This window comes from Dyadobacter fermentans DSM 18053 (genome assembly GCF_000023125.1).
GTDB classification, from domain to species: Bacteria; Bacteroidota; Bacteroidia; order Cytophagales; family Spirosomataceae; genus Dyadobacter; species Dyadobacter fermentans.
Map to the genome: position 1 here is coordinate 3517964 of NC_013037.1, position 57671 is coordinate 3575634.

At 51.1% G+C, this 57671-nt stretch carries 59 protein-coding genes (2 of these 59 running past the window's edge); 28 read left to right on the forward strand and 31 right to left on the reverse strand.

The genetic code is table 11. The annotated features are described in order from the left end of the window. Window positions 1–513, reverse strand: the 5' portion of a protein-coding gene (locus DFER_RS14090; protein ID WP_015812316.1) for an EamA family transporter. Its footprint begins 387 nt before the window's first position; 513 of the gene's 900 nt are visible here — the first part of the coding sequence; it begins with the start codon at window positions 511–513; its stop codon lies beyond the left edge, outside the window. Between the two features lie 153 nt (window positions 514–666). On the opposite strand from DFER_RS14090, the gene DFER_RS14095 reads away from it, so the two are divergent. After that, window positions 667–1464 (forward strand): Cof-type HAD-IIB family hydrolase, encoded by a 798-nt coding sequence (locus DFER_RS14095; RefSeq protein ID WP_015812317.1) that lies wholly within the window; start codon window positions 667–669, stop codon window positions 1462–1464. 28 nt (window positions 1465–1492) lie between these two features. On the opposite strand, the gene fabF is transcribed toward DFER_RS14095, so the two are convergent. The 9 genes from fabF to DFER_RS14140 all read right to left on the reverse strand — a co-directional run bounded on the left by fabF (window position 1493) and on the right by DFER_RS14140 (window position 8615). Beyond that, window positions 1493–2743 (reverse strand): beta-ketoacyl-ACP synthase II, encoded by a 1251-nt coding sequence (fabF, locus tag DFER_RS14100; RefSeq protein WP_015812318.1) that lies wholly within the window; start codon window positions 2741–2743, stop codon window positions 1493–1495. Between the two features lie 36 nt (window positions 2744–2779). After that, window positions 2780–3013, reverse strand: coding sequence for a DUF2798 domain-containing protein (locus DFER_RS14105; RefSeq protein WP_015812319.1), 234 nt, complete (start codon window positions 3011–3013; stop codon window positions 2780–2782). A gap of 48 nt (window positions 3014–3061) precedes the next feature. Continuing rightward, complete coding sequence (locus DFER_RS14110; protein ID WP_015812320.1) at window positions 3062–3823, reverse strand: SDR family oxidoreductase; 762 nt, start codon at window positions 3821–3823, stop codon at window positions 3062–3064. Between the two features lie 216 nt (window positions 3824–4039). Next, a complete protein-coding gene (locus DFER_RS14115) occupies window positions 4040–5302 on the reverse strand; it encodes a PQQ-dependent sugar dehydrogenase (RefSeq protein ID WP_015812321.1) in 1263 nt (420 codons plus the stop codon). An 84-nt stretch (window positions 5303–5386) separates the two neighbouring features. Continuing rightward, window positions 5387–5824, reverse strand: coding sequence for a DUF6841 family protein (locus DFER_RS14120; RefSeq protein WP_015812322.1), 438 nt, complete (start codon window positions 5822–5824; stop codon window positions 5387–5389). A 60-nt stretch (window positions 5825–5884) separates the two neighbouring features. Then, entirely contained in the window at window positions 5885–6439 is a 555-nt protein-coding gene (locus tag DFER_RS14125; protein ID WP_015812323.1) for a DUF2911 domain-containing protein, read from the reverse strand. Between the two features lie 69 nt (window positions 6440–6508). After that, complete coding sequence (locus tag DFER_RS14130) at window positions 6509–6769, reverse strand: Txe/YoeB family addiction module toxin (RefSeq protein WP_015812324.1); 261 nt, start codon at window positions 6767–6769, stop codon at window positions 6509–6511. Beyond that, entirely contained in the window at window positions 6766–6960 is a 195-nt protein-coding gene (locus DFER_RS14135) for a type II toxin-antitoxin system Phd/YefM family antitoxin (protein WP_015812325.1), read from the reverse strand. Before DFER_RS14135 ends, DFER_RS14130 begins: the two co-directional genes overlap by 4 nt. 62 nt (window positions 6961–7022) lie before the next feature. Beyond that, window positions 7023–8615, reverse strand: coding sequence for a serine hydrolase domain-containing protein (locus DFER_RS14140; RefSeq protein ID WP_015812326.1), 1593 nt, complete (start codon window positions 8613–8615; stop codon window positions 7023–7025). Between the two features lie 168 nt (window positions 8616–8783). On the opposite strand from DFER_RS14140, the gene DFER_RS14145 reads away from it, so the two are divergent. Next, window positions 8784–9941 carry a DEAD/DEAH box helicase gene (locus tag DFER_RS14145; protein ID WP_015812327.1) on the forward strand — a complete coding sequence of 386 codons (1158 nt, stop codon included), beginning with the start codon at window positions 8784–8786 and terminating at the stop codon, window positions 9939–9941. 3 nt (window positions 9942–9944) lie between these two features. On the opposite strand, the gene DFER_RS14150 is transcribed toward DFER_RS14145, so the two are convergent. The 5 genes from DFER_RS14150 to DFER_RS14170 form a co-directional block, all read right to left on the reverse strand. Beyond that, the gene (locus tag DFER_RS14150; protein WP_015812328.1) at window positions 9945–11060 is read right to left on the reverse strand and encodes a sialidase family protein; all 1116 of its coding nucleotides are present in this window, start codon (window positions 11058–11060) and stop codon (window positions 9945–9947) included. A gap of 58 nt (window positions 11061–11118) precedes the next feature. Beyond that, window positions 11119–12126: an NAD(P)H-dependent glycerol-3-phosphate dehydrogenase gene (locus DFER_RS14155; RefSeq protein WP_015812329.1), complete on the reverse strand. Its 1008-nt coding sequence runs from the start codon at window positions 12124–12126 to the stop codon at window positions 11119–11121. A 133-nt stretch (window positions 12127–12259) separates the two neighbouring features. Next, the gene (locus tag DFER_RS14160; RefSeq protein WP_015812330.1) at window positions 12260–13696 is read right to left on the reverse strand and encodes an efflux RND transporter periplasmic adaptor subunit; all 1437 of its coding nucleotides are present in this window, start codon (window positions 13694–13696) and stop codon (window positions 12260–12262) included. A 48-nt stretch (window positions 13697–13744) separates the two neighbouring features. After that, window positions 13745–15238 (reverse strand): TolC family protein, encoded by a 1494-nt coding sequence (locus DFER_RS14165; protein ID WP_041735114.1) that lies wholly within the window; start codon window positions 15236–15238, stop codon window positions 13745–13747. Between the two features lie 116 nt (window positions 15239–15354). After that, window positions 15355–16590, reverse strand: a complete 1236-nt coding sequence (locus DFER_RS14170) for a spore maturation protein (protein ID WP_015812332.1) — start codon at window positions 16588–16590, stop codon at window positions 15355–15357. Between the two features lie 136 nt (window positions 16591–16726). On the opposite strand from DFER_RS14170, the gene DFER_RS14175 reads away from it, so the two are divergent. Beyond that, complete coding sequence (locus DFER_RS14175) at window positions 16727–17206, forward strand: hypothetical protein (RefSeq protein WP_015812333.1); 480 nt, start codon at window positions 16727–16729, stop codon at window positions 17204–17206. 38 nt (window positions 17207–17244) lie between these two features. On the opposite strand, the gene DFER_RS14180 is transcribed toward DFER_RS14175, so the two are convergent. The 5 genes from DFER_RS14180 to DFER_RS14200 form a co-directional block, all read right to left on the reverse strand. After that, window positions 17245–18477, reverse strand: coding sequence for a T9SS type A sorting domain-containing protein (locus tag DFER_RS14180; protein ID WP_143828735.1), 1233 nt, complete (start codon window positions 18475–18477; stop codon window positions 17245–17247). Window positions 18478–18849: 372 nt separating this feature from the next. Beyond that, the gene (locus tag DFER_RS14185; protein WP_015812335.1) at window positions 18850–19581 is read right to left on the reverse strand and encodes a hypothetical protein; all 732 of its coding nucleotides are present in this window, start codon (window positions 19579–19581) and stop codon (window positions 18850–18852) included. Between the two features lie 90 nt (window positions 19582–19671). Then, on the reverse strand, window positions 19672–20253 hold the full coding sequence (locus DFER_RS14190) for a Crp/Fnr family transcriptional regulator (protein WP_015812336.1): 582 nt from the start codon (window positions 20251–20253) through the stop codon (window positions 19672–19674). A 148-nt stretch (window positions 20254–20401) separates the two neighbouring features. Then, window positions 20402–21304, reverse strand: coding sequence for a sugar phosphate isomerase/epimerase family protein (locus DFER_RS14195; protein ID WP_015812337.1), 903 nt, complete (start codon window positions 21302–21304; stop codon window positions 20402–20404). Window positions 21305–21310: 6 nt separating this feature from the next. Then, window positions 21311–22570, reverse strand: coding sequence for a Gfo/Idh/MocA family protein (locus tag DFER_RS14200; RefSeq protein ID WP_015812338.1), 1260 nt, complete (start codon window positions 22568–22570; stop codon window positions 21311–21313). A gap of 255 nt (window positions 22571–22825) precedes the next feature. Between DFER_RS14200 and DFER_RS14205 the strand changes: the two genes are divergently transcribed. After that, window positions 22826–24421, forward strand: a complete 1596-nt coding sequence (locus tag DFER_RS14205) for a Na+/H+ antiporter (RefSeq protein ID WP_015812339.1) — start codon at window positions 22826–22828, stop codon at window positions 24419–24421. A gap of 20 nt (window positions 24422–24441) precedes the next feature. Here the strand turns inward: DFER_RS14205 and DFER_RS14210 are convergent, their stop codons facing one another. After that, complete coding sequence (locus DFER_RS14210; protein WP_015812340.1) at window positions 24442–25977, reverse strand: S8 family serine peptidase; 1536 nt, start codon at window positions 25975–25977, stop codon at window positions 24442–24444. 158 nt (window positions 25978–26135) lie between these two features. Between DFER_RS14210 and DFER_RS14215 the strand changes: the two genes are divergently transcribed. The 12 genes from DFER_RS14215 to DFER_RS14270 all read left to right on the forward strand — a co-directional run bounded on the left by DFER_RS14215 (window position 26136) and on the right by DFER_RS14270 (window position 38384). Next, window positions 26136–27428: an aminopeptidase P family protein gene (locus tag DFER_RS14215; protein WP_015812341.1), complete on the forward strand. Its 1293-nt coding sequence runs from the start codon at window positions 26136–26138 to the stop codon at window positions 27426–27428. Between the two features lie 56 nt (window positions 27429–27484). Further along, entirely contained in the window at window positions 27485–27784 is a 300-nt protein-coding gene (locus DFER_RS14220; RefSeq protein WP_015812342.1) for a DUF5618 family protein, read from the forward strand. Between the two features lie 128 nt (window positions 27785–27912). Continuing rightward, on the forward strand, window positions 27913–28314 hold the full coding sequence (locus tag DFER_RS14225) for a DUF5618 family protein (protein ID WP_015812344.1): 402 nt from the start codon (window positions 27913–27915) through the stop codon (window positions 28312–28314). A gap of 76 nt (window positions 28315–28390) precedes the next feature. After that, window positions 28391–29020, forward strand: coding sequence for an MgtC/SapB family protein (locus DFER_RS14230; RefSeq protein ID WP_015812345.1), 630 nt, complete (start codon window positions 28391–28393; stop codon window positions 29018–29020). A gap of 200 nt (window positions 29021–29220) precedes the next feature. Further along, entirely contained in the window at window positions 29221–30084 is an 864-nt protein-coding gene (locus tag DFER_RS14235) for an EboA domain-containing protein (RefSeq protein WP_015812346.1), read from the forward strand. A gap of 4 nt (window positions 30085–30088) precedes the next feature. Beyond that, entirely contained in the window at window positions 30089–31117 is a 1029-nt protein-coding gene (locus DFER_RS14240; RefSeq protein ID WP_015812347.1) for a TatD family hydrolase, read from the forward strand. A gap of 1 nt (window position 31118) precedes the next feature. Beyond that, window positions 31119–31988 (forward strand): UbiA-like protein EboC, encoded by an 870-nt coding sequence (eboC, locus tag DFER_RS14245; RefSeq protein ID WP_015812348.1) that lies wholly within the window; start codon window positions 31119–31121, stop codon window positions 31986–31988. A gap of 165 nt (window positions 31989–32153) precedes the next feature. Further along, on the forward strand, window positions 32154–33314 hold the full coding sequence (locus tag DFER_RS14250; protein WP_015812349.1) for a 3-dehydroquinate synthase: 1161 nt from the start codon (window positions 32154–32156) through the stop codon (window positions 33312–33314). Continuing rightward, the gene (gene eboE, locus DFER_RS14255) at window positions 33311–34513 is read left to right on the forward strand and encodes a metabolite traffic protein EboE (protein ID WP_015812350.1); all 1203 of its coding nucleotides are present in this window, start codon (window positions 33311–33313) and stop codon (window positions 34511–34513) included. Before DFER_RS14250 ends, eboE begins: the two co-directional genes overlap by 4 nt. Then, window positions 34506–35870 carry an alkaline phosphatase family protein gene (locus DFER_RS14260; RefSeq protein ID WP_015812351.1) on the forward strand — a complete coding sequence of 455 codons (1365 nt, stop codon included), beginning with the start codon at window positions 34506–34508 and terminating at the stop codon, window positions 35868–35870. The genes eboE and DFER_RS14260 overlap by 8 nt, the downstream gene beginning before the upstream one ends. 63 nt (window positions 35871–35933) lie before the next feature. Further along, window positions 35934–37124, forward strand: coding sequence for a PQQ-dependent sugar dehydrogenase (locus DFER_RS14265; RefSeq protein ID WP_015812352.1), 1191 nt, complete (start codon window positions 35934–35936; stop codon window positions 37122–37124). 48 nt (window positions 37125–37172) lie between these two features. Next, a complete protein-coding gene (locus DFER_RS14270) occupies window positions 37173–38384 on the forward strand; it encodes a saccharopine dehydrogenase family protein (RefSeq protein WP_015812353.1) in 1212 nt (403 codons plus the stop codon). A gap of 39 nt (window positions 38385–38423) precedes the next feature. Here DFER_RS14270 and folB read toward each other — a convergent pair whose 3' ends face one another. The 3 genes from folB to DFER_RS14285 form a co-directional block, all read right to left on the reverse strand. Then, the gene (gene folB, locus DFER_RS14275; protein ID WP_015812354.1) at window positions 38424–38774 is read right to left on the reverse strand and encodes a dihydroneopterin aldolase; all 351 of its coding nucleotides are present in this window, start codon (window positions 38772–38774) and stop codon (window positions 38424–38426) included. Between the two features lie 9 nt (window positions 38775–38783). Continuing rightward, window positions 38784–39818 (reverse strand): DivIVA domain-containing protein, encoded by a 1035-nt coding sequence (locus tag DFER_RS14280; protein WP_015812355.1) that lies wholly within the window; start codon window positions 39816–39818, stop codon window positions 38784–38786. A 107-nt stretch (window positions 39819–39925) separates the two neighbouring features. Next, window positions 39926–40825 (reverse strand): WD40 repeat domain-containing protein, encoded by a 900-nt coding sequence (locus DFER_RS14285; protein WP_015812356.1) that lies wholly within the window; start codon window positions 40823–40825, stop codon window positions 39926–39928. Between the two features lie 31 nt (window positions 40826–40856). On the opposite strand from DFER_RS14285, the gene DFER_RS14290 reads away from it, so the two are divergent. Further along, window positions 40857–41486 carry a 4'-phosphopantetheinyl transferase family protein gene (locus DFER_RS14290; RefSeq protein WP_015812357.1) on the forward strand — a complete coding sequence of 210 codons (630 nt, stop codon included), beginning with the start codon at window positions 40857–40859 and terminating at the stop codon, window positions 41484–41486. Between the two features lie 2 nt (window positions 41487–41488). Here DFER_RS14290 and DFER_RS14295 read toward each other — a convergent pair whose 3' ends face one another. Continuing rightward, window positions 41489–42337: a transglutaminase-like domain-containing protein gene (locus tag DFER_RS14295; protein WP_015812358.1), complete on the reverse strand. Its 849-nt coding sequence runs from the start codon at window positions 42335–42337 to the stop codon at window positions 41489–41491. 145 nt (window positions 42338–42482) lie between these two features. Here DFER_RS14295 and galE point away from each other — a divergent pair, with 145 nt between their 5' ends. From galE to DFER_RS14330, 7 genes are read left to right on the forward strand one after another with little or no spacing between them, the layout of a single operon-like run. Beyond that, window positions 42483–43502, forward strand: coding sequence for a UDP-glucose 4-epimerase GalE (gene galE / locus DFER_RS14300; protein WP_015812359.1), 1020 nt, complete (start codon window positions 42483–42485; stop codon window positions 43500–43502). Next, window positions 43499–44554: a dTDP-glucose 4,6-dehydratase gene (rfbB, locus tag DFER_RS14305; RefSeq protein WP_015812360.1), complete on the forward strand. Its 1056-nt coding sequence runs from the start codon at window positions 43499–43501 to the stop codon at window positions 44552–44554. Before galE ends, rfbB begins: the two co-directional genes overlap by 4 nt. Before the next feature lie 36 nt (window positions 44555–44590). Next, window positions 44591–45457, forward strand: a complete 867-nt coding sequence (gene rfbA / locus DFER_RS14310; protein ID WP_015812361.1) for a glucose-1-phosphate thymidylyltransferase RfbA — start codon at window positions 44591–44593, stop codon at window positions 45455–45457. Between the two features lie 38 nt (window positions 45458–45495). Continuing rightward, complete coding sequence (locus DFER_RS14315) at window positions 45496–46137, forward strand: O-methyltransferase (protein WP_015812362.1); 642 nt, start codon at window positions 45496–45498, stop codon at window positions 46135–46137. Window positions 46138–46165: 28 nt separating this feature from the next. Then, complete coding sequence (locus DFER_RS14320; protein ID WP_015812363.1) at window positions 46166–48715, forward strand: LysM peptidoglycan-binding domain-containing protein; 2550 nt, start codon at window positions 46166–46168, stop codon at window positions 48713–48715. Between the two features lie 12 nt (window positions 48716–48727). Beyond that, complete coding sequence (locus DFER_RS14325) at window positions 48728–49327, forward strand: DUF3109 family protein (protein ID WP_015812364.1); 600 nt, start codon at window positions 48728–48730, stop codon at window positions 49325–49327. Then, complete coding sequence (locus tag DFER_RS14330) at window positions 49311–49643, forward strand: MGMT family protein (protein WP_015812365.1); 333 nt, start codon at window positions 49311–49313, stop codon at window positions 49641–49643. Before DFER_RS14325 ends, DFER_RS14330 begins: the two co-directional genes overlap by 17 nt. Window positions 49644–49697: 54 nt before the next feature. On the opposite strand, the gene DFER_RS14335 is transcribed toward DFER_RS14330, so the two are convergent. The 3 genes from DFER_RS14335 to DFER_RS14345 all read right to left on the reverse strand — a co-directional run bounded on the left by DFER_RS14335 (window position 49698) and on the right by DFER_RS14345 (window position 52570). Continuing rightward, window positions 49698–50093 carry a hypothetical protein gene (locus DFER_RS14335; RefSeq protein ID WP_015812366.1) on the reverse strand — a complete coding sequence of 132 codons (396 nt, stop codon included), beginning with the start codon at window positions 50091–50093 and terminating at the stop codon, window positions 49698–49700. A gap of 251 nt (window positions 50094–50344) precedes the next feature. After that, on the reverse strand, window positions 50345–50917 hold the full coding sequence (locus DFER_RS14340) for a hypothetical protein (protein ID WP_015812367.1): 573 nt from the start codon (window positions 50915–50917) through the stop codon (window positions 50345–50347). A gap of 186 nt (window positions 50918–51103) precedes the next feature. Then, on the reverse strand, window positions 51104–52570 hold the full coding sequence (locus tag DFER_RS14345) for a sodium:solute symporter (protein ID WP_015812368.1): 1467 nt from the start codon (window positions 52568–52570) through the stop codon (window positions 51104–51106). Between the two features lie 105 nt (window positions 52571–52675). On the opposite strand from DFER_RS14345, the gene DFER_RS14350 reads away from it, so the two are divergent. From DFER_RS14350 to DFER_RS14360, 3 genes are read left to right on the forward strand one after another with little or no spacing between them, the layout of a single operon-like run. Beyond that, window positions 52676–52951, forward strand: a complete 276-nt coding sequence (locus tag DFER_RS14350; protein ID WP_015812369.1) for an ATP-dependent Clp protease adaptor ClpS — start codon at window positions 52676–52678, stop codon at window positions 52949–52951. 45 nt (window positions 52952–52996) lie between these two features. Further along, window positions 52997–53611: a recombination mediator RecR gene (gene recR, locus DFER_RS14355; protein WP_015812370.1), complete on the forward strand. Its 615-nt coding sequence runs from the start codon at window positions 52997–52999 to the stop codon at window positions 53609–53611. A 23-nt stretch (window positions 53612–53634) separates the two neighbouring features. After that, on the forward strand, window positions 53635–54357 hold the full coding sequence (locus DFER_RS14360; RefSeq protein ID WP_015812371.1) for a superoxide dismutase: 723 nt from the start codon (window positions 53635–53637) through the stop codon (window positions 54355–54357). 91 nt (window positions 54358–54448) lie between these two features. On the opposite strand, the gene DFER_RS14365 is transcribed toward DFER_RS14360, so the two are convergent. Continuing rightward, window positions 54449–55792 (reverse strand): tetratricopeptide repeat protein, encoded by a 1344-nt coding sequence (locus DFER_RS14365; RefSeq protein WP_041736452.1) that lies wholly within the window; start codon window positions 55790–55792, stop codon window positions 54449–54451. A 140-nt stretch (window positions 55793–55932) separates the two neighbouring features. Here DFER_RS14365 and DFER_RS14370 point away from each other — a divergent pair, with 140 nt between their 5' ends. Further along, window positions 55933–56466 (forward strand): TlpA family protein disulfide reductase, encoded by a 534-nt coding sequence (locus DFER_RS14370; protein WP_015812373.1) that lies wholly within the window; start codon window positions 55933–55935, stop codon window positions 56464–56466. A 56-nt stretch (window positions 56467–56522) separates the two neighbouring features. Here the strand turns inward: DFER_RS14370 and azu are convergent, their stop codons facing one another. Further along, entirely contained in the window at window positions 56523–57020 is a 498-nt protein-coding gene (gene azu / locus DFER_RS14375; protein ID WP_015812374.1) for an azurin, read from the reverse strand. Between the two features lie 96 nt (window positions 57021–57116). Next, window positions 57117–57671, reverse strand: partial view of a DUF6962 family protein gene (locus DFER_RS14380; RefSeq protein WP_015812375.1) — the 3' portion only. The gene runs 48 nt beyond the window's last position; the window shows 555 of its 603 coding nt (coding positions 49–603); its start codon lies off the right edge, out of view — the gene reads right to left on this strand; its stop codon occupies window positions 57117–57119.

Below are 57671 nucleotides of genomic sequence, written 5' to 3' on the forward strand. Positions count from 1 at the left end.
CACGAGGTAAAACGCGTAGGACGCGGCCACAATGAGGCTGTACAGAATATCGGCTATATTGTTGAAAGAAAGAAGGATGCAACTCAAAACACTGAGCATTACCGCCGTCCATTGCCATTTACTCAGCTTTTCATCCAGCACAAAAAAGGCGATCACGGTCGTCATGATCGGACAGACCAGGTAGGCGAATGACGCCGCTTTGACGCTGATGTGGTTCATCACATAAATGAAGAAGAACCAGTTGGCTGTGAGCAGCACACCGCCGGCCAGGGTCAGGAATGCAACTTCCCGTTTCCGCGCCACCGGCATGCCCTTGAATGCCGCGATACTCTCCTTCAACACCCGCACACGCATGAACAGGCTGATTACCGCCATCACCGCCGCGCAAATGAATACGCGATAGAACAGAATGTCCAGCGAAGGATAGCCTTTCAGCGGTTTTAGCGCCAGACTGAAAAAGCCCCAGATCAGAAATGAAACGAATGCAACGAGGTAGTATTTAGAGAATTTCATCGAACGGCTGCGCAACGTGTGGTATTTGCGAAGTTAACAGCGAAAACGAACGGGCGGTTCTCGGGTCGCGGGGTTAATTGTCAAATTTACAGTAAAAACGGAACCTTAGCGGGCTTATTTGCCTTGACTAATAAGGCAATATTTAATCCCGATATGACATTTTCCGACATCCGGCTGGTGGCTACCGATATGGACGGTACGCTTTTGAACTCCAAACATGAAATCCACGAATCGTTTTTTCCGGTTTTCAGGAAGTTAAGGGATCACGGGATCATTTTTGTCGCAGCCAGCGGCCGCCAGTATTTCAACCTGGCCAAAACGCTGGATGCCGTGAAGGAGGAAGTCATTTTTGCGGCCGAAAACGGCAGCTATGTCGTATGCAACGACGAGGAAATCCACATCCAGGCAGTCGATCAGGAGATTACGCACGAACTGATCCGCGTTGCGAGAAAGATCAAAAACACCTATCCGATCATTTGCGGCAAGAAAAAGGCGTATGTCGAAAACGACGACGAGGAGTTTATCAATCACCTTAAACTGTATTTCGAACGGTACGAAGTGGTGGAAGACCTGCTGGAAATCAGGGACGACCAGTTTTTAAAATTCACATTATGCGACCTGGCCGGCTCGGAGGTGAACAGCTATCCGCATTACAAAAAATACGAGAATGACCTGCAGGTGAAAGTGTCCGGGCCGATCTGGCTCGACATTTCCCACAAAAAGGCCAACAAGGGCCGCGCGATGGAGGTTTTGCAGGAAAAATTCAACATTACCGCCAAGCAGACGATGGTATTCGGAGATTACCTCAACGACCTCGAAATGCTCGAAAAAGCGCATTACTCTTATGCAATGGCCAATGCGCACCCGGATATTAAAAAAATAGCCCGCTTCATCGCCAAAAGCAACGATGAAAACGGGGTTGTGGAAGTCCTTTCGGAAATCACGGAGTAAGGCAATGCCCTACTCCGTTTTTGTTGTCCTACTCTGTGTATTTCTTGAAAATAGAGGTCGCCGTGTGCCCTCCGAAACCGAACGTGTTGTTGAGCGCGTAGTTCACCGTCTGGTTCAGCGATTTTCCTAAAACGATATTCATGCCTTCGGGAATGGCCTCGTCGAGGTTTTCGGTGTTGATCGTGCCTGGAATGATGTCGTGTTTCACTGCCAATGCGCAAACGATGCTTTCCAGCGCTCCTGCGGCGCCCAGCAAATGGCCGGTCATGGATTTGGTGGCGCTGATGGCTACCGGATGGTCGCCGAACACCGTTTTCATGCCTTGCAACTCACTCATGTCGCCCAGGCCGGTAGAGGTGGCGTGCGCATTCACGTAGTCGATTTTGTCCGGCGTGATGCCCGCTTCGTTCAATGCTTTGGTCATGCCGAGCGCCGCGCCCATTCCGTCCGGCGGTGTGCCGGTAAGGTGGTAGGCGTCCGCTGCCATACCGCCGCCCACGATTTCGGCATAAATTTTTGCGCCTCTCGCTTTGGCATATTCCAGATCTTCGAGGATCAATGCCGCCGCGCCTTCACCCATCACAAAGCCGTCGCGGTCCTTGTCGAAAGGCCTGGAAGCGGTTGCGGGATCGTCGTTGCGTTTGGAAAGTGCCTGCGCCGCGCTGAAACCGCCCAATGCGGAGTAAATGATGGCCGCCTCGGAGCCGCCCGCCACCATTAGCTTGGCTTTACCCATGCGGATGGTGTCGAATGCGCTGATGAGCGCCGTGTTGGACGATGCACAGGCCGAAACCGTACAGTAATTGGGACCATGCAGCTTGTGGCGGATCGAAATCACGCCCGCAGCAATGTCCACGATCATTTTGGGAATAAAGAACGGGTTAAAACGCGGTATACCGCCCGAAGCGTGGAATTCCAGCAGCTGGTCCTCGAACGTGCCCATACCACCGTTTCCGGTAGCCCAGATAACGCCCATATCGTAGCGGTCCTTCACGTCGATATTTTCAAAATCAAGACCCGCGTCTTTGATCGCCGTGTCCGAAGCCGCGATCGCGTATTGCGTGTGCAGGTCGTATTTCTTGATTTCCTTTTTCTCAATATAGTCTTCCGGATGGAAGTTTTTCACTTCGCAGCCGAACTGGGTTTTGAATTTGGAAACATCCATTTTCGTAATGGTAGCAGCACCGCTTTTACCATCTACAATATTTTGCCAGAACTCCTCCACAGAATTCCCCAGCGGGGATATAACCCCCAGGCCAGTAACAACTACTCTTTTCATACAATTTGATTAATTGATCCGCGACGCCAGAGGGTTTCAGTCAACCTCCTGAGTCAGTGTATCTTTGAAGATATCGTCGACCAGTTTCTGCACCTTCGGGCCCAGTAAGAGGATTGCCGGGATGACGATCAGGTAGGACATGCTCCAAGATTTGAGCCAAATCACCAAAAAATTGGCAACAAATCCAATATTTATGGATATCAAAGCAAAGGAAATTATACCCGTTGTGATGATCCCCATGATCAGGGCAAAAGCGACTCTCTGTCTCATATCGGCTTCGTTTTTTGTATCTCAAAGGTTACTTTTTGCACTTTTTGTTCAGGCCGATTGGAGCTGAAGGCCCGGGTTCATGGCCTGCAATGCAGCCGCCGGGTTGCTCAGGAACAGATTGAACACATCGGCGGTGCGGCCTGTAAGTACTTCGTAAGTGTCGGTTTCAAATGCCTGCACGAGCTCGTCGGCCACTTGTTTCGGCGGGATGCCATTGGCAGCACCGCCAATTTCGGCTGAAAATTCAGTATCGACCAATGGAGGCAGGATTTCAAACACTTTGATGCGCGTTGATTTGCCGAGTGCGATGCGCAGTGATTGCGTGTAGGAATGCAGCGCGGCTTTGCTGGCGGCATAAGTAGGCAGGAAATGGTTCGGCACAAGCGCAGCAATGCTCGATACGGTCACGATTGCCGCTTCATCGGCTTTTTTGAGCAGCGGCAGCAGTTTCTGGTTTAGGCCGATGATGGCAAGATAGTTCGTAACGATTTCCTCTTCGGCCAGCTCCGCCACGTTGTCGTCGCCATCGAGGTGGTAGTAGGATGCCTTTCCTGCATTGTTGATCACGACATTCAGCGACGGAAATTCCGCTTCCAGCCGCGCCACGAGTGCATCCGTCGCGTTTTTATCCACCACATCATACACGATGGGCGTCACATGGGTAAGCTGTGCTGCGGCTTTCTGCAAGCGCTCCGCATTGCGGCCGGTAATAATCACATGGTTGCCTTTCGCATCGAACGCTTTCGCGAATTCAAAACCGATTCCGGCACTTCCGCCAGTGATCAAGATCGTATTTCCAGTAGTTTTCATTGCTATCCTAGTTAATATACCAATTGGTATTTTTTTTGGAGAAATTAAAACCGGCTGCTTGCCGGCGATCTGCATTTTGATTGACACTTCAAAAATATACTGATTGGTATATTTTTCCTAGCGAAATCGCAAAAACTTTTCAGGAAATGCAGGCACAAACAATAAAAAGCGGCCTGGTTGTATCCCGGACCGCTTTTCTCCTAAAAAAATCAGCTGTTATTTCGCACTTACCCGCCAAATGGTATTTCCCGAATCGTCGTTCACAAGCAAAGAGCCGTCGTTCATGACCGTCACGTCCACAGGCCGGCCATACACTTTCTTCTCGCTCTCTACGAAACCGGTGAGGAAATCCTCCGGTTTACCGGCCGGTTTGCCGTTTTTAAAAGGTACAAATACCACCTTGTAGCCTGATAGCTTGGAGCGGTTCCACGAGCCATGCTGGCCCACAAATGCGCCATTGTGGAATTTGGCCGGAAACTGGGTTTTGTTGTAAAATACCAGTCCTAGCGAGGCCGTATGCGAGCCCACCGGCACGTCGGGAACGATCGTTTTCGCCACCAGGTCGGGGCGCTCGCCTTTGCGGCGCGGGTCCTCATTCGGACCGAAATAGGCGTACGGCCAGCCATAGAAGCCGCCTTCTTTCACGCTGGTTATGTAATCGGGTACGAGGTCGTCGCCCAATTTGTCGCGCTCGTTCACGGCCGTCCAAAGCACATTGGTGCCCGGCGCCCAGTCCATACCCACGGGATTGCGCAGCCCGCTCGCGTAAATGCGCTCGCCGGAACCATCCGGGTTCACTTCCAGGATGTTGGCCCTGCGCTTCTCCTCATCGATACCGTGATCGGCTACATTACTTGCTGAACCTACGGAAATGTAGATTTTGCTGCCGTCTGCATTCGCCAGGATGTTCCTCGTCCAGTGATTGTTATATCCGCCTGCCGGCAGTTCCACAATTTTTTCGCCTTTGGAAGTGATTTTGGTTTCGCCGTCCTTGTACGGATAGCGGTAAAGGCCTTCGGTGTTGGCCACGTAGAAATAGCCATTCAACACGAGCATTCCCAGCGGCCTGTTGAGTTTTTGGAGAAATATCTCGCGCATTTCGGGTGTGCCGTCCTTGTTCACATCGCGCAGGAGCGTGATGCGGTCGGCGCTCTTTTTGGTGCCCGATTCGGCCACAAAAATATCGCCATTAGGCGCAATGTAGGTCCAGCGGGGACTTTCGAGCTTGTCGGCGAACTTGGTAACCACGAAGCCTTCCGGCGCAACGGGCATTTTACCATCCGGCCAGCCGGCTTCTTCGGGCCTGTTTTCCACAGATTCCGTCGCGAACGGCGGTGGCAGCGTAAGGCTATCGGTTGCCGTAGCCACAGAGTCCGGCCCGGCGGCCGCAGCCTCGTCCTTCGATTTATTTTCACTGTTACAGCCGGCGAGCAATGAGAGGGCCAGCATTCCGAGGATAGTGAAGTGGTGTTTCTGCATATTGGTTGGTATTAATGTAAAAAGCTGGTTGGAAACGTTTCATTTCAAACCAGCTTCAACAATAATAATGCCAGTATACGGCGGCTACACGAGTCCTCTTTCTTTCAAAACAGCCTGCTCGTCACCTGTGATGTAGGCAAACACTTTCAGCGCGCCGTTCAGATGTTGCAGGAAATAGATCACGCTGAACTCGATGGAACCGGGTTGACCGTCCTTTTCGTAAAACGACTCCCAGTACACTTCCACCATGTAATGCAGCTCATTCAGCTCCGTAATGTCCAGCTGCCGGATCGCCATTTTGGTAATGCCGATTGACCGGTAAAAGTCATAGCCCTGCGGAACGCGTTCGCGGAATTCCTGGTCGTTTTTCCCGCCTATGATGCCCATCGGGCTGGCTTCCACGAAGAAATCCGCAAATGCCGAGGCGGTATCCTCCCCTACCTCCTGGCCGGCGAGCCCGTCGGCAAACCGCTTTTCGTATGCGTCAAAAAACTGTTCGATCTGATCATTGATATCTGCCATTGTCGTAAATTCATTGGTTCAAATACCATTGAGAGAAAGAACTATGCCACTTTCCGGCACTCAGAACGACACGGGCACTTCCACAATGGTCGTTTCCCAGCCGAGGTACATCTTGGCGGCCTTATCGGAGACTTTTTCAAATACAATTGAAAAGTTCTCGATCGGTGCATCTGCTCTTTTTACCGGCGCGGTCACGCGCAGCACGTCATTGGCTTCCTTGTATTTGTAAGCGCCCCAGTAATCGACATCGGAACTGACGATGATCGTCCACTCCTTTTCACCCGGGATCGCAAACAGGGAATAAGTACCAGCTTTCACCTTTTTGCCACCGAAAGTAGCATCTTCATAAAACCGGATCTCGGTCGATTCATCGGCTCCCAGGCGCCACACCTTTCCGTACGCCTCCTTCTTGCCGAAAATCTCGCGGCCATTCAGGAAAGGCCGGCTATACGAAACCTTCACCAATGCCTTCTCGCCATCCTTCCGATCATGCGCAAAATGGTCCGGGAAATACGCAATATCACGCGGACTCTTATCCAGCCCCCTGAATTTCTGCGCATTCGCCGCAAATGCGGTAATCATGATGAACAAGGTCAGTAAAATGTTCTTTCTCATGTTTGTGGTTTTGGTTAAAGATTGAATATCAATAATATTAAAATCTTTTGAGTTGGATGATTGCGCATTTCACTTTTTATAATGAAACCTGCATTTGATAACTACAATCGCATCGGGCTCAACTGAATACACCAGCCTGTGCTCCTCATCGATCCGCCTTGACCAATAACCGGAAAGATCTCCCTTCAACGGCTCCGGTTTTCCGATTCCATTAAAAGGAGATCTCCTGCAATCCTTTATCAACTCGTTAATCCTTTTCAGGATTTTCGGGTCCGTGCGCTGCCAATGAAGGTAGTCTTCCCAACCTTCATCATGAAAGAGAAGCTTCATTCTTCAATCAGCGCCCTTTCCTGAACGTTTTTTCTTCCGTTTTCCAGGTCGGCGATTGCCCTGAGCAATCTCTCCCGGTTTTCATTGCTACTCAGCAGGTATTCCGTCGTATCCTGCTTTTCTGCTTTGGTAATCTTGCTTTTACCAGCCATTGCCAGTTTAAGTTTACTCCAATCGATCGTTATTCTCATAGTGTGATGTTTTTAAACTAGTTTACACAAATATAAAAAACTGAACTGATAATCAGTACGCTCTACGCAACCACCTTCCCGCTCAGCACCGGCCGCGGGTCTTTCGTGTTGCCGATAATCGCGAGGCTTCTTTTGAATTCTAGTTGCAAATTATCTCCTTCGAACTTGCAGCGCACGGTTTCGTAATGCGCGGTTTCGATGAAACGCCACGTCATTTCGAAAGTGGCGTCATCGATCCAGGCGCCGTTGGCGGCGATTTTGGTCTTTTTTTCTCCGGGAACGGGAGTGAGTACGAGTTTAAGCGGCATAGTCGATAAATCGGTCAGACCGATTTTCCAGTTGCCCAATCCATTTACCACGAGGTGTTCGCCCTTAGCATCCGTCAGCCGGAACAGGCACCAGCCTTTGTCGAATTCAAAAGCGACTTTACTAATTTTCAGATCATTATCCGCCAGTTTAAATGCCTTGCCATTCAGTTTAGAAGCCAGTTCGGAGGTAGGCTTTCCGGGGGTTAGGGGTAATGCGAGTGAGGTCAGTTTTTTCTGCATCTGGTTTTGCACATCCTTGTCTGCGGGCACGCCGGTGGCTTTTACGGCGGGCAGGATGTGTGCCCACACGTGGTTGAGGATGGCCTGCATGTCGCTGGTTTCGCTGGTGATGGCCACTACCATGTCCTCTTTGGGCATTACAATGCAATACTGCCCAAATGCACCGTCGCCGCGGTAGGCACCATTCCGGCAGCGCCAGAACTGGTAGCCGTAGCCTTGTTGCCAGTCGTCGTCTTCGGGCTTGCGGTTGCTACCTTTGGACATGATATGCGAGCGCGTGGCTTCTTCCACCCACGCGGCAGGAAGAATGCGTTTGCCATTATATTCCCCTTTTTGCAGGTACAATTGCCCGAACTTGGCAATATCCTCCGTTTTCACGCGCAATCCCCAACCGCCGGTATTAATGCCTTTCGGATCTACCTCCCAATCTACATCCTCGATCACCAATGGCTGGAAAAGCCGCGGTTTGAGGTATTCGAGCAGTGTCTGACCTGTTAGCTTTTGAATAATCGCCGATAGCATGTACGTGGCGCCGCTATTATACACGAAGAATGTTCCCGGCTCATGCTCGACGGGCTGCGCGAGAAACGATTTCACCCAGTTATCACTGCCCGATTCGCGCAGTTTGCCGGTGGTGTCTTTGTCGTGGCCCGTCGACATGCTGAGCAGGTCGCGTACGCGCATAGCCGCGAGATTCGCGCTCACGGTAGCGGGTTTCTCGTCGGGGAAGAAGGAAACGACCTTATCATCCACTTTCAGCTTACCTTCCGCCACCGCGAAACCGATCGCGCTGGACGTAAAGCTTTTGCTGAGCGAATATAATGTATGCTTCAAATCCGGCGCATAGGGCGCCCACCAGCCTTCGGCAACCACTTTCCCTTGCCGCAGGACCATCAGACTGTGCAGGTTCAGACGGTCGGTTTCGACGGCGTTGGCAAAGTCCAGAATGCCTTTGGCCGACATTCCCTGGGCTCCCGGGGAGCTGCGCGGCAATTGTCCGTAGCTGAGCGACGACGCCCAGGCCGATGCCGGAATTGCGCTGATTACACCCAATTGAAGGGCACCAAACCCTAATTTTTGAAGGAATTCCCTGCGGTTGTGCGACATGATGTGTATGAATGCTGGTGATGGAAAATTTCTCGCGTTCCGGCGTTCCGGCGTTCCGGCGAACCGGCGGACCGGCGGACCGGCGTTCCGGCGAACAGGCTTTCGGGCGGACAGGTAGCATTTGCGCAGGGAGCCGTATCTTTGCCCGATCACAAAACAAATGACCGCATGCCGGAGAACGCAACTTCCTTCCAATCGCTTGGATTGTCCGAACCATTACTAAAAACCATTGCTGAACAGAATTATACTCAACCATACCCGATTCAGCAGGCCGCAATTCCAGCCATTTTGAAGGGAAACGATGTGCTCGGCATTGCCAAAACAGGGTCGGGAAAGACGGCAAGTTTCGTGCTGCCCATTCTCGAATCATTTCAAAAAATGCCTCCTGCCAAAAACCGGCACATTACCGCATTGGTGCTCGTGCCGACGCGTGAGCTCGCGGTGCAGATTGGCTCGGTGTTCCAGATTTTTAGTGAAAGGCTTCCACGGAAGGTAAAAACGCTGGCGGTGTTCGGGGGCGTGTCCATTAATCCACAGATGATCGCATTGCAAAATGTGGAAATACTGGTAGCTACGCCGGGAAGGTTGCTTGAATTGCTTTCCTATAAGGCCCTGAGCCTGGCAGAAACGCGCATTCTCGTGCTGGATGAGGCCGACAAGATGCTGAATATGGGCTTTGCGGACGAAATGCGGGACATTTTCTTTCTGTTGCCGAAGAAACGTCAGAGTATCCTGTTCTCGGCCACTCTGGGCGATGAGGTGGATAAAATCAATAAAGATCAGCTGAAAAGCCCGGTACGAATCGAAATCGAAGAAGAAGAACAAAACCTGGACCTGATTAAACAAACCGGCTACTTCGTCGATCCGGATCGCAAGGGCCCGCTCCTGCGCTATCTCATCAAATCGCAGCAGATGAAGCAGGTGCTTGTGTTCGTTTCGGCCACGCGGACGGCCGATAACCTCGTCGAAAAGCTAAAAAAGAACGGGATCGACGCCATGGCCATGCATAGCAAAAAAAGCCAGGGTGCGCGCACCGAGGCTTTGAATAAGTTTAAATCCGGAAAACTAACTGTGCTTGTGGCAACCGACCTCGCTTCGCGGGGGATCGACATTCAGTTTTTGCCTTATGTGATCAATTTCGAATTGCCGCGGTCGCCGAAAGATTATGTGCACCGCATCGGCAGAACAGGCCGCGCCGAGAATCCGGGCGAGGCGATATCGCTCATTTGCCCCGAAGACGTCCATCATTTCAAAATCATCCAGAAAAAGATGGGGAAGAAAGTTGAAATGATGGAGTCTTACGACATTGTGTTGCAGGGCTATTGACGCCTATTTCTTGTTTTTTGCTGCCAGATCGACAATATCTTTCTTACTGCCGGTCCAGAATGCGATTTTGCGGCGGTTGTAAGTGTACGTGACGGCCACCGAATCGCCCCAGCTGATCACGGCCGGGTAGGAATACTCGTCTTCTTTTTTACCGGTAGCAATATCGATTTTATCGGTCCAGTTCTGGCCGTCGTCGTATGAAAGGATCAGCGAAAGCGGTGAGCGAGAGCCCCAGTTGTGGTCGTCGGGGTTGTAGGCGAGCACCAGTGTTCCGTCGTTGAGTTTGGCGAGGTCGATGCCGCTATTCGGGTTAGGCAAAGAGGTCTTTGTAATGGTCGACCAGGTTTTGCCATTATCCTTCGAATCGCTGCGGCCGATCACGCCGCCGGTCGTGCGTACGAGCATATGCACTTGCCCCGGCTCCGATTCCCACAATGTAGGCTGTATTGCGCCTTTTCCTTTAATTTCCGTCGTGTCGATTTTGAAATACGGGCTGGCCGTCCAGGTTTTGCCCTTATCCGTACTGCGGTCCACAAACACTTCCCAGCGGTTCACCTCGTTGGAAGCACCTGCCAGCCAATCGCCGTTCGACAGTTCGATCAGCTTGTCCTTCACCGGGCCGCGGCCGCCTTTGTCGCCTTTCACCAGCTCATAGGCATCCGACCAGGTTTCGCCATTGTCCGATGAAGTTTTCACCCAAGTTTCCCAATGCGCGATTTCCTTTCCTACCTTGAAATACAAAATCACCTTACCATCGGAAGTTTTCTGCAGAACCGGGTTCCAGTGCGCATCCTCCCGGATTTTGGCTACTTCCACCGGCGCACTCCATTGGCCGGGGCGACCTTTGGAAAGCCAAATGCCCACATCGGGGTTCTTTTCTTCTGTTCCGCCAAACCATGCTATGAGAAATTGGCCGTCGTCCAGGCGCACGAGCGTGGAGGCGTGGCATTGCGGGAACGGGCGTTGGTCGCCAAACACGAATTCCTTCTCGCTGCCGAGCGAATCCGCCTTCTGGTCTTCCGCTGTTTCACTGTTTTTCGAGCCGCAGGATGTCATCACAATGGAGCCGAGCAGCAATGTGGCCGCAAGCCGTATAGATTGCTTTTTGTATGGTAGCATGAATTAAAAAATAGGTTGAACGTTTTGCAGAATACCCTTACGAACCGAAAAGAGGCTACTATTTCAATAACTTCTTCAACTCGTTCATGACCGCAGCGGGCGCGTGCTCTTCGTAGAGAATGCTGTAAACCGCGTTGGTGATGGGCAAATTAACGTGATAAGTCTTGTTGAGCTCCTGGATACTCCTTGTGGCATAATAACCTTCGGCGATCATCTTCATTTCGAGCTGCGCGGCCTTTACGCTGTATCCCCGGCCGATCATATTTCCGAACAACCGGTTGCGGCTAAACTGTGAATAGGACGTCACGAGCAGGTCGCCGAGGTAGGCGGAAGAACTCAGGTTCCGCTCGCGGGGGTCGAGGGCGGTTACCAGGTTCCCGATTTCCTGCATGGCGTTGGAAACGAGCACCGCCTGAAAGTTGTCGCCATACCCGAGCCCGTGCGTGATCCCGCACGCGAGCGCGACGATATTCTTCATCACGGCGGCATATTCGACGCCGTAGAGGTCGTCCAGCGCATTAGCTGTCACGTAGCGGCAGGTCATCAGCTGGGCGAAGTCTTCCGCAGCCGGGCATTCCGTGGAGGCAATGGTGAGGTAAGATTGCTTTTCGAGCGCCACTTCTTCCGCGTGGCACGGACCGGCGATTACGCAGGTATCTTTCATTTCAATGCCAAACGCATCGGCCGCCCAGTCGGTAACAAGGGCGTTCTGGCCGGGGACCATCCCTTTGATCGCCGACACGATGCGTTTGCCTTGCAAATGCTTTGCCGACAAATGCTGCAACGATTCCTGGATGAATGCCGCGGGAACGGCCAGGATAATGTAATCGGCCCCTTTCACGGCGTCGGTCGTTTTTTCGAAAACCTTCACTTTCCTAGGCGAAAGCTCCACGTCGCTGAGATAGCTCGGGTTGTGGTTGAACTTCCGGATATGGTCGATGTCCTTCTGGTTCCGGAGCCACCAGCGGATTTGAACGTGATTTTGTTCGCAAAGAATTTTGATCAGCGCGGTTGCCCAGCTTCCGCCTCCGATCACTGCGATTTTGGTATGATTGAATAAGCTCATCCGGCGGAAATGTCAGAATTTGGCTGAAATATGGGGCCAAAATTGCTGAAAATAAAAAATCCTTGCAGCAAAGCCGCAAGGATTTTCCTTTTTAACCTAAACTAAATCGAACTTATTACTTTTTTACAACGCATCAGTTCGGGTTTTCATTTGATTTTTTTCCATCTTTTTTCGGTTCTTCCTTCTTTTTCTCTACCAGGTCACCGTTGTTGAGGTTTTTGGACACCGCAATGTATGGTCCGGAGATAATTCGGTCGCCCGGTTTAAGGCCCGAAAGTATTTCAATGTTCTCAAAATCGCTGATCCCCGTTTTCACTTCCTTCATTTCCGCTTTGCCGTTTACATCCATGAAAACGACTTCTTTAATGGCCTCTTCTTTCTTAGGCTTCTTGTTCTCGTCATCGCTGGCTGGCGGTGCATTGTTTTCGGTACCGTCACCCGAACCCGGAATGGCCTGCTGCGTGCCGCCACGCGTTGTTACGGCGGCGATCGGCACGGAAACTACGCCATTTTTGCGCTCTGTGATAATTTCAACCGAGGCGGTCATGCCCGGTTTGAATGGATAAGACTTTTTGGAACGCGCGTTCATCAGGTCCGCGAACGATTCGTTCAGGATTTTCACTTTTACCTGAAATTCCGTCACGGCGTCGGCCGACGTATTGGCGGCCGATGTGGATGTAGACGACAGCGATGCCAAACCGGCCGCCGTATTGGCGATTTCCTTCACCACACCTTTGAATTTCCGCCCCGACGAGCTGTAAGCATCCACGTCGATCTCGGCCGTATCGCCGATCGAAACGCGCACAATATCATTCTCGTTTACATTCACGCGAACCTCCATATCGGCCAGGTTGGCGATGCGCATCATTTCGGTACCCGCCATTTGCGAAGTTCCCACCACGCGCTCGCCGGCTTCTACATTCAGCAGCGAAACGATGCCGCTTACCGGCGCGAAAATGCTCGTTTTGCGTAAGTTTTCTGCCGCATCGCGCAAGCTTGCTTCGGCGCTCTTGATATTGTAAAGCGCCGCTGCCACATTGGCTTTTGCAGATTCTACATCCTGCTGGGCTACGCCAAACGTCGATGCAAATTGCTCGAAGTCAGCAGATGAGATCACTTTATCGGAGAAAAGTTTTTTGTTACGCTCGTAATTGGCCTTCGCCTGCACGAGCCGCGCCTCCGCCTGTGCAACCATCGCCTTGGTTTGTTCATAATTGGCTTTGCTCGAATTAACGGCGGCCTGGGCTCGGGCCATCAGCGATTCATAGTTATCAGGGCGGATTTTCAGCAGCAACTGTCCTTTCACGACCGAGTCACCCTCAGCCACATTCAGGGCGATGATTTCGCCGGAAACGTCGGGGCTGAGCTTCACTTCCACCTCCGGCTGCACCTTTCCCGACGCGCTCACCCGTTCGATGATATCCGATTTTTTGACGGTCGTGTATTCCACCTCGGTCGTTTTAGGTTTGCCGATAAGCCCGGCCTGTTTTGCCCCAAACAATCCACCGAAAAGCAGCACTACGACACCTCCCGTTATCCACCAGATCTGTTTCGAAGATTTACGTGCCATATGTTTTTGATTACGATTTAATATTAGTTGCTGATACGAAGGCGAATGCTAGAAATCGGAGAGCGGGCGGTTCATGTAGAAATCCAGGATTTTAGTCCTGAAAACGTAGTCATACTTGGTTTGAACGAGGTTACCGTTCGCCCGGTCGAGGTTGGCTTTGGCAATATTATACTCCACAGAGTTAATTGCGCCCACATCAAACCGGACCTGCGCCACACGGAATGTTTCCTGCAATGCCCGTACCTGATTGGCAGTGGCCGAGTAACGTTTCGCCGCGTTGGTCATGTCGATGTAAGCCTGTTCCACATTCTTGCGGATGGTGAGCTGCACCTGCTGCGCCTGGTATTCGTATGTTTTTTGCTGCAACCGGGCGTTGGCCACATTATATTTTACCCTGAAATTGTTGAAAATCGGGATGTTCAGGTTCAGGTTAATGGCCGAGTTACGGTTGAAGTCGAGCTGGTTGAAATAGCGGAAACTCTGCAACGAACCGTTGGGCGTGGACACACGCTGAATAATGGGCACGGGCTTGTCGTCCACCAGAATATAGTCCGTTTGCGAAGGAACCTCGATCACCGTACTACCCGTTCCGTCGCCTACAAACCGCTCTTTGGGCGCCGCGCTGGAATAGGCTGTGTAGATACCGCCATTCAAAGTCAGCGTCGGCATTCTCGCGCCCCGGGCCAGGTCTACATTGATTTTGGAAGCCTCAATGCGCATGTTGGCGGCTTTCATTTGGGGCAGATTGTTCAGGGCTGTTTCATAAATTTCCTGAATGGTAGCGTCATAGGCCTGCAATGTGGGATCTTTTACCGGAATCTTCACCACATTGATCACCTCACTGCCCGGCATGTTCATGAATTGCTTCAAGTTCAGCTTGGCCGTTTCGAGGTTGTTTTGGGCATTTACGAGTGTGAGCTCGTCGTTTGCCAACTGTGATTTCAGGTCGAGCAGGTTGCTTTCCGCCAATGTACCTGCTTCCACCAGCTTAGCGGTGCGGTCGACCTGCAATTGGGAAGCATCCACCTGCCGCTGCGCCACTATAATGAGCTCCTCGTTGGTTACGACCTGCAAATAGGACAATGCGACGTTGAGCATAATGTCGTTGCGGGTCGCTTCGAGGTCCTTGGCGCTGGCCTGATAGTTGGCATTATTGAATTTGATATTGTTGCTGATCTGAAAACCGCTGAAAAGCGTCACTTGCCCGCCGAGCTGGTAGTTATTGGAGCTCACATTCTGCTGCACGAACTGGTTGGTAAAGGGATCAATGTTACGACCCGACCGGAAGCCCTGACCGGCGCTGAAACTGATGCTCGGCCACCGCTCCCATTTGGATTGCTCATAAGTGTTGCCGTTCGTTTGCACGGTGATCTCCGACTGCTTCACCTGCGGGTTCGTTTCCAGGGCGATCCGGATGCAATCTTCCAGCGAATAGGTGTTAGCAGGCTGAGTTACATTTTGTTGCGCCAGGACGGTTTCAGGAACGGTCATTCCACAAAACAATGCCAAAACCAGTGCGGAATAGCGTAAAGAGTGAAACATAAGCGGTTTGGAGTTAGATGATCAATATTAGTGTTTACCTCAAAATGCAACCATCCATTTGGGACGGACGGTTGCATTTCCGTGGTAAAGGGCGATTTCCCGCAGCTGCCTTTCGATCAGTGGAAAAACAGGTAACCGAGCCATATTCCGGCAATTACACCGACAAAATCGGCGATCAGACCAGCTACGATGGCATAGCGGGTGTTCTTGATGCCCACTGAGCCGAAGTACAATGCAACAATATATAAAGTGGTGTCTGCCGAACCCTGGAAGATGCACACCAGCCTGCCGATGAACGAATCGGGACCGAACTCCTTCATGGCGTCGATCATCAATGCGCGCGCACCGCTCCCGCTGAGGGGTTTCATAAGCGCCACGGGCAATGCGTCGGTGAAATCGGTATTAAAGCCTGTTAATGAAAAGGCCCATTTCAAACCGTCGATCATATAATCCATCGCTCCGCAGCTTCTGAATGCGCTGATGGCCACAAGCAGGCCTACCAGATACGGAATAATCGTCACCGATGTGGTGAAACCGCCTTTCGCACCTTCGATAAATGCTTCGAACACATTTACTTTCTTAAACATGCCCCAGCCAAGAAAACCCGCCACCACAGCCAGCAGCACCGAGTTACCCGCCAGAATTGAAACCGTTTCGATCTGCTCTTTGGGCAAGCCCGATAAGTACCATAATATCAGCGCGATCATGGCGGTAACGCTGCCCAGGCCCAGCATGACCGTTCTGTTGAACAGATTGATTTTCTGCCAGATAGCCGTAATGATCATACTCACAACCGTGGTAACGTAAGTACCCACTACGCACGGGATAAAAACGTCCGAAGGGCTCTGCGCACCCAGAATGGCGCGCTGGGCGATGATGGACAGCGGGATAATCTGTAAACCTGACGTGTGCAGTACGAGGAACATGATTTGCGCATTGGAAGCGGTATCCTTGCTGGGATTGAGTTCTTGCAGGCTTTGCATCGCCTTCAAACCGAAGGGCGTGGCCGCATTGTCGAGGCCGAGGAAATTGGCGGAGAAGTTCATGATCATCTGGCCGTTTGCCGGGTGATCTTTGGGAACTTCGGGAAAAAGTTTGTTAAAAAACGGCCCGATAAACCGCGCAATGACGTGGATGATCCCGGCCTTTTCTCCCACATTCAGAATGCCGAGGAAGAACGCCATTACGCCTGTGAGCGGCAATGCGATGTCCATCACAGCCACTTTGGCCATTTCCAGCATTCCCTCAGTAATGGCCTTGAAAGTTTGGACGTCGCCCGTGAAAACGAATTGCAGAAGCGCAATCAGGAAGGCAATGACGAAAAACGAAACGAAAATATAATTTAAAGCCATGTCAGGTTATCGGGTGCAAAAGGCGGGATTCGTAAAGATTTGTTTATAATGCATTGAGTAAAATATTTCTTTTAATGCAAATAACAAAGGTATATTGCAAACAGGTAGCCCTATCAACAAACCTCAACGATTTTCCATGAAGCATTACAGCTTTTTACTCCTTCTGGCGCTATTGTGCTGCAACAAACCGAAAAACGACGACGAAACCGCAGCAACCGGCAGCGGCGAACCGGCCAAGGCCATCAACGACACGATCCCGCTCACGCGTGAGACGGTCGAAAACAGTCCGGTAGCGAGTTACAGCGAAAAAATCCAGGACGAGCTGAATGACTGGCGCCTGGCGGTGGATGTTTACGAAACGAAACAGACCTTCAAGTTCCTCATGAAGATCGAATATATGGTGCAGGAAGCCGAAGACACGCTCACCATCCCCAATTTCGGCATTATGCCCAAGGTGGAAATCCGAAAAGGCCCTGAGAAAGAATCCTGCATCGTCGGATTTCTGGATAAGGAGGGAGAATTCAAGGAATATAAGCTGATTGCCTTGAAAGAGAAGCAATTGAAGATCTCTACCTTAAAATATTACGGCCGTGCGCGGTACAAGGTGAGTAAGTGAGGAACGCGGAGTAACGAGCAGATAGGCAAGCGACGCGTTCATTCCAGGACTACGCGCACATTATCCGCATTACCATCCCGGCTGGTAAGTCTTAGATAATAGGTACCTCTCGGCAGATCGCCCACAGACAGGGTAATGGTGTTGTCTTCTTGATACGAACCGCTTCCAAATTCTTCCGCTCCCTGAATTGACCTGACTTCCTTTCCGGTAGCTTCACTGAATAGTTTGATGACCTGTGGAAGCGCCTCTCTGGCAACGTCGTCATCAAACTGAATTTTCACCTGATCTTTCGCCGGGTTGGGGAATACCTTGTAAATCGGTGTTCCTTTCGCGCAGTTATCGACGCAAATCGTGATGCCCTTCTGCACCGAACCGAAACAGTTGCTCACAGTGATGTCGATGCCGTAGCAGTTATTGACATAGGAATTGAAATAAGCCGTCCCGCCATTGGAATTGAGGATTGTATTTCCCGGATCACTGGAAGTCCACATCCCAAACTGCGTCCCCGGCTCGGCGGTGTAAGCGCTCAGCATGATCCCCGCGCCGTTACACATAAAATCCGGCGATCCGCCGCCATTGGCGGTGACTGATAGTGAAGCGGGTAATGGGGCGCTTCTTTTTACGTTGATCGGGTTGCTATTCGCCGAAGTCATCGCACAGACCGAGGAAGTAGCGGAAACCATCACAGTTCCGTCGGAAACGCCGGTAATTTGCGCGGAATTGGTATTGCCCGGCGAATTTGCCGTAATTCCTCCCGAGGAAGTCCAGTTGTAGCTCGTAGCATTACTTGCGTTGGCCGTTATTGTTTTGGGACTGCAAAGTAATATATCGGGCGAGTTTATTACCGGCTTAGTCGGCACAGGCCGTGTAATCGTGATAGATATTTTAGTTCTGAAATTATTGCTATCATTCCGCTTTGCCTCTACCTTAATCGTCCCACCCTGATTGACATGTGTATTGACAGTTACTGACGGCACATTCGAACTCGCTGGACCTGTCCAACCATTCGGATAAAAGAAGTAGTAAGTAACGGGCGCGCCAGGGTCTGTGGCCACAGCGGGGATCGAAACGGTTTTCTGAGCTGCTCCACAAGGATAGGAAAGGGTATTGCTTTTGCTGAGTGTTGAGCCGTTAAAAGTAATTGTTGAAGGATCGCTGATATATTTCACCTCGATAGGCAGTGCTTCGTTGGCTTCGTTGGCCCGTACGCTGTTGATTACTTTGGTCTGCTTCGTGCCGCCCTGTGGCGTCCACGTGTACGTAACTTTCAAGCGAATTGTCTTTGTAGCCACGCCACTGCTGTAATTTACGGTGTTGTTCCATTTAGCAGTAAAATATGAGACTGTCTTTGCGCTCACCGCAGTCCCACCAACGACCGTCCATTCATACGTGACAGTTGCATTTTACGGTACGCTACTGTTTTGAAGATCGACAACTATCTGCGGATAATAGTAGTATTCATTGAGGTAGTTACTACTACTGGGTTCCAATCCGTAAAAGTCGATTCCATCAAAAATCGAATTTGCTCTGCTTCCCTAGATATAGACAACCGGATCAACTGCACCCTTCACGATAGTGAACAAGGGATTTAAGAACAGGATGAAGAGAACGAGAAATCTAATTTGTTCATAGTTCAGTGAGTGTTAAATGTTATAACTAAGACCAATGAAATAGCATGGGACGGGCTCCATAAGCTTCCATGTAAATTTGCTTCTTGCGACAAATTTATCGTCAAATGAAGACCTGTAACTTTCAATTCCCCGGCTGAACTGAATGTGACTTTCAGCCGACAATGAAATCCGATGATTCAGGTAAATTTTGGCTCCCAGGAATGATGCAAGCCTGATGATGTTCCTCCGATAGTGAATAACCGAAGTTCCCGAAGCACCAACTTCCCAAGGCGAGGGCACGTCATAAGCAGTTCCCTTACTCCAATTGAGCACTCCGGCAAAGTCAATTCCGCCAAATAGCATTGTCCTGCCATAAATGCGTTGCCATTCGTGCCCAATTACAAAAAGCGGTTTAAAATTGTAATCATTAAGCACGCGAGAGCCTTGGGGCGAAGTATCACCAGGAACCATCGTATCGTGGTTACCCAACTGCGGGCTTAACGAAAATCTCCATGCATGTCCGCGATTATTCTCGACATGCTCGGAATTCCATTTAATCAGGTAGAAATACTGGTGAGTACCGGAGTGCCCTAACCTGAACAAATTACCCGCATTCACATTCAGCTCCCATCGGTGCCTTTTTACATCCTGATCAACATATTCTTTCGCTCTCGCGATCCCATCGAGCGGCTGCCCCCTTGCCAGTCCTATTGTCCAAACCAGCCCAAAAAGGGCCATCCCAAGTAAGTAGCATGTTCTCTTCATATTATTTGCATTTTTTGTACAAATAAAAAGAGGATAAACCACACCTATTCTGGGATAAAACAGGATCGGACCTGGAAAAAGGAAGAAAATTCAGCGTCTGGCTTTGAGCTTGCTGACGTAGTTTTCGGAAATGCCTAGATAGGAGGCAATGTATTTTTGTGGCACGCGATTGAAGAGCTCCCGCGAACGCGCGCGAAACGATTCCAGCTTCTCGTGGGCGGAAAGCGTACGCATGTCGCGAAGCAGATCCTGATGGCCCAGCAAGAGGCGTTCGGCGATAATACGGCCAATGCAACAGGCTTTGGGATGATTTGCATAGAGTTCGTAAAGGTCAGCCCGCGCGATGTAAATCAGCACGGAGGGTTCCAGCGTCTCGATGCATTCGCGTGACGGTAGCTGCTTCACGAAACTATCGGCTGCGTGGAAAAAGTCACCTTCGTTTGCAAACCAGTCGGTCACGTCGCGGAAGGCGCCGTGGCCGTCGCTAACGAGATGATACCCACGTACAATTCCGGATTGCAGATACCAGAGCTTGTCACAAGCTTCACCGTCCGACAGCAGGACCCGGCCTTTTGGAACTTTCACAATTTTTAACCTTTGCTGGAACAGTATCCGGGTCTGATCTTCAACAGGCAGGATCTCACTCAGGGAGGATATAAATTCGTAGTACATATTTATAGTGTGCTGATGTAATCGCAAGTTGGAGATTTTCAACAACATTTCTATACTACAAAATCATGCATAAAAAAAGCCCGGATAACCGGGCCCTTTATGCATTTGTAAGAAGTGTAATTATGCGTTGAACACAAGGTCCATCTTCTCACGGATAGTTAATAAACGTTTGCGGTCGCCGCCGGAAACCTCGGCCGATGCCCAGCCGGAGTAGCCGATCTTTTTGCAATGCCTTGTTTACCTCGGCCCAGTTGCAATCGCCTTCCATGAACTCTACGTCGAAGCCTTTCCACAGGCCCAGGTCGTTTTGTTTTTTGAAGCTGAATTCTTTCAAATCCAGTTTGAGAATGCGTTTGTCCAATGCTTCGATCCACGAAACGGGGTAGCCGTAACGCAGCACGTTGCCGACATCGAAATACCAGCCTACCATCGGGTGCTTGAACTCGTCCACGTAGCGGGCTGCTTCGAGCGGGCTGATCAGGAACTGGTTCCAAACATTTTCGAATGCGATTTTAACGCCCGTCTTCTCGGCCACCGGCAGCAGTTTGCGGATTTCCGCCTGCGAGCGCTCGTAGGCTTCTGCATAAGTGACATTCGCATTCACCACGCCCGGCACCACAAGGACGGTCGTGCCGCCGTATTGTTTGGTGTCGTGCAATGCTTTTTCAATGGATTTGACGCATTCTTCGCGCTTTTTCGGATCGGGATCGGACAATGGGAGCTTCCAGTGCATCGAGTTCACGGTTCCCGGCAGTTCGAGGCCCGTTTTGTCGCGCGCGGCGAGCACTTCCTTCATATCCAGCTTATCGGGCGAGTCGAGTTCGACGCCGTCGTAGCCAAGGTCTTTGAGGAGTTTGAATTTGTCCATAATCGACAAATCTTCTTTTACCATACCCCATTTAAGGCTTTTCTTCACCATCGGGCGTGCCGCAACCGCTGGTGCGCTGGCCGCGGATGCAGCCGCCGCTTCGGCACCGTACAGCACCGAAGAGCCCGCCGCCACGGCAGATGCTGCCATGGCGGTGTTTTTCAGGAAATCTCTTCTTTGCATAAGGTATCAGGAGAATGCAGTGATACCTGGCTTAGCCACCTCTACAACCGGTGGTTTCATGTCAAAGCTGTAAGTATCTGGTCCCAGCTTCTCGGTGGAGTTCAATGCATCGTTCCAGGTTACGCGCTTGCCTGTGTAGGCAGCCATTCTACCCATGATGGCGGTTAATGTGCTGTGCGCCATGAATTCGCCGTCGTTGATGAGCTTGCCGCTGCGGATAGACGCAAACAGTTCGTTGTGTTCTGTCTGGTACATATCGTTTTGCGGGCCGTCGTATTTCCACGGGTTAGCACCGGTGATTTCGTGCACGTTACGGGCACAGTTTACCATTGCCTGCCCTTTGGTTCCTAATGTTTGTACCAAATAGCTGTTTTCGCAGTTGGCCTGCTGGCGTGAGTGGTGGAAGCCTTTCACACCATTATCGTAATCGTAAACGACCGAGAAGTGGTCGAAAATGTTGCCGAACAGTGAGTCGGTGCGCACCTGACGGCCGCCGGTTCCTACTGCCGAAACAGGCAGCTTGCCGCCCATTGCCCAGGCCATCATATCGATGCTGTGCACGGCTTGCTCTACGATGTGGTCGCCGGCGAGCCAGGTGTAGTAAGTCCAGTTACGGAGCACGTATTCAGCGTCCGTCCAGCCGGCCACGCGTGGGAACGACCACAATGTACCGGTATCGTAAGTGTTATAAATCGCCGTAATGTCGCCGACTGCGCCGTCGAGGATCCGTGCGAAGCTCGCGCGTTTCGGCTCGTGGTAGCGCCAGCAGAAGCCCGACATCAGGGACACATTCTTTTGCTTGGCCAGTTTCGCCGCGTCGAGCACTTTGCGCACACCCGGAGCGTCCACCGCCACCGGTTTTTCACAGAAAACGTGCTTACCTGCATTGACAGCCGCCGTCAAATGCTCGGGCCGGAAGTGAGGAGGCGTTGCGAGCAGTACTACATCCACACCCGAATCCAACACTTTCTTGAAAGCGTCGAAACCCACAAACTTGCGACCTTCATCCACTTTCACTTTCTGACCGTGCACTTTCGTAAGGTTTTCAAGCGACGAGTCCAGTTTGTCTTTGAAAATGTCACCCATAGCCCACAGTACTACGTTAGGGTCAGCTTTCAAAGCCTGGTTAGCTGCGCCGGAACCACGGCCGCCGCAACCGATCAACCCTACTTTCAGGGTATCAGCGTTCACGCCCGCGAAGGCGCGATTGGGGTTCAGGATCGCAAAGGTTGGTAGTGTGCTACCTGCCAATGCTACTCCCGCCATTTTCAAAACATCTCTCCGAGAAGTACTCATTGCAATTAAGGATTAGGTGATGGAATGACTGTTTTTGATGATTTATCTATTCGTAATGCCAGTGATACAGAATATTAAAGGCATTAAAGTTAGTGCAAAACCACAATAATTCCTGCTAATATAAATCAAAATTTGCATTTGCGTGCTCGACCACACACAAAAGTTATTACATGTTAATTTTACATTTTATATACATTTATATCTCCGAACGCCGATTTACTGAATATGATCCTCGAGAATTTACTGCTCATTATTTCACTCCTCTTTGTGGTGTCGATGCTGACAATGCTGAGCGAAAAGATCGGGATTTCCTACCCTATTTTCCTCGTTATAGCCGGCCTGCTGATCAGCTTTGTTCCCGGGATGCCGCATTTGCAGCTCGAACCCGACTGGGTGTTTCTCATCTTCCTGCCGCCGCTGCTTTACGAAGCTGCCTGGAACACTTCGTGGAAGGATTTCTGGGCGTCGCGGCGGGCGATCGGCCTGCTGTCCATCGGGCTGGTCGTGTTCACGGCCACGGCAGTTGCCTACATTACGCACGCGCTCATTCCGGGCTTCACGCTGGCAATGGGCTTCGTGCTTGGCGGCATTATCTCCCCTCCCGACGCCGTGGCTGCCACCTCGGTGCTGCACGGCCTGAAAGTCCCCAAACGGGTGGTGACCATCCTCGAAGGCGAGAGTCTCGTAAACGACGCATCGTCGCTGATCGTATTCCGCGTTGCCCTCGCAACGATCGAAACCGGCAACTTTGTCCTCTGGAAAGCCGGGGCCGATTTCTTGATGGTCGCAGTGATGGGGGTCGTCATCGGCCTGGCGATCGCGCACGTACTCTACGTGGTACACCGCTTTTTCCCCACAACACCCAGCATCGACACCGCGCTTACATTCATTTCACCTTACCTGATGTACATCACCGCCGAGCATTTTCACTATTCGGGTGTGCTTGCCGTGGTGAGCGGCGGCTTGTTTCTGAGCTTCCGGGCCCACGAGTTGTTCACGTACCAGTCGCGGATGCAGACCAACTACGTTTGGCAAACGGTGGTCTTCCTGTTGAACGGCATTGTATTCATCCTCATTGGCCTGCAATTGCCCGAGGTGATCAACGGGCTCAACGAGTACACCACGAGCGAAGTGGTGAGTTACGCGGTCATTATCAGCATTGTTACCATTCTCATCCGCATCATCTGGGTTTTTCCCGGAACTTACCTGCCCAGGATTCTTTCCAAATCGGTGCGCCAGAGAGAGCCGAAACCCAGCTGGCAAACCGTCTTCATCGTCGCATGGAGCGGAATGCGCGGGGTGGTATCGCTGGCGTCCGCATTGGCCATACCGCTGCTCGTGAATGGCCAGCCGTTCCCGCACCGCAACCTGTTCCTGTTTATCACGTTTGTGGTGATCCTTTTTACGCTGGTGTTCCAGGGGCTGAGCCTGCCGTACTTAATCAAATGGCTGAAAATCGAAGACGATGATGATAGTCTGGAAAAAGAGAATGCCATGATGAACTCCCGCCTGGCAACGGTGAGCCTGGACTATATGAAATCCAATTACGACGGCGAAATACAGGATTTCGAGCCGTTCAGGCTGCTGAAAGAGCGATATGAGAAAATCGTGGAGATGGCCGACTACAAACTGCTGCATTCAGAGGATAACAAATCGATCAGCCACGTGCGCAAATACCGCCGGATGCTCCTGGAAATTATTGATGTAAAAAGAGAGGAAATCCTGAAACTGAGGCAGGAAAGAGCTTGCTCCAACGAGCTGATCCGAACGAAGGAACACGAACTCGATCTCGAAGAAGCAAGGCTCCGTAGGTCACCCTGATGCGGGCCACCCTATGCGGGTCAATTCCACTCCACTTCCACTACGTAATCACGAAGGTCGATGGTCGTGAACCTTTCGTTATTCTGGCGTTTCAGCGACACCTTGCCGTTCTGCACTTTGGCTACCTGCTGCGCGATGACGTCCTTTTCGTTCTTTTTGCGGTAAATGGCCACTATAGCGTCCTGGCTGGTCACGTCCACCTCGCAGCTGCGTCCTTTGGCCGTGATGAGCTTGGAGTTGTTAGGTAAATAGGGCGCCTTCGCGAGTGCAAGTGCGCGGGAGGCCTGCGGCACGCCGTAGCCCACAAAATTATTGCCATAAGGGTACAAATGCGAGGATTTTTCGATCAGCGAAATGAGCTCCTTGTTCGAAAGCTGCGGATTAGCTTGCAGCAGGCACGCCGCAAACCCGGTGATTACGGGCGCGGAAAGCGACGTTCCGTAAAGCGAAAAGCAGGAAACATTGGGTTTTACATAAGACAAAAACTCCGGTCCGGTGCTGCTGTAACCGATCCGGTTCCACAGCTTTCCATTGGTAGCTCCTACCGACAGGACTCCTTTCGCATCGGCAGGCGCCGACACAATGCCCCAGCTCTTATCGTCGCCTTCATTTCCGGCGGAAACGATGATCATAATGCCCTTTTTGTCGGAAGCGATCTGCGCGGCTTTGCTGATAGCGCTCGTTTTGCCATCCATTTGTGCCGGCTGGTAATTCTCTCGCGGGTCCGAGAAACCTTTGGCATAACCTAATGAAGTATTGATCAGGCGCACACCAAGGCTATCCATCCATTCCATTGCGGCGATCCAGTTATCTTCTTCGCCGCGGTATTCGCGCATGGAATAATCCGTGCGGGCGAGGTAGAATTTCGCATTGGTGGCCATTCCGTACTGCACCTGGTCCTGGTGATCGATGCCGGCAATGGCGGCAAGCACTTCAGTGCCGTGCATATCGGAGAACGACTCCGCGGTGCTGAACAGCAAGTCGCCGGGACGACCTGGCTTCACGTAATCACGGATACCCAGGACCCTATTATTGGAAAAAACCTGCGAAAGCGAAAGGGACGAATCCGCGCCATAGAAACCCGCGTCGATTACACCGATCGTAACGTCTTTGGCGGTAATATTTTCCTTTAAGAATGCATTAGCCTGCACCTGCGACATCACGGGCGCCATTTGCGCTTTTTCGATGGGCTGGGTTTTCGCTATGTAAAAACCGGGGTCGATCATTACCACGTCGGCCACAAAATCCAGTTCGCGCACTTTCATGGCCTGTTCGCTCGTGAGGTTGGCGGAAACTGCATTCAGCCATTTGGAGCGGTTGATGATATTCACCGAATGCCCGCGCAATGCGGTTTCGTAGGCTTTATTGACCGGCAAATCGGTTTCATCTGAAAGGACGAGCCCCAGTTTCTGCCGGTTTTCCAGCGTCAGCGGCGAAACGGCCGGGCTGGCAGTCAGGTCTTTATTTTTCAGATAAATCCAATATTTCGGGCTTGCTGACAACACCCACGGCATACACACGAGCGCAAGCAAAAGCAGTCTTTTCATCAACGGCATTAGTTAGGTATTCTAAATCAATTTGGTAAATCAAAACTCGATTTCTGCGTTTCCGGGGCCATAATCAATGCTTTACTAAGGCAACGGAAGTTTAGAATTTTTGAACAAGATAAACGTAATTTTACAAATTAAATTACCTGATCCGAAAAAATACAGACATGCGATATTCCCCCATCGACCAAAAACTATTTATTGAAAACAGACGCCGTTTAACGACATTACTCAAACCTAGATCCCTGGCCATACTCAATGCAAACGACATTATGCCAACCAACGCAGACGGCACAATGGGTTTCAAACAAAACAGCGATTTGTTCTACCTCACGGGTGTCGACCAGGAGGAAACGATCCTGCTCATCTTCCCCGACCACCCCGATCCGAAGTTCCGCGAAGTCCTTTTCCTCCGCGAAACGAACGAAACCATCGCCGTTTGGGAAGGCGAAAAACTCACCAAGGAACAGGCCCGCGCCGCCACTGGCATTCAAAGCATTTACTGGACGCACCAATACGAAACCGTTTTCGGCAACATCGTTTTTGAGGCTGAAAACGTGTATTTGAACACCAACGAACACACCCGCAACGATTCTTATGTACAGTCACGCGATGCGCGGTTTATTGAGTGTTTCAAAAAACAATATCCGCTGCACCACCTCGTGCGCCTGGCGCCGCTCATGCACCAGCTCCGCGCCGTGAAGCAGCCGGAGGAAATTGCATTGCTGCAAAAGGCTTGCGACATTACGAAACAGGGTTTCGAAAGAGTATTGAAATTCGTGAAACCCGGCGTGCACGAATTCGAGATAGAAGCCGAACTGCTCCACGAGTTTGTCCGCAACCGTTCGAAAGGTTTCTCCTACCAGCCGATCATTGCTTCGGGCGCAAATGCGTGCGTGCTGCATTACATCCAAAACGACCAGGTTTGCAAGGACGGTGACATCCTGCTCCTCGATGTAGCCGCTGAATACGCCAACTATGGCGCCGACCTTACCCGCAGCATCCCGGTGAACGGCCGCTTCACCAAGCGCCAGCGCGATGTGTACGACGCCGTTCTGCGTGTTTTCAAAGCGGCCAAAGGCCTGCTTGTGCCAGGCAACATCTGGGACGAATACCACCAGGAAATCGGCCGCATCATGGAAAGCGAGCTCATCGGCCTCGGCCTGATCACCCGGGATGACATTGCCAAACAAGACCCCGATACGCCGGCCTACAAGAAATATTTCCCGCACGGCACGTCGCATTTCCTGGGCCTCGACATCCACGACGTCGGCAATAAATACCGCCGCTTCGAACCCGGCATGGTCTTCACCTGCGAGCCGGGCATCTACATTCGCGAGGAAGGATTGGGCATCCGGTTGGAGAATGATATTCTAATTACGGAGAATGGGAATGTGGATTTAATGGCAGATATCCCATTGGAGGCCGAGGCGATTGAGGAGTGGATGAATGGTAAGTGATTCTTTGTAAATTTGTTGGGTAGTCTTACTATTCACCAAACACATACACTTAAAATATGGCTAAACAAGAACTCTCCGCGCGGGAAGCTGTCACTGAGGCTAAGTGCTACCTAAACAATGCGAAGGAAATCCTGCGCGAAAAGGGAGCGAAAACAGAAGGGTATTATCGGGACTCCAAATATGTAAAAATGGCCGGGGATACCGCTTATTCCGGTGTGTTATTTGTTTTGGACCATTATTTCGGCGAGAAAGCGAAGGGCCGCAAGGATGTAGATTGGTACAGAATAAATCTTTCGAAAGAGGATCGAAAAATGCTCGACTCCTTCACTGCCGTTTACGAACAGTTGCACCTGTGATGGCATATGACGGCGTAGGTCAGGAGGAGGTTGTGAAAATTGGCTTTCGGCAAGCCGAACGCATCATCGACTGGGTCGAGACGCGGACGGCGGCCGCATAATGAACACTTTTAACTTAAACATACGCTATGATTAAAAAACAAGAACTCTCCGCGCAGGAAGCTGTCATCGAGGCAAAACGCTATTTGAACAATGCAAAGGACATCCTTCGCGACAAAGGGGGCAAGGAAGATGGCTTCTACCAGGATTCCAAGTATGTGAAAATGGCCGGGCATACTGCTTATTCCGGGGTACTTTTTGCGCTGGACCATTATTTCGGCAAGAAAACGAAAGGCCGGAAGGATGTGGATTGGTACAAGTCTAACCTGGCGCAACAAGACAAGAAAATATTGAACACATTCGTATCCGTTTACGAGCAATTGCACCTCGTGATGGCATACGATGGTGTGGGAGATGCCGAGGTCGTGAAGCTAGGCTTTCAACGAGCGGAGATAATTATAGATTGGGTAGAGCGGCGTTTAGCGGCCTGAACCGTAGCATTACCCCATCAAAAAGCCGGGAGATTCAACCTCTGCCCGGCTTTATCATGAATACAAATTACATTGAATGGAAATTCTGCCCGAAGACATTTTAAAACTCCTCATATCCTTTACCCTCGGCGCGATCATCGGCGCGGAGCGCGAGTACCGAAGCAAATCTGCCGGCTTACGCACGCTGATTTTGATTTGCATGGGCTCAACTTTGTTTACCATTCTTTCCATTAAGATCAGTTCCGACGCCGGGCGTATCGCGGCGAATATCGTGACGGGCATCGGTTTTATCGGCGCGGGGATCATTTTCCGGGAGAATAACCGCGTCGTAGGGATTACAACAGCGGCGATCGTGTGGGTGACGGCGGCCGTGGGAATGGGCATCGGGGCCGGGTTTTATGAGGTAACCGTTATGTGCTTCGTCATTTCGGGGATGACGCTCGTGATCCTGGCGCCTGTGCAGAAATTCATACGGCGCAAAAGCCAGATCCGCAATTACCGGATCATGTGCGTGTACCAGCGCAAGACATTGAAAACGTATGAAAACCTCTTCAAAGACTACGACCTAAAAATCCTGCGCGGCGAGCAAAGCCGCATCGGGACGCACATTACCGGCAACTGGACCCTCCAAGGCTCCGAGCGCATGCACGAAAAACTGACCCACCACCTGCTGAACGATGCCGATATTCTCGAATTCGATTTTTAACCATCAGTTACAAATGACATTAGTTTTTCATTAAAACTGATATCAATCATGGCCGAAAATGAGCCAAAAACGGCCATTACTACGTTATAAATAGCCGGCCGGAAACTTTATACCGGCAAACAGGCATTATAGCATTAACCCGGCATCCTCCATCATTTTACACGGTGCAAGCCGGTAAGACAGGATCACAGACAACCGTTATGTCCGATATTATTAAACAAAAGATCTGGGATATCATCGCTTCCAACACGTCGGCTGCCGAGGCCGGGTGGTTGCAGCAAAAAGTAGCCCTCGCGCCGGGCGCCGTTGCGCCGATCGAACTGATGACTGCCTTCGTGGCAGCTTCCCGTTTTTTATCCAAAAAAATCATTACCACCTCCGAAGCCGAAAAGGCCGCATTGAACCTCGAAATTCCCGGGTTTTCAGTCGATGGATGGTCGCTTGTGCGGCTTGGCCGCGTGTGGCTGCTCACGCAGCTTGATCCGTCGGACAAGGAGGAGTATGTTAAAAACATTGAAACGCTGTTCGATACGGCGGAAATGAATGAGCTCGTGGCGCTGTATTCGGCATTGCCGCTGCTTTCCTACCCGGATCAATGGCTCTTCCGGGCGACGGACGCCGTGCGGTCGAATATGGGATTTGTGTTTGATGCGATTGCATTGCATAACCCCTACCCGGAGAAGCATTTCAGCGAGCTTGCCTGGAACCAGCTGGTACTCAAAACGATATTCAACGACAAGCCTATTCATTTGATAGAAGGACTGGAAAACCGTACGAATGAAAAGCTGGCCGTGACGCTTTCCGACTTCGCGCACGAGCGCTGGGCGGCCGGTCGCAGCGTGCCTGCACAGGTGTGGCGGCTTACCGGCAAATACCTGAATTCCGCGTTGCTGGCCGATATGCAGCATTTGTTTGATTCGGACCAAGAGGACGACCGTAAGGCGGCCGCATTGGCCTGCGGCGACGCATCGCTGCCGGCAGCCAATTATTTGTTGGCCAAATATACCGATCTGGAAAAATCAGTAAAATCCGGCGCATTGACCTGGGCCGACCTCGAACATTGACATTATGTGCCTCAATCATAACGAATTAGCTCAAAATCCTTCGCATTTCGAAGACAGCGAAGAAGCCAACCAGGCCCCTGCGCACCGCGACATTGCCTGGAACGACTACAAAGACCTCATCAAAGGAATGCGGTTTTTCGACCCACACATCCACATGGTGTCCCGCACGACGGACGATTACCAGGCCATGAACCAGGCCGGTATCGTGGCGCTCATCGAACCCGCATTCTGGGTAGGGCAGCCGCGCACGGGGTTGTCCACATTCAAAGATTATTATAGCAGTCTGGTAGGATGGGAACGCTTCCGTTCCTCGCAGTTTGGCATAAAACACTACTGCACGATGGGCCTGAACTCCCGCGAGGCCAACAACGAGCCGCTAGCGGAGCAGGTAATGGAAATCCTGCCATTGTATATTTATAAAGAAGGCGTGGTAGGCGTGGGCGAGATCGGTTTCGACGACCAGACGCCCGCAGAGGAAAAGTACTACCGCCTCCAACTCGAACTCGCGAAAGAAGCGAAACTGCCCGTGCAGATCCACACGCCGCACCGCGACAAGAAGAAAGGCACCGAGCGCAGCATGGCCATTGCATTGGAACACGGCATCGACCCGTCGTGGGTGATTGTGGACCATAACAATGAGGAAACCGTGAAAAGCGTGCTTGATCAGGGATTTTATGCGGCATTTACCATTTATCCATTTACCAAAATGGGCAACGAACGAATGGTGAAGGTCGTGGAACAATACGGCCCGGAGCGTATTATGATCAACTCCGCTGCCGACTGGGGCATTTCCGATCCGCTCGCGATCCCGAAAACGGCCGCATTGATGAAAATGCGCGGTATTCCGGACGAAACCATCCGGCTCGTGACTTATCAGAATGCCATTGATGCATTCGGCCAAAGCGGGCAGATCGACGTGACCGATTTCGAATCGGGGTACGCGGTGGACCAGACGGAAAAATTCCATGGTAACAGCATTCTGCGGGGTGGCCAGCAACCTGCTCCGGTGAAGGACTTTTTAGTGATCAATTAAAGTGGCCGCACTCAAACCTTATTTGCAGCTCACCCGCCCGGCCAACCTGGTAACCGCCATCGCGGACATCCTGGCCGGTATGGCGATCGCGCAGTTTACATTTTCGGATTTTTCACCGGCATTGCTCGTGCTTTCCACGCTCGGCCTGTATGGCGGCGGGGTAGTGATGAATGATGTTTTTGATGCCAAACTGGATTCAGTAGAGCGACCGGAGCGGCCTATTCCAAGCGGTAAGGTGCCTCTGGCGCAGGCTGCTGCAATGGGCATTTCGCTGTTGCTGCTGGGCATTATCGCGGCAGCGGCCTACAACCTGCAAAGCGGCATGATCGCTGTGGTGGTAGCGATGCTCACCATTTTGTATAATCGATTTGCCAAACACCACGTGTTCTTCGGTCCGCTCGTGATGGGCATGTGCCGGGGCGGTAACCTTATCCTCGGCATGAGCGTACTACCCGAATCGTTGCAGCAATGGGCGTTCATCGCCATTTTCCCGATCATGTACATTGGCGCCATTACGCTCATCAGCCAGGACGAGGTGCATGGCGGCAAGAGGCGTACATTATATATAGCCGCATTTCTCTACCTGGCTGTGCTTGCGGCGCAGCTCATCATTGCGCATGGAAAGGGTAATTTGCTGTTTACTATTCCGTTTATCCTGCTGCACGCCTGGTTTATTTTCCGGCCGCTTTGGAATGCGATGCAGAATCCCATCGGCCCGCTTATCGGTAAGGCGGTGAAAGCCGGGGTAATCTCGCTGATCGTCATGAATGCTTCCTGGTGTGCAACATTTGGGCTGCTGCCTATTGCCATTGCAGTGCTCGCATTGCTGCCGCTTTCAATGTATTTAGCGAAGGCATTTGCGGTTACTTAAATGAAGGAGGAAGGCGACGATGGAGGATGGAGAAAGTGTGGTTTCTGCCTAATAAATTAATTGGACGATGGCGGGACGGGGAAAACCTCGTAATTTTAGTCTTTATATCAGTGATTTTGAGCTTAATATTCAGTACCCACTTTTGCTAGTGTAATGCAAAATTCAATGCAAACCATAAAACAACGTTTCCAGGTGGAATACAATTATGCCGTATTCTTCACCCAGCACCTATTTGACACCCAGAACCCGTTACTGAAAGATTTTTTTCAAGCATATACCGAGCAGGGCTTTCAACGCAAGGCCCTGGTGATCGTGGACGAGGGGTTTGAACAAACACAGCCGGATTTGAAATCCAATATCCGCGCCTATTTCGCACAAAATGCAGCGCATATCCAGCTCGCGGCCGAGATCATTTCGGTGCCGGGCGGGGAGGCGTGCAAAAATGATCCGTCGCAGTTCGATAAGCTCGTGGAGGCTGTCGACGTGTTCGGGATTGATCGGCACTCATTTGTGATCGGCATTGGCGGTGGCGCCGTGCTGGACCTCGTCGGTTACGCCGCCGCGGTTTCGCACCGGGGCATCAAGCTCATCCGCATTCCGACGACCGTTTTGGCGCAAAACGACTCGGGCGTGGGCGTCAAAAACAGCATTAACTTTCACGGTAAAAAAAACTTCCTCGGCACATTTGCACCACCGGTGGCTGTTTTCAACGATCTCACTTTCCTGCGCACGCTCGACGACCGCGACTGGCGCGGCGGCCTGGCCGAAGCTGTAAAAGTGGCATTGATCAAGGACCAGGCGTTTTTTGAATGGATTGAAGAACATGCAACCGCATTGGCAGCGCGTGATGAAGAAGCCATGGCCTACCTCATCCACCGCTGCGCCGAAATGCATACCGACCACATTGCCGGCGGCGACCCGTTCGAATTCGGCTCTTCGCGACCATTGGATTTTGGTCACTGGGCCGCGCATAAGCTGGAATTCCTTACGAACTTCGAGGTGCGTCACGGCGAGGCGGTGGCGATCGGCATCGCATTGGATTGCGTGTATGCCCATAAAATAGGCATGCTGGCCGAAAGCGACCTGCACCGCATTATCGACGTGCTCACCAAAGTCGGTTTTGAGCTATATCATTCCAAACTGGCTGAAAACGATAAAATCAACCTCCGCAACGGCTTGCAGGAATTCCGCGAGCATTTGGGCGGCAGGCTCACCATCATGCTTTTGGAAAAGATTGGAAAAGGTGTGGAAGTGCATGAGCTCGACGCCGACATTATCGCACAGTCGGTGGATTACCTCGAAAGTTCCAAAATTATTCCTGCATGATTACGCCTTACGGACACCTTACCTATTGCAGCAACATCCATCCCGGCGAAAAGTGGGAGGACCATTTCCGGTCGCTGCGTGAAACGTTACCATTTATCCGCGAGCAGCTCGCCCCGGGCAAGCCATTCGGGCTGGGCCTGCGCGTAGCGAATGAGGCTTCCATCGAGCTCAGTAAGCCCGAAGTGCTGAACGAGTTTAAGACCTGGCTGGCCGGTCATGGCATTTACGTGTTTGTGATCAATGGTTTTCCATACGGCGGCTTTCACAACACGCGCGTAAAGGACGACGTGCATACGCCCGACTGGACGACGCAGGACCGGCTGGAATATACGAAGCGCCTCTTCAACATCCTGACCGAGCTTCTGCCAGCTGATATGCACGGAGGTGTTTCCACGCCACCGCTCTCCTACCGACTTTGGTGGGATTCGGAAGCGGAAAAGCAGGAAGCCACCGAAAAAGCAACCGATCACATCCTCGAACTGCTTGATGAACTGGTCCGCATTGAAAAAGAAACCGGCAAGTTCCTGCATTTGGACATCGAACCCGAACCGGACGGCATTCTCGACAACACCGAGGATTTTGTGACCTGGTATGCGAATCTGTTGCTTCCGAAAGGCACTATTTATCTGGTAGAAAAATACGGGATCTACGGTGAAGCGGCACAGGCGCTCATCTTGAAACACATTCAGCTGTGCTACGACATTTGCCACGCGGCGGTCGGTTTCGAAAAACCGGAAGACATCCTCGATTCGCTGAATGAATATGGCATTCAGGTCGGCCGCATACAGGTGAGCTCAGCTTTGAAGGTAAATTACAATACTGAAAAGGAAATTAAGCGCAAGGCAATCGAAACCTTCGACGAGCCGGTGTACCTCCACCAGGTAGTGGCCCGCCACGACGACGGCCATTTTACGCACTACCCCGATTTAAAAGAAGCACTGACCGACTGGGACGAAACCCATGAGGAATGGCGCGTGCACTTCCACGTTCCGCTGTTTGTAAACACTTACGGCGTGCTGGATTCGACGCAGGGCGACATTGTGCAGACATTGGCATTGCAAAAAGAAAACCCATTCTCGGCCTACCTAGAAGTGGAAACCTACACCTGGGGCGTGCTTCCCGAGGACATGCAAAAGCCCATCGGCGAATCCATCGTTCGCGAGCTGGAATGGGTGAAGAAAGTTTTGAATTATGAATAAAACCGTAGTTATAGATATTGTAGGACTAAGCGCCAACCTGATCGGCGAACATACGCCGTTTCTGGACGCTTATGTCAAAAAGCGGCATTTGACGCCGATTAAACCTGTTTTACCTGCTGTCACCACTACTTCCCAGAGCACTTATGTGACGGGTAAATGGCCGGCCGACAACGGGATCGTCGGTAATGGCTGGTACGATCGTGAAGATTCGGAGATTAAATTCTGGAAGCAGTCGAACAAGCTCGTGCAGGGCGATAAAATTTGGGACAATGCCCGAAAAGTGGATCCCAAATTTACCGTTTCGAAGATGTTCTGGTGGTATAATATGTACTCCACCGCCGACTGGTCGGTAACGCCGCGGCCGCAGTACCATGCCGATGGCGTAAAAGCACCGGATTGCTACGCCTACCCGCCGGAGTTGCGCGATGAATTGCAGGCCGAACTTGGCCAGTTCCCGCTGTTCAGCTTCTGGGGGCCGAATGCGAATATCAAATCGACGCGCTGGATTGCAGATGCTTCCATGTCGGTCGAGAAAAAGCATAACCCTACGCTGACGCTCATTTACCTGCCGCATCTGGATTATTGTTTGCAAAAATTCGGGCCGGACTTTTCCAAAATCAGCAAGGAGCTGAATGAAATTGATGAAGTTGTGAAAGACCTCATTCAATTCTACGAGGCGCGCAATGCCAAGATCATTCTGCTTTCGGAATATGGTATTAATGCGGTGAACAACCCGATCCATATTAACCGCATTCTACGCAACGAGGGGCTGATTTCCGTGCGCGTTGAGCGCTGGTATGAGCTGCTGGATGCGGGCGTTTCCAAAGCATTTGCCGTGTCCGATCACCAAATCGCGCATGTTTATCTGAATGATCCTTCGGTGAAAGAGCGCGTGATGCAGGTTTTGAAAAATACACCAGGCATTGATCTCGTGCTTGATAAAGCGGCGCAAAAAGATTACCACATCGACCACGAACGCTCCGGCGATATTGTAGTCGTGGCCAAACCGGACAGCTGGTTTACCTACTATTACTGGCTCGATGATGCCAAAGCGCCGGATTACGCGCATTTGGTAGACATTCACCGCAAGCCGGGTTATGATCCGGTAGAGATGTTTATGGACCCCAAGAATCCGTTGATCAAACTACGTGCAGGCTACAAACTGGCACGTAAGCTACTTGGATTCAGATATTTAATGGACGTCATTCCACTCGATGCCACATTAGTTAAAGGTTCACACGGAGGCATTAACATACCCAAAGAATACTACCCGATCATCATCACAGATCAGGCTGCCGAAAAATCCGAACTGGAAGCAGTAGATGTGTATGATGTGATCTGGAAACACTTGATTTAAAATTGTTTCCAAAAACAAATAGGCTTTCATGACGTTGTTGTAGAAACCTACTACTACGACCTCATGAAAGCCACACTTCACCTAACGCTCATTCTACTGGCGTTTTCACTCGCCTTTCTCGCCTGCAAATCTGACGATCCGAAAGTCCCCGAAGATCCCGGGCTGCCTGAAAATACCATTGATTCCAAAGACGTTTTCCCTGCATTGACATTCAGCCAGCCGGTCGACCTTGTGCAGGCGCCGGGCGATAGCACACAATTCTTCGTGGTGGAGCAGGGCGGTGTGATCAAGGTGTTTTCCAATACCGAAAATGTCTCTTCCAGCGCCACATTTCTGGATATCAAAAGCAAGGTAAGGTCCGGCGGCGAACGTGGGCTACTGGGCCTGGCATTTCATCCGGATTTTAAAACCAATGGCTATTTTTTTGTCAATTACACTTCCGGCACGCCACTGAGGACGGTGATCGCGCGCTACAAAGCGACCAGCGGCACGCAGGCTGACGCGGCCAGCGAAACGGTTCTATTTACATTCAATCAACCGTACGACAATCACAACGGCGGCTCGATGCAGTTCGGAAAAGACGGCTACCTCTACATTGCCACCGGCGATGGCGGCAGCGGAGGCGATCCGCAGAACTATGCGCAGAACCTTAAAAGCCATCTCGGCAAAATCCTCCGCGTGGATGTGAATGGAACCTCGAAAGGCAATTACAGCATTCCGGCTGATAATCCATACTCCGCAGGAACAGGCGGAAATCTGCCCGAAATCTACGCTTACGGCCTCCGCAATCCGTGGCGGATCAGCTTCGATACCGAAAGCGGCAAGCTCTTTGCGGGCGACGTGGGCCAGAATGAGCGGGAGGAAATCGACATTATCGTGAAAGGCGGCAATTATGGCTGGCGGTTCAAAGAAGGCGTCGATTGCTACAATCCGGGTTCCAACTGCAATGTCGACGGCCTCATTGATCCCGTGCACGATTACAGCCAGGACGACGGCGACCGCTCCATTACCGGCGGCTATGTGTACCACGGAACCGCCATTCCGGCGCTCGCAGGCAAGTACATCTACGGCGACTACATCAGCGGGCGCATCTGGGCCCTCGAACTCGACGGCGATACCCGCAAAAGCAACACCCTGCTGATGGAAGATAAGGGCCTGATCTCCTCTTTCGGACAGGATTTGGGGGGCGAAGTGTACTATCTCAACTACGGCGAAGGCAAAGTGATGAAGGTGGTTAACGGAAATTTAAATTGAAAAATTAACCGGTCGTCCTATCTTTGCCGGAAATTTAAACCTATTAAAATGTCCAAGGTTCTTATCATTGGCGCAGGAGGTGTCGGTAGTGTTGTGGCACACAAATGCGCATTGAACAGCAATGTTTTCACCGAAATAATGCTCGCCAGCCGCACCAAGGCGAAATGTGATAAAATAGCAGCCGAAATCAAGGAAATGCATGGGGTTGACATCCAAACTGCTCAGGTAGATGCCGACATTGTGGCCGAAACCGTGCTGTTGATCAAGCGTTTCCAGCCCAAAGTGCTCATCAACGTGGCATTGCCGTACCAGGATCTGACAATCATGGACGCTTGCCTCGAAACCGGCGTACATTACCTCGATACCGCCAATTACGAACCCAAAGACGTTGCAAAATTCGAATACAGCTGGCAATGGGCTTACCAGGAGCGCTTCAAAGAGGCAGGTCTGATGGCCGTGCTCGGCTGCGGCTTCGACCCGGGCGCTACGCAGGTATTTACTGCCTACGCTGCCAAGCACCAGTTCGACGAAATGCATTACCTGGACATCATCGACTGCAATGCAGGCGACCACGGCAAGGCATTCGCGACCAACTTCAACCCTGAAATCAATATCCGCGAGATCACCCAGCCGGGCCGCTATTGGGAAAATGGCGAATGGGTAGAAATCCCCGCGATGAGCATCCATAAACCGATCGATTACCCGGGCATTGGCCCCAAAGAGAGCTACGTGTTATACCACGAAGAGCTCGAATCATTGGTTAAAAACTTCCCTACCCTGAAACGTGCGCGTTTCTGGATGACATTCGGCCAAGCTTACATCACGCATTTGAATGTGCTGGAAAATGTAGGTATGACGAGCATCAAGCCGATCAAATTCAACGGCATCGACATTGTTCCTTTGGAATTCCTGAAAGCAGTATTACCTGCGCCGGATACCTTGGGAGAAAACTACTCCGGCCAGACGTCTATCGGCTGCCAGATCAAGGGTATCAAGGATGGTGAAGAGAAAACTTACTACGTTTGGAACAACTGCGACCACGCTGAATGCTACCGCGAGGTGCGTGCACAGGCGGTGAGCTACACGACGGGCGTTCCGGCCATGATCGGCGCAATGCTGATGCTGACGAACGACGAATGGATGAAGCCGGGCGTATATAATGTAGAAGAGCTGAATCCCGACCCGTTCATGGAGCTACTGAACATCCACGGCTTGCCGTGGCATGAAGCGGTGAACATCGAGCTTCCCCACGAATATTGATAGCAATGAAAAAGGCGGTTTCAAAAACCGCCTTTTTCATTATCCTTCCATCGTGATCACCGCCCGGGTGCAGACCCCTCCTATCGGCGGGTTGAACTTTGAGACTTTTACAGTCACCTTCTCCACCGCCGGGTAATGCTCCCGTATTTTTTCAATTACATTAAAACCAATGTGTTCCAATAACTTGGCCGGCTCTTTCATGACCTTGGCCGTGAGCTGGTAAATGGTTTCGTAATTGACGGTCTCACTCAGCTTGTCGTGCTGAGCGGCTTGGAAAAAGTCCGTGGTAATAGTAATATCCAGGGCGTATTTGTTGCCGATGCGTTGTTCTTCGGGGTAATAGCCGTGGTATGCAAAAAATTCGAGTCCTTCGAGACTGATCGTTCCCAATGGTGGTGATTAGATTTGGTCAAAAAATGAACCGCCGCCTGATTTCTTCGGCTGGCTGTTTTCTCTCGGCCGGTTAATGCCGCCCGAAGAATCCCTGGCCTTCTCTGCCACCTTATGCATTTCCGCGAGCACCTCTTCGGCCTCCTCGGCTGCGCTTTTGGGCGTTTGGCGTGGTCGGTTGTAGGCAACCGGCTCCTCCTGCGCTGGTTCCGGTTCGGGTACCGGCGTCGGCTCTGGCTCTGGAACGGCCGTCGCGAAAGGCGCCACAGGCTGTGCTTCTTCCGGCTCAGGCTCGCCCGGCAATTCGGGATCTACTTCAAAAACCGGTTCAGGTTCGGGCGCCTGCTCGGGGAGATCGAATACGATTTCCGGCTTGTCGTCCTGCAACACCACGTCCACTACCGGTTCCTCGGGCGTCTCTTCCACCTCGATCACCACCGGCTGCTGGAATGTCAGCTTTTTCGGAATTTCAATTTCCGCAATATGCTTTTTAATGTCCTCCATCTTATTGAGGACCGACTCTTTATCATATTTCTGCTCAAAGCGCTCCACTGTTTCCAGCGCACTGTTGGCGAGCGAGCTCAGCTGCACAATAAGATTGTCGCGGAAGTTTTCGATGGCGCGGAAATCACGTTCCTGGACCTTCACTTCCTGCGCGAAATCTTCTTTGAATCTCAACAAACGATCTTCCGTTTGCTTAATGATCTGGTTCGTACGCTGTTCCGCTTCTGTCACCAGGTCATTCGCCGCCGCGCGCGATTCCTCAATGCGTTTTTCGGCGTTTTCGTTGGCTTCTTTCTCGATCAGCTTGCTGGTATCTTCGGCGGCTTTTAAGGTTCTGAATAAGGTTGATTCGATATCTTTCAACTTCGCCAATTCCTTCTCCGCGTATTCCAGCTGCATCTTAAGCAAGTTGTTTTCGCTTGAAAACCGCTCCCATTCCTGAGACAATGAGTTCAGGAAAGCATCTACTTCGTCCGGGTCATAACCTCTGAAAATCTTTTCAAAAGTGTGCTTGCGTATCTCAATAGCGGATATTTTCATGATGCATTCTATGCTTTGATGCCTGGATAATAACGGTCGTGTAAGTTAAAGATATAAGATTCATTTTTCAAAGTATTTACCAACATTGCCATATTATAAGTATTGGCTTACCCGACCTCCCAAACCGAGATCATGCGGTCGTCGCTGCACGAAATCAGCTGGTTTTCAAAGCTCGTCCAAAGGAGCTTGTTCACCGACGTTCCGTGGCCCGCATGACGTGCCCGGTCGATTATTTTTTTAAGCTTAAATGTGGCCGCATCCCATAGTTTAATGGATTTGTCCATGCTGCAAGTAGCGAAGAGGGAGCGATCGGGACTGAATGTAATGTCGTTGATCGCGTACATATGCGCGGGGATGTCGGAGACGATGCCGTACGCATCATTGACGTCCCATATTTTCAGGTGCGCGTCCCGGCCGGTGGTGAACAGGTATTTACCGTCCGGTGAATATTTAACGGAAAATACGGAGTTTGAATGTGCCTGGATGGTCTTTTTTAATTTGAACCCGTCCAGATCGAAGATATGCACATTGCAATCGCTGTCGCCTGTGGCGAATTCGTTGGTATCGACATTAACGGCAATGCTGCGGATACTTTTACCGGCAATTTTAATGTGCTTCTGCACGGCAAAAGTCGGAACATCCATTACCACCACCACGCCGTCGCCCAATGCGATCAATGCTTTTTCACCGGCGAAACGGATGTCGAAAATATTGGTATTGGTAATTTTAGAGGTTTTTTCAATCACATTTTCCTGCGTATTGAGCACCTGGATGCCTTCGAAATTCTGCGCGATCCAGAGCGAACTACTGCTTTCATGCAATGCGAGTGCGTACACGGAGGTGCCTGCGCGGGCGACCAGTTTGCCGAGGTCGGGCTTTTGCAGGTCCCATTGGATTACAAAGCCATCTGCACCCGCTGAATAAAAGCCGTGCGCCGTTTGGTCAGAAATAATTGTATAAACACTGTCCCTATGACCGGAAAAAGTATCTACTTTGCGAATATTCATTTCATGTATTTTTGAAGCAAACAGTATTACCATGCCCCTCGTTCATTCCGAAAAGATAGAAGATAGCAGCACATTACTGCTCTGGAAATTGACGGAAACCGAAGCGGAACTTCAAAATGCTCTGGGTAACGGCTTTAACCAGGAAGAGCTTGACCGGATTTCTCATCCCCAAAAAAAACGCGAATGGCTCGCCAGCCGGATGCTGATCAAGACATTGGCCGAACAATTCGGCATTAACTATGTAGGCATTCACAAAGACGAGCACGGCAAGGCATTTCTGATCGACAACGATTCGCACATTTCCATTACCCACACCGCCGAGTTTGTGGCGGTAGCGATTAACCCCGCCGCCGCGGTGGGCATCGACATGGAGAAGACCGATCCGAAATTGCAGCGAACTTCCAAAAAATACCTTTCGCCGCCCGAGTTCGAACACGCGCAGGACGATATGGACCGCCTTTGCATGTACTGGTGCGCGAAAGAAGCATTATATAAGCTGTACGGGAAGAAACAGATCAGTTTCAGGGACTCGATTTTTATCAACCCATTCGATAATCCGGACGTTATTCTCCGGGGAACGCTCACCGACGAGGACCTGACCGTGCCTTCCAACATCCACATCCGCTGGTTCGACGGCCATTGCCTCGCTATCTCGCTCTGAGATCAACTTTCGGGCGCGTCGTCGAGCGTCGATTTCAGGATTTTCTCGATTTCCCTGATTTTGTCCTGCTCACTGGTTTTTTCGTAAGAAAGGATCAGGTTCCGCAGCACGCGCTGCACAATTTCGAGGTTGGTGCAGGGCTGGTAGAATATTTCCTTCGACTTGATATTCAGCTGCGCGATGTAGTGATCAATGTCCGTTTTGGAGAAAATGATGCCGCGATTGAACACATTGATATAGAACTGCGTTTTGTCGCTTTTATAGGTCAAAACAAACAGGTTGGGCAAATTCACGCCATACACCGGCATGCCCAGCTTTCGGGCTATCAATAAATAGATGACACACAACGTGATCGGATTTCCCCGGCGGCTTTCAAGCACCGAGTTGATCATCGAGTTGGTAGGCGAATGGAAGTTTTTCGTATTCGCCGCAAAATTCATCACGCCAAAGAAAATGCTATTGATCCGCTTCACCTGGTCCACCGCATTCATTTCCTCCTGGAACTGTATCCAAATGTCGTAATAAAGCTGCTCGATGGTGGTTTTTAGTTTCTCGATCGACAAATCCGGATAGTGGTAAGTGGCGATGATCCACATGCCTTCCAGCAGGTCGAGCCCGCCGCCGTTTTTCCACGCCTGTAACCGTTCGATCATTATACTGAGTTGCAATTCGTGGATCAGTTCCTCGATTTTACGCTGTACAATCGGGTTGAAACTCTCCTCCCATTCAGTCTCAAGAAAAGGTATCACTGTCCCTCCCAACGACAATATCTTCCCCTCAACATGCTGACTTACTTCATGATCTTCATCATCAAGCAAGGATATCAGTGCCTTGATTTCTTTCTGGTTCATTATCCTCAAATCTGCGTTTTACAACCAACGGATAAATAAAAACATTTTTTTTTAATGGACGTCAAATTTTCTACTTTTGCCCGGAAAAAATACGGCCGCAATACCATCTATACCACCATAATTTTATAAAAAACGCACATAACGCATGAAAATTCTCGTTACCGGAGGGGCTGGTTTTATCGGTTCCCACACCGTTGTAGAGTTGCACAATGCAGGCTTCGAACCGGTCATTATCGACAACCTTTACAACTCCAATCTCAACGTTTTAGAAGGAATCAAAAAAATCACCGGCAAAGCGTTTCCGTTCTACGAAATTGACTGCAATGATGCCGAAAAGGTGAGGGCCCTGTTCGAAAAAGAGCAGTTCGACGGTGTGATCCACTTCGCTGCGTACAAGGCTGTGGGTGAGTCGGTTGAAAAGCCTTTGAACTACTATGAGAACAATCTGATTTCCCTCATGGTATTGCTCCGCGCCGCGCAGGAATTCAATGTGGACAAGTTTGTATTCTCCTCGTCGTGCACCGTGTACGGTCAGCCCGAGCAGCTTCCGGTTACCGAGAACACGCCGCGCCTACCTGCCAACTCGCCTTATGGAAACACCAAGGCCATTGCCGAAGACATTATCCGCGACCATGTGCATTCCAAGCCGGCTTTGAAAGCCATTTCACTGCGTTATTTCAACCCCATCGGCGCACACGAAACATCGCTCATCGGAGAGTTGCCCAATGGCGTTCCGAGTAACCTGGTGCCATTTATCACGCAAACAGCCGCCGGCCTTCGCAAGTCGCTCACGGTATTCGGAAGCGACTATGATACGCCCGACGGCACCTGTATCCGCGACTTCATCCACGTGGTGGACCTCGCCAAAGCGCACGTGAAGGCGCTCGATCTGCTCCAATCACAGACGGATACTAACTATTATGATGTATTTAATGTAGGAACGGGCGAAGGTTATACCGTTTTGCAATTGATTAATACTTTTGAGGAAGTAAACGGCGTCAAATTGAACTATTCCATCGGGCCGCGCCGCGAAGGGGACGTCGAGAAAATCTATGCACAGTCCGATAAAGTAAATAATGTAATGAAATGGCGTGCCGAGAAAACCATGGCCGACGCCCTGCGCGACGCCTGGAACTGGCAACTAAAATTAACAGCTGAAAAATGAAAAAAATCCTGATTACGGGCGGAGCGGGTTTCATCGGCTCACACGTTGTGCGCCGGTTCGTGAATTTTCACCCTGAATATCATATCTATAACCTCGACGCGCTGACGTACGCGGGTAACCTCGAAAACCTGCGCGACATCGAAAACGCGCCGAACTACACATTCGTCAAAGGCGATATCGTCGATGCAGGGTTCATCGACAACCTGTTCACAGACAACGACTTCCACGGCGTAGTGCACCTTGCAGCGGAAAGCCATGTGGACCGATCGATCTCTGACCCTATGTCGTTTGTGATGACCAATGTGGTAGGCACTGTGAATCTTCTGAATGCTGCCAAAAAAGCATGGAAAGATGATTTCTCTGACCGCCGCTTCTACCATGTCTCTACGGACGAAGTGTACGGTGAACTGCACGATCCGGGGACATTCTTCGTGGAAACGACCAGCTACGACCCACGGTCGCCGTACTCGGCTTCGAAAGCATCTTCCGACCATTTTGTAAGGGCATACCACAACACTTACAAGCTGCCGGTAGTGATCTCCAACTGCTCGAACAACTACGGCCCGAACCACTTCCCCGAGAAGCTCATCCCGCTGATGATCCACAATATCATCCAGCAAAAACCGCTTCCTGTTTACGGAAAAGGCGAAAATATCCGCGACTGGCTGTTCGTGGAAGACCACGCGATCGCGATCGACGTGATTTTCCATAATGGCGCCAATGGCGATACCTACAACATCGGCGGCCATAACGAGTGGAAAAACATCGACCTCGTGCATTTGCTTTGCGAGATCATGGACCGCAAGCTCGGCAGAGGCGAAGGCGAAAGCGCTAAGCTGATCACCTACGTGACCGACCGTGCCGGACATGACCTCCGGTATGCGATCGACGCCACCAAATTGTCGGAAGAACTGGGCTGGAAACCTTCGTTGCAGTTCGCAGAAGGCCTGGAAAGGACCGTTGACTGGTACCTGACCAACCAGGACTGGCTGAACAATGTAACTTCCGGCAATTACCAGAAATATTATGACGAAATGTACCAGGACAGATAGCCGGGCCATTTCTTTACTCAATCGATATTCCTACATATGAAAGGCATTATTCTGGCCGGCGGTTCCGGTACGAGGTTACACCCGCTCACCCTCGCGGTGAGCAAGCAGCTCATGCCGGTTTACGACAAGCCGATGATTTATTACCCGCTCTCGATCCTGATGCTGGCGGGTATCCGTGAGATCCTGATCATTTCGACGCCGCACGACCTGCCGCATTTTGAAAAGCTGCTCGGCGACGGAAGCCGCCTCGGCTGCCAGTTCAGCTACGCGGTGCAACCCAGCCCGGACGGTCTGGCGCAGGCATTCATTATCGGCGAAGAATTTATCGGCAACGACAAGGTTGCGCTCATCCTGGGCGACAATATTTTCTACGGATCGGGCCTTTCGACATTGCTTCAATCGAACAACGACCCGGAAGGCGGCGTGATCTTCGCCTACCAGGTACACGATCCGGAGCGTTACGGCGTTGTAGAATTTGATAAATCCAACAATGTGATCTCCATCGAAGAGAAACCCGCTACACCGAAGTCCAACTACGCAGTGCCAGGTTTGTATTTCTATGACAACGATGTGGTCGAGATCGCCAAAACCATTCCGCCATCGCCACGCGGCGAGCTCGAAATCACGGACGTGAACAGGGTTTACCTCGAACGCGGCAAGCTGAAAGTGGGCGTCCTCAACCGCGGCACGGCATGGCTCGATACGGGCACATTCCAGTCGCTTATGCAGGCCGGGCAGTTTGTTCAGGTAATCGAAGAGCGCCAGGGTTTAAAAGTGGGCTGCATTGAGGAGATCGCGTACCGCATGGGCTTTATTAATGCAGAACAATTGCGGGAAATCGCCCGGCCATTGCTGAAAAGTGGCTACGGGACTTATCTGGAACGCATTGTAGCCAATGCCTGACAGGCATCGGCACGGGAATAGCACATTATCATATTCGAATGAAGTTTTTGGTAGAGGAAATCGAAGAATATTCCGCGGCCCACACGGAAGCTGAGAATGCATTGCTGAAATCCCTCAACAGGGAAACCCACGCCAACGTTCTCAGCCCCCGTATGCTCTCCGGGCATTTGCAGGGGCGGTTCCTTTCAATGATTTCCAGGATGATCCGGCCCGACCGTATCCTGGAAATCGGCACTTACACGGGCTATTCGGGCATTTGCCTCTGCGAAGGCCTCAACCCAGGCGGAAAGCTCGTCACCATCGACGTCAACGAAGAACTGGAAACCTTCACCAGGAGCTATTTCGACCAAACCCCTTTTAAAGAGCACATCGACTACCGGATAGGCAATGCACTGGATATTATTCCAGGGTTGACGGATACGTTCGACATCGTTTTTATTGATGCTGATAAAATCAATTATTCTTCTTATTTTAACCTCTGTCTCGACAAAGTGCGTACGGGCGGTTTCCTGATCGCCGATAATGTGCTGTGGAGCGGCAAAGTCGTTCAGCAGTTGAAAAAGATTGATAAAGACACGCAGGCCTTGCTGGATTTCAACCGGATGGTCCACGAAGATCCCCGGGTTTCCAATATCCTGCTGCCAATCCGCGACGGGTTGATGATTCTTCAGAAATTATAGTACTCAATAGTCAGGCATCTTACTTTTTATGGCCAGAACTCCCATTAACAACATCATCTCTTTTGTTATCGCCCTGCTGCTGACCAGCAATGCAGTTTTTGCACAGGCCCCCGAAATCCCTTCCAGCGTCTCCTTCGGAGGCATTACCGTCAAATTCGACCGTGGTGCGCAGGATATTATCGAGGAAGACGTCAAAAGTCTGATGTCGAATAAAAAATTCTGGGAAGAAAAAATGGACCGCGCCATCATGCACTTCCCGATCGTGGAAGGCATTCTGATGGACGAAGAAGTGCCCATCGACTTTAAATACCTGGCGGTACAGGAAAGCTCCTTCCGCCCCGATGTCGTTTCGAGCTCCAATGCCGTGGGCTACTGGCAGTTCAAGCCCGAAACCGCGCGCGAACTGAACCTGCGTGTCGATAATGACATCGATGAAAGAAAAAATATCAGCTCATCCACGCACGCGGCTGCCTGGTATTTGAAAAAGAACAACCAGCAGTTCAACAACTGGGTAACGACCTTGTATTCTTATTATCAGGGTGCAGGCGGTGTTAAAAAAGTAGTTCCTGCGAGCTGGGCCTATGCACGCGAGGTAACGCTTACGAGCAAAACCGACCGCTATATGCTCCGGTTTTTTGCCCACAAGATTGCATTGGAAGCCGGTATCGAGCGCTACAAATCGCCGAATGCTTTTGTGTTGATGGAATCCGATTACGGTAAAGGCCAGTCGCTGGACGACATTGCCCGCTCGCTGGGTGTGCCTGCCGCCGAATTGAAAAACCACAACAGATGGCTCAACGACGATAAAATCCCGAACGACCGCGAATACCTTGTGACATTGCCGGTGCCGGTGGATCAGGTGGCGTCCGTGCGCGAAAAACTGTCGCTTCCACCACGCCAGACCGCCGTTGCGTCCGTTTACGAGGACACGGGATATCCTGTTTTGAAAAAATCGGCCGTTCAGCTGGACGAGCCTAATTCACCTACACTTTACGAGATCAATGGATTGCCGGGTATCGAAGCCCGCGCAGGCGATCAGCCCCGAACGCTGGCCAAAGCCGCAGGCATCCGCACGCCGCGTTTCATGCGCTACAACGACCTGCTGGCTGACATGCCGCTCGTTCCCGGACAAGTATATTACCTCTCGCGCAAGCGTAAAAAAGCCGACGTTCCTTCGCACGTGGCACGCCCCGGAGATACGTGGCTGAGCGTTTCGCAGCAATATGGTATCCGGTTGGTGAACCTGTTGAAATTCAACCGCACCACCAGCCGCAACTATCCTATCCAGACCGGCCAGGTGCTTTTCCTGAACAAAAAGCGCCCGCGCAAACAACCGATCGAGATCATTGCCCCGCCGCAGCCGACCTCGCCTGCTAAAAAGGACTCGGTAATCGCGGTGGTGCCGCAAAAGGCGCCGGTATCGGCTACCACATCCCCTGCCGCCTCCAACAACAACATCCCCGCCAATGCATCGGGACGTAAGAAATACACACCGGTTTTGGTAGAAAAATCAGAAAACAGCCCGGCGAAAGAGCCCGAGACCGTCGCGTCGTCACCGTCCGGCGCGTCGACTTCCGGCGGAACCTCGTCTAGTGCAGCGGTTGCCGGTGCAACGGTTGCCGGCGTGGCATCCGCGGCTGGCAATGCCGCCGGCAGCGCAGCAGGCTTGTACAAACCTTCGGGCAAAACTTCGCCTAATGCCCCTGCTCCTAATGACGACCGCGTGGTCATTATTACACAGGACGATACCAACAGCACATTCAAATCGGCGGAGGAAGAAAGGCCCGTTGCCAAGCCCGGTTCACCGGCTAAGGTAATTACGCCAAACGATACGCGCACTACGGCGTCGTCCGGCTCGGTGTACTCACGCATGCGTGCGGAACGCGACGCCGAAGCAGCGAAGGAAGCGCCCGCTAAAAAGGAAAGCGAGCCCGCAAATTGGAGCAATGCAGAAGAAAAAGCAGTAACCACTTCATCCACGGCACCTGCCTACCACACGGTGCAGTCGGGCGACACGTATTTCGGCATTGCAAGCAAATACAACCTCTCCCTGCGCGAATTGCTGACGCTCAACAACCGCACCGCGCAGAGCCGGCTGGTATCCGGCCAGCGATTGATCGTTTCGAAAGCGGGCGAAGCACCGGCAGCACCGGCCAAAGTGGCTGTGGAGCGCCCGGCACCAGCCTCGACATTCAAAACGCCTGAAGAGATCAAGGAAGAAACGCGCCTTTCGGCAACGCCCGGCAGCGAATTCCATACCGTACAGAGCGGACAAACGTATTACAGCATTTCGAAGGCTTACGGAATCAGCATCAAAGAACTGCTCGAACTGAACAATCTGACCGACTCCGATCGCTTGAAATCGGGCCAGAAACTGCGCGTGAAGAAAGGTGAGGGCGGTGAAGCAGCTTCCGCAAGCCAGCCTTCCGGCACGCAAACGCACACCGTGGCGCCCGGCGAAACGCTCTTCCGCATTGCCCAGACATACCATACCAATGTGGAGGACATCAAGAAATTAAACAATATGTCCGGAAATAGTGTTATGGTGGGACAAAAACTCAAAATACCTCAGCAATAGGCTGTTCCCATTATGATTCTCATTGAAAATACGTGCATTAGCGACGACATCGAAGACCAGGAGTTTGTCTGTAATCTGGACAAATGCAAAGGCGCATGTTGTGTGGAAGGAGATTCCGGCGCCCCGCTGGACGAGGACGAGCTCGCTATTCTCGATGAAATATACCCCCAGGTAGAGCCCTACCTCACCGAAGCCGGCAAAAAAGTGATCGCCGCCGAAGGTACCTGGACCAAAGACTGGGACGGCGACTACGTAACGCCAATCATCAACGGCCGCGAATGCGCCTACGCCATTTACGATCAGAAAGGCATTCTCAAATGCGCTATTGAAGAAGCTTACAACAATGGCAAGATCAGCTATAAAAAGCCGATTTCGTGCCATCTGTATCCCATTAGAGTTACCAAATACGAGCAATACCACGCGCTCAACTACGACCGCTGGGAAATTTGCAGCCCGGCTTGCAGCCTCGGCCAGCAATTGAAAGTTCCTGTTTATAAATTCCTGAAAGACCCGCTGATCCGTGCCTACGGCGAAGACTGGTACCGCCAGCTTTCAGACGAAATCGACGAAAGGCAGCAATCACGCGCGAACGGGCATGAAAAAGGGGAATGACTTTTTCAACGACGTTTATGACGTTGTAAGGCAAATCCCCGTCGGTCGCGCTACTTCTTATGGCGCCATTGCTGCTTACCTCGGGCAAAAGCGCGGCGCGCGACAGGTAGGCTGGGCCATGGGCAGCAGCTATCAGGAACACGACATTCCCGCCCATCGTGTGGTGAACAAAGCCGGCGAGCTAAGCGCCAGCCAGCTTTTCGAAACGCCCACCACCATGCAGGAGAGGCTCGAAAGCGAAGGCGTGAAGGTGGATAACAATCGGATCATGGACTGGGATAAGGTTTTTTGGGACCCGGAAAAAGAGCTCATTTGACATAAAAAATCCCGGCCTTCTTTCGAGGACCGGGATTTTTTATATACTCGGCAATCATTGCAGGGAGATCATTTTGGAGCTGCTGCTCTCGATATTTACCTCTTTCACCTTCTTGTCTTTCTTGTGCGAAAGCTCGAAATAGTATGTCCCGTCGCCCATTTCGTCGAGGTTGAAAATCCGGCGGTATTTCGTGTCGCGCTCATTGTACACCTCTGAATAATAGATTCTTCCGGCTTTGTCTTTCAGGACTACGCGGAGTCTTTCATTTTGACTTTTATCAACCGACAAGCGTACTTTATTGGTGTCGCTGATTTTGTACAGCGCTGCGTCGAAAGTGACGGCGGCCGTCTCTTTCTCTTCTTTGTTTTTCTTTTTGTCTGCCGCGAAAGATGTGAACGACAGTGTGAACGCGAAGGCGCTGGTCAGGATGGAAGCAATTGAAATTTTCATGGCTAATAAGTATTTAAAGTTTGGCTCTGTACAATCGCACAGTTGACTTTAAATAAAAAAAGGATGTGCCAATTTTGGTTTCTATGAACCAAAACACGGCACATCCGCACTTAATAACACTGATAATGAGTAGCTTACAATTACTTTCAAAAACTTTTCCTGCATTTACGTCCGGTTAGTAATCTGTTCAGAACCGAACATTTGTGCCTGAAACCGAACGCATTAAAACGGCACAGGAAGTTGCACGGGGTTTAAATTTTTCCTCTGCTTTCATTGGCGATTTTCTGGATCATCGGAAGCCTGCTGGCGGGGATCGGATGCCTGTAATCCCAGAATGCCGAAACGCACACGATCTTCCATTCTCCATTGATCTTTTCGAGCAGCCTTACCTCTTTGCTGTGGTGAAAATTCTTTTCGGATTTATCACTATTGAACTGATCCCAGGTCAGGTAGGCCACGTCGTCGTCGTAAAACTTGAAGATCATATTTTTTCGCTCCACGATGGGGTGACTGGAAACCGGCTCGGGGTTGGCCTGGATGTACTTGCCCACCTGCTTGTTGATATCCGCCCAACCTACATTGGAATCGAAAGTGCCGTCATCATTGCTCCAAGCCTGAAAGGCATAGTCGGTTTGCGCATAATTCGACTTCCAGGCATTGAAATCCCGGGCGAAAAACGACTTCGTTTCATTTTCTATAACTGCTTTAATGGCTTGTTTTTCCTTGTCGAGGTTTGCCTGACGGGCGGCTTCCTCCTCCGCGGCTTTGTCTTTGCACGAAACACACAGGACAATGCCTAGTAAAATGACTGACAGTGTTTTCATACTGCAAAAGTTTAGTTTGTTAAATAATTAACCCACTCAATCTTTCAATGAAACATCCATCAGGTGGCATGACGGGCACGCCTGATTTATCAGAAAGTTAATATTATTTTGGATATATACAAGAAAAATACCCGAGATTGTGTAACCGGTCCCGGGGAAAATGAATCTTAATTTTTACACCGTCCGCTAAGCCTGCGCAACATAGCGCCGGCCGTTCCGATCGTGCAGCAGCCAAAGACCTATGAAAGTAATTAACCCATTGATAATGAGCCTTTCAAACCCAAACTTATACCCATTGAACCACTCGGCCGAATGGTCATTGATCACGTAAGTAATCACTGGCGCGAGAATACAAACAATGGGAACGAACCGGTCCTTGACAGGCCTTTTCAGGAATGCGCCGAATGCGAATAGCCCCAGCAGCGGCCCATAAGTATAACCCGCCAGATCGAACACCGCCGTAATCACTTCCTTATTATTCATCCTGTTGAATATCAGGATTACCAGGTAGAAGATCACGGAAAAGCCGACGTGCACCCAGAACTTGATCGAAGCGCGTTTTTCTTCCGGACGCTTTTCAATATTCATGAAATCAATGCAGAAAGCGGTCGTAAGGGCGGTAAGCGCCGAATCGGAGCTGGCGTAGGTTGCGGCGGTAATGCCGAGCAGGAACGTGATGCCCACTACCAGCCCGAGGTGGTTCAATGCCAGCATCGGGTAAAAATCGTCGGTTTTCGTCGGCGCAGGGATGCCTTGCGCCTCTGCATATACGTAGAGCAGCGCACCAAGCGACAGGAACAGGAAGTTCACGATCACCAGCACCACCACAAACCAGAACATGTTTTTCTGCGCTTCGCCGATGTTTTTGCAAGTCAGGTTTTTCTGCATCAGGTCCTGATCCAGTCCCGTCATGACAATGGCGATGAAAACGCCCGCAAAAAACTGTTTGAAGAAGTTTTTGGGATCATTCGTATCCCAGTAAAATATTTGTGAATAGTCGCTTTTTTGAACGGTCGTCCAGATTCCGCCCAGGCCGTCGATGTTGAGCTCTTTGGAAACGAGTATGATCGTGAGGACCACCGCGGTAATGAGGAAAAATGTTTGCAGGGTATCCGTAACGATGATCGTTTTTACGCCTCCTTTGAAGGTATAAATCCAGATCAGGAAAATTGTAATGGCCACGGCAACTTCAAACGGAATGCCCAGCGGCTTGAACAATGCGAGTTGCAAAACCTGCGCGGCGACGTACAACCGCACCGCCGAACCGATGGTGCGCGAAAGCAGGAAAAACCCTGAACCCGTTTTGTACGACCAGAAACCAAAGCGCTGTTCGAGGTAGGAATAGATGGAAATGAGGTTGAGCCGGTAATAAAGCGGCATCAGCACCGTACCGATTACCAGGTAACCGAGAATGTACCCGATCACCACCTGAAAATACGAAAACTGGATATTCACCACTGCACCCGGCACCGAAACGAACGTGACCCCCGACAGCGAGGTGCCTATCATCCCGAACGCCACCAGGTACCACGGCGATTGCCGGTTGGCGGTGAAAAATGTGTTGGTATCCGCTCCCCTGGCCGTATAAATGGACACTGTGATTAGCATTCCAAAATAAACCACCAGGATCAGAAGGGATATGTAAGGGTTCATTAAAGTGGTTTTTGGGGATTCAGGAGTGGATTAAAAGGCGCTTAAAAGCTTCGGATAGTCTCCGTTTTTAATTAGATTTGCTAATCAAACAGAAATTTGATTGTTATGCAAGCGCTCACAGATACAGAGCTGGAGATTCTGGAAGAAACCGTAGCTACCGACATTAAAAAGCTCGTGATCTACAATGACGACGTGAATACCTTCGATTGGGTGATCGACACGCTAGTAGAAGTTTGTGGCCACACCAGCGAGCAAGCCGAACAATGTACGATCATTATCCATTACAAAGGCAAATGCTCCGTGAAAGAAGGGTCTTTTGAGGAGCTGGCCGGGATGCGGAACGAAATTTGCCGGAGAGGCATTTCAGCGGAGGTGCACTAAGCTGCCCAGCCACCGCAAAGCATCATCAACACTCAGCATCTTCTCATGAACTATCCCTCACGTCTTATTGAGGAAGCCGTAGCCGAAATATCCCGTCTCCCGGGAATAGGCAAAAAAACCGCATTGCGCCTGGCACTGCATTTGCTGAAAAGGGATGAAGAGCAAACGCGCTCGCTGTCCGATGCACTGCTGAACATGCGCACCAAAACCACCTACTGTTCCCGCTGCCACAACATCGCCGACGATACGCTTTGCAACATTTGCAGCAATAACAAGCGCGACCAAGCCACCATTTGCGTGGTGGTAGACACGCGCGACGTCCTGGCGATCGAATCCACGAACCAGTACCGGGGCCTTTATCACGTGCTCGGAGGCATTATTTCGCCTTTGGAGGGCATCGGCCCGTCGGATCTGGAAATCGATTCGCTGATGTCGAGGATAGAAAAAAAGGAAGGCGACGAGGCCGTTCGGGAAGTGATACTAGCGCTCAGCCCCACAATGGAAGGCGACACCACCGCATTTTACCTTCAAAAAAGGCTCAAAGCCCTGGGCGTAAAAATAAGCACTATCGCGAGAGGTATTCCCATAGGCGGCGACCTCGAATATGCGGACGAGATCACACTTGGCCGCAGCATTGTAAGCCGGGTGGCTTATGATTAACACTAAACACCTAATGTACTATTATGAATAGAACAGACTTTTTGCGGACACTCGCCGGCAGCGCACTCACTGTTGGCACATTGGCTGAACAATCATTTGCAGGAGTAGCGCAAACATCCGGCAGCATACTCGCGGAAACCGCTCCATTCAAGCAAGCCCCGCTTCCCTACGACTTCGGCGCATTGGAACCGAGCATCGACAAACTGACGATGGAAATCCACTACGGCAAGCACCATACTGCATACATCAAAAATCTGAACGACGCTGTAAAAGGCACCGAATGGGAGAAAAAGTCCCTCGAAGATATCATCAAAGGAGTGAGCAAAGCACCCGCGGCCATCCGCAACAACGGCGGCGGCCATTGGAACCACACTTTCTTCTGGGAAGTAATGGGCCCCAAAAAAGCAGCAGCCCCCAGCGGCGCCGTAGCCGACGCGATCAACGGTCAGTTCGGTTCATTTGAGAAATTCAAAGAAGAATTCGGCAAGGCGGCGGCTACCCGCTTCGGTTCGGGCTGGGCATGGCTGGTGGCCAAAGGCGGAAAACTCGCAGTAGGCTCCACGCCCAACCAAGACAACCCGCTCATGGACGTTTCCGATTTCAAAGGCACGCCCATTCTCGGCATTGATGTTTGGGAGCATGCCTATTACCTGCACTACCAAAACAAACGCCCGGATTATGTAAAGGCATTCTGGGATGTGGTGAACTGGGATAAAGTGGCAGAAAATTTGAAAAAAGCTAAATAGGGAAGAAGGAGAAAAGGGAGGATGGAAGAAAGGGAGGATGGAATGCTCTTAAGGCAACCCTTCCTCCCTTTTCTCCCTCCTCCCGTCTCCCTTAATTACAATACGCACCGATCACTTTGTAGGCTTGCTGATATCCCAGCTCTCCGGCTTTGCTCAAATCAAGGCAGCCGTCGTTGATTTCTCCCAGGCTATTTTTCACGATCCCCCTCAAATAATAAGCTTCGGGATAATCGGAGCGGAGTTTGATGGAGCTGGTGAAGTCCAGCACGGCGCCCATTTGGTCCCCCGCTGCCGAACGGATCATGGCGCGGGAGAAGTAGGCATTGGAATAGGTTGGACTGAGCTCCACGGCGATGGTAAGGTCGGCCAGCGCACCTTTTAATTCCCCTACTTTCGACTTCGCGATTGCGCGTGCATAATACGCTTCCGCGCGCTCGTTCGTGAGTTTGTCGATTTTAATGTTCGTCTGCACCTGGTCGCGCAGCTCGTCGAGTTTCTCTTTGTTGATCTTGCCAATGTAAGCGTTCTTTTTTGGGTCGCCGGTATAGGCATTTTTCACTTCAATGGCTTTCGACAGGTCGGCGATGGCACCGCGCGGGTCGTTGAGCTTTCCTTTTGCGAAGCCGCGGCCGTAGTAGGCATTATAGTTTTCGGCGTCGAGCTGGATGGTTTTGTCGTAATCGAGGATCGCGCCCTGGAAATCTTCCAGTTTGGTTTTGGCCAGGCCCCTGTTATTGTAGTATTCGCTGTCGTTGGGACTGAGTTCGATGGCGCGGGTGAAATCGGCGGCGGCACCCTGGTAATCGCCCAGTTCCAGCTTTGCGAGGCCTCTGCCGGCATAGGCACCTGTGCGTTTGGGACTTAGCTCAATTACCCTGGTAAAATCGGCGAGGCTGCCGGCATATTCCTGCAAATCCTGTTTGCAATTGCCTCTTGCATACAATGCCGCCAGCTCGTCGGGGTTCAGCGACAATGCATGGTCGAGGTCCACGAGCGCATTGCGGTGATTTTTCAGTTTAGCATAGCTCACGCCGCGGTTATAATAGGCTTTGGGCTCTTCCGGGTTCAGCTCGATGGCCTTGGAATAATCGTCAATGGCCGAACGGTAATCGTCCTGCAAACTTTTGCTCACACCACGGCTTTGATAATAAAGCGCTTCTTTCGGATTCAGCTCGATGGCCCTGTCGTAATCGCCCATCGCGCCGCGGTAATCTTTGAGATTGGCCTTGGCAAGCCCGCGGTTGAAATAGCTGGGCGCGTGGTCGGGATTCATGGAAATCACCGTGGTATATGCCTGCATGGCCCCATTGAAATCGCCTGTACCGGCTTTGGTATTACCGTCTTCGAAATACTCGGCTGCAGAACGTTGTGCAAAGGCGGGGCAATAGAAAGCAAGTGCAAGGAGAAATGAAATGCCAGTAAATTGAAGTCTCATGAAAGTAAACCTTTTCCTCAAATCAATGTTTTTTAAATAGTGTATAAAAGTATTCAAATTCCGAGTCAGCATCAAAAAAAGAAAAGCCCTATTTTTGGAATGGCTCCTATCCACATCCATTCACCAGAACTACACCAGTTATGTCTTCAACCACCAAAAAAGTATCGCTCGTTCTCCTGCTGCTGATGGCGGGTGCGGCTGTTTATTTTGTATTTTTCAAATCCCCTGCCGTTCCTGAGCCCGTGCTGTCGGAAGCGCCAGCAGCGCCGGAATCGGTGTACCTGCCGCTCACCGACCTTACCGGCAAAGAGGTGGCTATGGATGAAAACAAAATCGCCTTTGTGAACGTGTGGGCTACCTGGTGCGGGCCGTGTAATATGGAGATGCCGAGCATTCAGACGCTTTATAACAAGTACAAAGACCATAGCAAGGTCGCATTCTACATCATTTCCGACGAAGACGCCGCAACTGTGAACCCCTTCGTCGCGCGCAAAGGCTACGATCTGCCTTTTTACCAGTACGCCGGCCCCTACCCTTCGGCACTCGACGGCAATGCGATCCCGCGCACCTACATTATCTATAAAGGCAAAATCCTCACCGAAGAAATAGGCGCGTCACAATGGGACCGACCGGAGGTGATCGAGCTGATCGAGAAGCAGTTGGCCGAAATATAGAAACAGAAAAGGCGCCACCGAACGGAGACGCCTTTTGTATAAAATATCAGTTTCGCTTATTCAACGATGAAGCTGCCTTTCATCAGGGCGTAGTGGCCCGGGAAGCTGCAAACGTAAGTATAAGTGCCCTTTGCAGGAGCTGTGAACTCGATCGTATCGCTTTCGCCACCGCCTACCAGTTTGGTATGCGCGATGATGCTGGCTTTCTCTGATGCAGGAATGTATTCTGTTTCACGGGCAGCAGCCGCTTTCGAGCCGAATGCAGCTACGTCTGTGCCTGGTTTCAGCAGTACCCAGTTGTGGCCCATAGCAGCTTTTGCAAGTTTACCTGAATGCGTCAGCGTCAGCTTCACTTTTTGTCCCGCCTTCACTTTGATCTCTTTCAGGTCGAACTGCATTGCGTCACTTCCTTTGATCACGATCGCCTTAGCTTGCTTCACATCGCTTGCAACCTCTTTCGCAGGAGATGTTTCAGCCGAAACAGGGTTCAATGTAACTGCTCCGAAAGCCAGAACTGAGGCCAGAAGCATTACGCCATACTTGGTCGTTTTCATATTATGAGTATTAGTAAACTTGTTTGGTTAAGATTTAACTGGTGCAATTTACGACGCGCGTTCTGAAAAATATAATCCATTAACATTTGTTTGAACTTAAAAGAGGATCTTGTACTGGTCCCGCACCGCGCGGCCCACGCAAATCACGGATAACACCATCATATAGTGATTGATATCCACCGGGTCCATCGGCAGCGGCAGCTTGCCCGACTTGGTCGAAAGCGCCAGCAGCATCATCGAAAAAAGCGTCCATAATGCGCTCTTCTGGCGGTTGGCAAGGCCCACGCAGGAGATGAGCAATGTTACCAGAATACAAAATGCCTTAATGATCAGCCCCACATATTCCACCCGGAACCAGGTAATGCAATAGAGCAGCAATGCCCCCAGCCCCACGGTCGAGAAGAACAGGAACCTGCCGCTGTCGTAGCGCATGATCAGACACCAGGAGGCGGTTACCAGGCACATTGCACCGAGCGTCATCTCCCCAGCCATCACCACCTCCTTCACCAGCCCTAGCCCTTCCACACCGGCATAAAACAGGAAATCGGTGAATGCAGCCAGCGCAATGCTGCCGAAGAAAATCCCCCAGAGCCAGCGGATCAAAACCGGCTGCTGCCTGAAATACCGGAGGAAGACAAATAAACTGGTGAT

Bases quoted from the DNA above. Each gene is read 5' to 3' on its own strand.
- DFER_RS14335 (WP_015812366.1), bottom strand. From the start codon at position 50,093: ATGAAAATTTCAATTGCTTCCATCCTGACCAGCGCCTTCGCGTTCACA.
- DFER_RS14240 (WP_015812347.1), top strand. From the start codon at position 30,089: ATGTGCCTCAATCATAACGAATTAGCTCAAAATCCTTCGCATTTCGAA.
- DFER_RS14285 (WP_015812356.1), bottom strand. From the start codon at position 40,825: ATGAATATTCGCAAAGTAGATACTTTTTCCGGTCATAGGGACAGTGTT.
- DFER_RS14330 (WP_015812365.1), top strand. From the start codon at position 49,311: ATGAAAAAGGGGAATGACTTTTTCAACGACGTTTATGACGTTGTAAGG.
- DFER_RS14125 (WP_015812323.1), bottom strand. From the start codon at position 6,439: ATGAGAAAGAACATTTTACTGACCTTGTTCATCATGATTACCGCATTT.
- DFER_RS14290 (WP_015812357.1), top strand. From the start codon at position 40,857: ATGCCCCTCGTTCATTCCGAAAAGATAGAAGATAGCAGCACATTACTG.
- DFER_RS14135 (WP_015812325.1), bottom strand. From the start codon at position 6,960: ATGAGAATAACGATCGATTGGAGTAAACTTAAACTGGCAATGGCTGGT.
- DFER_RS14105 (WP_015812319.1), bottom strand. From the start codon at position 3,013: ATGAGACAGAGAGTCGCTTTTGCCCTGATCATGGGGATCATCACAACG.
- DFER_RS14185 (WP_015812335.1), bottom strand. From the start codon at position 19,581: ATGAAGAGAACATGCTACTTACTTGGGATGGCCCTTTTTGGGCTGGTT.
- DFER_RS14120 (WP_015812322.1), bottom strand. From the start codon at position 5,824: ATGGCAGATATCAATGATCAGATCGAACAGTTTTTTGACGCATACGAA.
- DFER_RS14210 (WP_015812340.1), bottom strand. From the start codon at position 25,977: ATGCCGTTGATGAAAAGACTGCTTTTGCTTGCGCTCGTGTGTATGCCG.
- rfbA (WP_015812361.1), top strand. From the start codon at position 44,591: ATGAAAGGCATTATTCTGGCCGGCGGTTCCGGTACGAGGTTACACCCG.
- DFER_RS14130 (WP_015812324.1), bottom strand. From the start codon at position 6,769: ATGAAGCTTCTCTTTCATGATGAAGGTTGGGAAGACTACCTTCATTGG.
- DFER_RS14270 (WP_015812353.1), top strand. From the start codon at position 37,173: ATGTCCAAGGTTCTTATCATTGGCGCAGGAGGTGTCGGTAGTGTTGTG.
- DFER_RS14280 (WP_015812355.1), bottom strand. From the start codon at position 39,818: ATGAAAATATCCGCTATTGAGATACGCAAGCACACTTTTGAAAAGATT.
- DFER_RS14295 (WP_015812358.1), bottom strand. From the start codon at position 42,337: ATGAACCAGAAAGAAATCAAGGCACTGATATCCTTGCTTGATGATGAA.
- DFER_RS14150 (WP_015812328.1), bottom strand. From the start codon at position 11,060: ATGCTACCATACAAAAAGCAATCTATACGGCTTGCGGCCACATTGCTG.
- DFER_RS14345 (WP_015812368.1), bottom strand. From the start codon at position 52,570: ATGAACCCTTACATATCCCTTCTGATCCTGGTGGTTTATTTTGGAATG.
- DFER_RS14140 (WP_015812326.1), bottom strand. From the start codon at position 8,615: ATGTCGCACAACCGCAGGGAATTCCTTCAAAAATTAGGGTTTGGTGCC.
- DFER_RS14190 (WP_015812336.1), bottom strand. From the start codon at position 20,253: ATGTACTACGAATTTATATCCTCCCTGAGTGAGATCCTGCCTGTTGAA.
- DFER_RS14205 (WP_015812339.1), top strand. From the start codon at position 22,826: ATGATCCTCGAGAATTTACTGCTCATTATTTCACTCCTCTTTGTGGTG.
- DFER_RS14165 (WP_041735114.1), bottom strand. From the start codon at position 15,238: ATGTTTCACTCTTTACGCTATTCCGCACTGGTTTTGGCATTGTTTTGT.
- DFER_RS14340 (WP_015812367.1), bottom strand. From the start codon at position 50,917: ATGAAAACACTGTCAGTCATTTTACTAGGCATTGTCCTGTGTGTTTCG.
- DFER_RS14175 (WP_015812333.1), top strand. From the start codon at position 16,727: ATGAAGCATTACAGCTTTTTACTCCTTCTGGCGCTATTGTGCTGCAAC.
- fabF (WP_015812318.1), bottom strand. From the start codon at position 2,743: ATGAAAAGAGTAGTTGTTACTGGCCTGGGGGTTATATCCCCGCTGGGG.
- DFER_RS14115 (WP_015812321.1), bottom strand. From the start codon at position 5,302: ATGCAGAAACACCACTTCACTATCCTCGGAATGCTGGCCCTCTCATTG.
- DFER_RS14230 (WP_015812345.1), top strand. From the start codon at position 28,391: ATGGAAATTCTGCCCGAAGACATTTTAAAACTCCTCATATCCTTTACC.
- azu (WP_015812374.1), bottom strand. From the start codon at position 57,020: ATGAAAACGACCAAGTATGGCGTAATGCTTCTGGCCTCAGTTCTGGCT.
- DFER_RS14155 (WP_015812329.1), bottom strand. From the start codon at position 12,126: ATGAGCTTATTCAATCATACCAAAATCGCAGTGATCGGAGGCGGAAGC.
- DFER_RS14235 (WP_015812346.1), top strand. From the start codon at position 29,221: ATGTCCGATATTATTAAACAAAAGATCTGGGATATCATCGCTTCCAAC.
- eboE (WP_015812350.1), top strand. From the start codon at position 33,311: ATGATTACGCCTTACGGACACCTTACCTATTGCAGCAACATCCATCCC.
- DFER_RS14110 (WP_015812320.1), bottom strand. From the start codon at position 3,823: ATGAAAACTACTGGAAATACGATCTTGATCACTGGCGGAAGTGCCGGA.
- DFER_RS14315 (WP_015812362.1), top strand. From the start codon at position 45,496: ATGAAGTTTTTGGTAGAGGAAATCGAAGAATATTCCGCGGCCCACACG.
- DFER_RS14325 (WP_015812364.1), top strand. From the start codon at position 48,728: ATGATTCTCATTGAAAATACGTGCATTAGCGACGACATCGAAGACCAG.
- DFER_RS14215 (WP_015812341.1), top strand. From the start codon at position 26,136: ATGCGATATTCCCCCATCGACCAAAAACTATTTATTGAAAACAGACGC.
- DFER_RS14200 (WP_015812338.1), bottom strand. From the start codon at position 22,570: ATGGCGGGAGTAGCATTGGCAGGTAGCACACTACCAACCTTTGCGATC.
- DFER_RS14170 (WP_015812332.1), bottom strand. From the start codon at position 16,590: ATGGCTTTAAATTATATTTTCGTTTCGTTTTTCGTCATTGCCTTCCTG.
- DFER_RS14370 (WP_015812373.1), top strand. From the start codon at position 55,933: ATGTCTTCAACCACCAAAAAAGTATCGCTCGTTCTCCTGCTGCTGATG.
- DFER_RS14265 (WP_015812352.1), top strand. From the start codon at position 35,934: ATGAAAGCCACACTTCACCTAACGCTCATTCTACTGGCGTTTTCACTC.
- DFER_RS14350 (WP_015812369.1), top strand. From the start codon at position 52,676: ATGCAAGCGCTCACAGATACAGAGCTGGAGATTCTGGAAGAAACCGTA.
- DFER_RS14145 (WP_015812327.1), top strand. From the start codon at position 8,784: ATGCCGGAGAACGCAACTTCCTTCCAATCGCTTGGATTGTCCGAACCA.
- DFER_RS14365 (WP_041736452.1), bottom strand. From the start codon at position 55,792: ATGAGACTTCAATTTACTGGCATTTCATTTCTCCTTGCACTTGCTTTC.
- DFER_RS14225 (WP_015812344.1), top strand. From the start codon at position 27,913: ATGATTAAAAAACAAGAACTCTCCGCGCAGGAAGCTGTCATCGAGGCA.
- DFER_RS14260 (WP_015812351.1), top strand. From the start codon at position 34,506: ATGAATAAAACCGTAGTTATAGATATTGTAGGACTAAGCGCCAACCTG.
- DFER_RS14250 (WP_015812349.1), top strand. From the start codon at position 32,154: ATGCAAACCATAAAACAACGTTTCCAGGTGGAATACAATTATGCCGTA.
- DFER_RS14320 (WP_015812363.1), top strand. From the start codon at position 46,166: ATGGCCAGAACTCCCATTAACAACATCATCTCTTTTGTTATCGCCCTG.
- rfbB (WP_015812360.1), top strand. From the start codon at position 43,499: ATGAAAAAAATCCTGATTACGGGCGGAGCGGGTTTCATCGGCTCACAC.
- recR (WP_015812370.1), top strand. From the start codon at position 52,997: ATGAACTATCCCTCACGTCTTATTGAGGAAGCCGTAGCCGAAATATCC.
- DFER_RS14360 (WP_015812371.1), top strand. From the start codon at position 53,635: ATGAATAGAACAGACTTTTTGCGGACACTCGCCGGCAGCGCACTCACT.
- DFER_RS14220 (WP_015812342.1), top strand. From the start codon at position 27,485: ATGGCTAAACAAGAACTCTCCGCGCGGGAAGCTGTCACTGAGGCTAAG.
- galE (WP_015812359.1), top strand. From the start codon at position 42,483: ATGAAAATTCTCGTTACCGGAGGGGCTGGTTTTATCGGTTCCCACACC.
- DFER_RS14195 (WP_015812337.1), bottom strand. From the start codon at position 21,304: ATGCAAAGAAGAGATTTCCTGAAAAACACCGCCATGGCAGCATCTGCC.
- DFER_RS14160 (WP_015812330.1), bottom strand. From the start codon at position 13,696: ATGGCACGTAAATCTTCGAAACAGATCTGGTGGATAACGGGAGGTGTC.
- DFER_RS14095 (WP_015812317.1), top strand. From the start codon at position 667: ATGACATTTTCCGACATCCGGCTGGTGGCTACCGATATGGACGGTACG.